Origin of the sequence: Bradyrhizobium sp. SEMIA (genome assembly GCF_014844175.1) — a bacterium.
Lineage (GTDB): Bacteria > Pseudomonadota > Alphaproteobacteria > Rhizobiales > Xanthobacteraceae > Bradyrhizobium > Bradyrhizobium arachidis.
In genome coordinates this window covers 738,473-794,583 of sequence record NZ_CP046601.1, presented here as the reverse complement: position 1 = coordinate 794,583, position 56,111 = coordinate 738,473, and the positions used below count along the sequence as shown (strand labels likewise).

Here is a 56,111-nt window from a genome sequence, read left to right as displayed (position 1 = left end):
ACTACGCGGCTTCCAAGAAGACCATCAACGAGCCTTCCAGGGTCAACCTGCTCGGCAACAGCATCGTGCTGATCGCGCCGAAGGATTCCAAGGTCGACAACGTCACCATCGCGCAAGGTTTTGATCTCGCCAAGCTCGCCGGCGACGGCAAGATCGCGACCGGCGACGTCAAGTCGGTGCCGGTCGGCAAATACGCCAAGGCCGCGCTGGAGAAGCTCGGCGCCTGGCAGGCCGCGGAGCCGAAATTCGCGATGGCCGAGAGCGTGCGCGCCGCACTGACGCTGGTCGCCCGTGGCGAGGCCGCGCTCGGCATCGTCTATTCCACCGACGCCAAGGTCGAGCCCGGCGTGAAGATCGTCGGCACCTTCCCGGCGGACTCGCACCCTGCGATCATCTACCCGGTCGCGGCGACCACGACCGCGAAGCCGGAGACGAATGATTATCTCGCCTTCCTCCGCTCGACCCCCGCCAAGACCATTCTGGAAAAATACGGCTTCAAGTTTCTGGTCAATCCGACAACCTGATTTTTGCGGCTTGATTTTGCCACCTGATATTACGACTTGATGCTCGACATCTCGCCCGCCGAATGGACGGCGATCCTGCTCTCGCTCAGGGTCGCCGTCATCGCCACGCTGGTCGCAACGCCGTTCGGCATTGCGCTGGCGTGGCTGCTCGCCCGCAAGGATTTCTGGGGCAAGTCGGTGCTGGATGCCGTCGTGCATCTGCCGCTGGTGCTGCCGCCTGTCGTCACCGGCTATCTGCTGCTGCTCACCTTCGGCCGCCGCGGCCTCGTCGGCGGCTTCCTCGCCGATCATCTCGGCATCGTGTTCGCGTTCCGTTGGACCGGCGCCGCGCTCGCCTGCGGCGTGATGTCGTTTCCGCTGCTGGTCCGGCCGATGCGGCTGTCGATCGAGGCGATCGACCGAAAGCTCGAGCAGGCCGCCGAGACGCTCGGCGCCGCGCCGTGGAAGGTGTTCTTCACGGTGACGCTGCCGCTGGCGCTGCCCGGGGTGCTCGCCGGCATGGTGCTGGGCTTTGCCAAGGCGATCGGCGAGTTCGGCGCGACCATCACCTTCGTTTCCAACATTCCCGGCGAGACCCAGACGATTTCCTCGGCGATCTATTCGCTGATCCAGACGCCCGACGGCGATGCCGCGGCGGCCCGGCTCGTGATCGTCTCGATCGTGCTGGCGATCGGCGCGCTGATCGCCGCCGAATGGTTCGCCCGCCGCGCGACGCAGCGCCTGCACGGGAATTGACCATGCTGCGCGTCGACATCGAAAAGAAGCTCGGCGAATTCTCGCTCTCGGCATCCTTCGCCGGCGAGGGCCGTGTCATCGGCCTGTTCGGCGCCTCCGGCGCCGGCAAGAGCTCGCTGGTCAACATGATCGCCGGGCTGTTGCGGCCCGATCGCGGCACCATCGTGATCGACGGCGACACCGTCGACGACACCGCTTCCGGCATCCATGTGCCGACCTATCGCCGCCGCATCGGCTATGTGTTCCAGGACGCGCGGCTGTTTCCGCATTTCAGCGTCGCGCAGAATCTCGACTACGGCCGTCGCATGAACGGGCTTGCGCCTGATCCCGGCCAGCACAAGCGCATCATCGACCTGCTCGACATCGGCGCGCTGCTCGACCGCCGCCCCGGAAAGCTCTCCGGCGGCGAGCGCCAGCGCGTCGCGCTCGGCCGCGCGCTGCTGTCGAAGCCGCGCCTCCTGCTGCTCGACGAACCGCTCGGTGCGCTCGACGAGGGCCGCAAGCTCGAGATCCTGCCCTATCTGGTGCGGCTGCGCGACGAGGCCAATGTCCCCATGGTCTATGTCAGCCACGACGTCGCCGAGCTGCGCCAGCTCGCCACGCAAATCGTGATGCTGAAGCAGGGCCGCGTGACGTCGTTCGGCGGGGTGAAGGTGCTGACGTGAGGCGACGTGCGTGTGCTGGTGAGCGTCGCCTCAACCACCGCAGTCATGCCCCGGCTTGACCGGGCATCCAGTACGCCGCGGCTTCTCCGTGTCCACGCACCGTCTCTGGAATACTGGATTGCCCGCTTTCGCGGGCAATGACAGCGGGGGTGTAGTGTGTCTACCAGCCGCGATCGACGTTGCGCACCTCGCCGGTCCGCGCATCGACATCGACCTCCATCCAGCGACCGGTGCGGTCGCGGCCTTCGATCTGCCATTCATCGCCGAGGAAGTTCGTGTGCGAGACCGTCGTGACGCCGATGTCCGTCGCGACATCGAGCGCGACTTGCATCGAGATCTGGTCGCCGGTGTCATAGGCCATCGCCGGCGCAGCCGATCCGAGACCGATCGCGACGATGGCAGGCAAGATGAAACTTCGCATGGAACTGCTCCTGTCAAAGACGTTGACCGTCACGCGAAGAACGGGCAACGCAGCGGAGCGTTCCGGAACCAGCGGTCACGAAGGCGCGCAAATCTTCGGCGGTTGCGGCGATCTGGTGGCGGTTTCTCGTCATTCCGGGGCGCCCGAAGGGCGAGCCCGGAATGACGGAGAGGTCAGACCCCCGCGACCGAGGTCCACACATCCCGCCAGCTTGCGGCGCAGCGCCTGCCCGGGCGCGTCAGCGGCGGCGGGCGGGCTGCCTCCGTCTTCGGGGCGTCGGGGACGACCTGGATAGCGACCTGCGTCGCCGCGATGTCCTGCTTCTGGAAGCGCGGAGAGCGTACCGGTGGACGTCCTCTGGCCGGCGTTCTTGTAGACGTAGTTCGGCGCATCGCCGAGGCTGATCGGGCAAGCGCAGGCCTACGACATTGACGCGGCCGCCGGAGATGCTGCGCGCGACCAGCACGATCGCGTCCAGCGGCAGCTCGGCGCCCTCCTTCGGCGCGCGGTCGAGATGGACGTCGAAAAAGTCGGCGAGCGTCAGCTTGCTCTCGTCATCGCTCACCTTCACGCCGTAGATCTCGGCGAGCTCGGCCAGCGTATGCTCGGCCGACACCATGAAGTCGCCGAGCAGATGCGGATCCGGCGCCGAGCTCGGCTGCATGTCGACGAAGAAGCGGTCGAGCGCTTCGGCCTTTTCCGGCGGCGCCAGCAGGTAGATGTAGTCGCCGGGCGCGATCGGATCGGCCTCCGTCGGCGTCAGGATGTTCTCGTTGCGGATCACCAGCGTCGGCTTGGACCAGGACGGGATCAGGCCACGGCGGAAATAGAGGCTCTTGGATCGCACCGGATAGCCGACGAGCTGCTGCTCGAGCTGGCCGGGCAGGTCGAGCTCGACACGGCGCGGGCCGCGCTCGGCGCGCGGCAGCGCAACGTGCAGCTTGCGCGCGGCCGGCGCAAGCGTCCAGCCCTGCAGCAGCAGCGAGATGATCACGACGACGAAGGCGACGTCGAAATAGAGATAGGCCTTCGACAGGCCGACCAGCATCGGGATCGAGGCCAGGAAGATCGCGACCGCGCCGCGCAGGCCGGTCCAGGCGATGAAGATCTTCTCGCGCCAGTTGAAGCGGAATGGCGCGAGGCACACGAACACCGCGAGCGCCGCGCCACCAGCATCAGCACCAGCGCGACGGCAACGGCCGGCAGCACGCTGGCGCCGAGCCGGATCGGCGAGACCAAAAGGCCAAGCAGCACGAACATCACGATCTGCGCCAGCCAGGTCGCGGCATCGAGGAAGGTCACCACCGAATTATGCGCGCGGGTCGGCCGGTTGCCGATGATGATGCCGGCGAGATAGACCGCGAGGAAGCCGGAGGCGTGCATGATCTGCGAGCCGCCGAAGATCACCAGCGCGCCGGTGGTGACGAACGGCGCATGCAGGCCCTGCGGCAGCGCCACCTGGTTCAGCGCGATGACGACGAGGCGCCCGCCGATGACGCCGACCACAGCGCCCAGCGCCGCCTCCTGCACGAACTCCATGAACACATGGCCGGGCGAGCTCGAGCCGAGCGAGATGTATTCGACCAGCATCAGGGTGAGGAAGATCGCGAAGGGATCGTTGGTGCCGGATTCCGCCTCCAGCGTCGCGCCGACGCGCGGGCGCAGGCGCAGGCCCTGGGTGTGCACCAGCAGGAACACCGCGGCGGCGTCGGTCGAGGCGACCACGGCGCCGACCAGCAGCGATTCCGCCCAGTTGAGATCGAGCGCGAATTTCGCGAACGGCGCCGTGACCAGCGCGGTCAGGAGCACGCCGACGGTGGCGAGCACAAGGGACGGGGCGAGCACGGTGCGGATGCTGGCAAAGCGCGTCTTCAGGCCGCCGTCGAACAGGATCAAAGCGAGGGCCACCGAGCCGACCAGATAGGTGGTGCCGACGTCGTTGAACTGGATCTGCCCGGGGCCGGAATCCCCGGCGAGCATGCCGATGGCAAGGAAGACGAGCAGCAGGGGCGCGCCGAAGCGCAGCGCGAGCAGGCTCGACAGGATACCGGCCATCACCAGGACGGCGCCGAGCAAAATGGCGAGGCTGAAGGAGTCGAGGGAGGCCATCCACCTTCCGGGTACAAATCGCTGGATTTGCATCCTTATCGTCGGCATTCCCCCACGCCAACCCATTTTCGCTACTCGCGGCAATGTGCCCGTATTTTGCTGCCTTAACGCGCTTCACTTCACGGTGTATCGATGGCCCGGCCGCACCCTTTGTGGGATTCTGCGGCACCCTCGAATCAATCCTCTCCCCGCCTTCCGACGAGACCTATGGACATGGACCTCAAAGACTTCATGGAGTTCGTGCAGACGACCGCGCGCAGCGTCGGGGCGGAGATTTCCTCACCCTGGTTCTACCTGCAATTTGGTCTCATTCTCGCGGCAGCCGGCCTCGCCTATGCCGCCGAAGCCGGCATTCGCAATCGCGTCGACATGACATCGCTGGCGATGGGCTGGCCGCTGCCGCTCCGGCACTTCTCGCGGGTGATGATGTCGAGCGCCTCGACGGCGGTGTTCACCCTGCTCGTGATCATTTCCCGCGTCGTGATGTACCATGCGACCTGGCCTAGCCGCAGCTATCTCCTGATGGTAGCCGCCAAGATGGGGCTGGCCTGGCTCGTGATCCGGCTGGTGACCTCGGTCCTGCGCAACGCCTTCATCGTCAAGCTGGTCTCGATCACCGCCTGGTTCGTCGCGGCGCTGTCCATCATCGGCCAGCTCGATTCGACGGTCGATCTGCTCGATTCCTTCGCCATCGTGCTCGGCGGCCTCAGGCTGACGCCGCTATTGGTGATCAAGGCCGGCGCGCTGCTGCTGATCGCGCTGTGGGCCACCAACATCGCGAGCAATTTCGCCGAGAGCCGGATCAACTCGACCACCGACCTGACGCCGTCGGTGCAGGTGCTGCTGGTCAAGATCATCCGCATCGGGCTTCTTGCCGTCGCCATCGTGATCGCGCTCGGCGCCGTCGGCATCGACCTCTCGGCGCTCGCGGTCTTCTCCGGCGCGGTCGGCGTCGGCATCGGTATCGGCCTGCAGAAGATCGTCGCCAATTTCATCTCGGGGATCATCCTGCTCGCCGACAAATCGGTGAAGCCGGGCGACCTCGTCACCATCGGCGACAACACCGGGCGCATCAGCGCGATGAAGACGCGCTATATTTCCGTCGCCGCCGGCGACGGCCGCGAATTCCTGGTGCCGAACGAGGACCTGGTGACGCAGAAGGTCGTCAACTGGACCTATACCGACAAGAACACGCTGGTGAAGATCGCCTTCGGCACCAATTACGATGCCGACCCGCGCTTGGTCACCAAGCTCGCCGCCGAGACCGCCGCCGCCCATCCGCGCGCGACGAAGGGCAAGCCGCCGAACAGCATCTTGACCGAATTCGCCGAGGCCGGGATGAAGTTCTCGCTGACCTTCTGGATCGCCGACCCCGACGGCATGGACAACGTCAAGAGCGACGTCATGCTCGCGCTGTGGGAGGCCTTCAAGCGCGAGGGCATCCGAGTTCCCTACCCTGTCCGCGAAATCCGCGTCCGCGGCGGCGCCCTGCCGGTCGAAACCACCGTAGAAGTCCCAAATTAGGCCCGCTTTCGGGCGCATGCTGCATGCTCGGCTTGCATGAACGCCGGCAATCATTAAATTAGGACATGAAATCAAGCCTTTCCGCCGACATCGAGATTCAGCCCAGAAGACCGCACAAGCATGAGCTACGTCGAAGCCACCGATACCTCCCTGCGTAAGACCGGACAGATCAAGCTGCATGGGCCTGCCGCCTTTGCCGGCATGCGCAAGGCGGGAGCGCTGGTGGCAAAGTGCCTCGACGAGCTCACCGACATCGTCGCCCCCGGCGTGCCGACCTCTGTCATCGACGAATTCGTCCGCGACTTCGCCTTCAGCCACGGCGCCTATCCGGCGACGCTGATGTATCGCGGCTATCGCTACTCGACCTGCACCTCGCTGAACCACGTGGTCTGCCACGGCATGCCCGGCGACCGTCCGCTGAAAGAGGGCGACATCGTCAACATCGACGTCACCTTCATCGTCGACGGCTGGTACGGCGATTCCAGCCGGATGTATGCGGTCGGCCCGATCGCGCGCAAGGCGGAGCGGCTGATCGAGGTGACGTATGAGGCGATGATGCGCGGCATCGCGGCGGTGAAACCCGGCGCCACCACCGGCGACATCGGCCACGCCATCCAGAGCTTTGTCGAGCCGCAGGGCATGAGCGTGGTGCGCGATTTCTGCGGCCACGGCCTCGGGCGCATGTTCCACGACGAGCCGAACATCATCCATATCGGCCGGCCCGGCGAAGGCGTGCAGCTCAAGCCCGGCATGTTCTTCACCATCGAGCCGATGATCAATCTCGGCAAGCCGCATGTGAAGATCCTGTCCGACGGCTGGACTGCCGTGACCCGCGACCGCTCGCTGTCGGCGCAGTTCGAGCATTCGGTCGGCGTCACCGCCACCGGCGTCGAGATCTTCACGCTGTCGGAGCGGCACGGCGAGAAGCAGATCGGGTGATGGCCGCCTAGCGGCGCCGGCGGAACGACGATGGCGCCCGCTTGTAGGTCGCGGCAAAGGCGTCGTTGAAGCGGCGAACGCTGCCGAAGCCCGCCGCAAAGGCAATCTCCGCCAACGTCATCTCGGTCTGATCGATCAGGCGCTTCGCCTCCTGCACGCGCCGCGTCGCCGCGATCTCGCTCGGGCTGGCGCCGGCATGGCGCAGGAACAGGCGCAGCAAATGGCGCGGCCCGACGCCAAGCGCTTCGGCCAGCTCCGCGGCAGTGGCGCGATCCAGAAAACCGTCATTGATCAGGCGCATGCCGCGCGCGACGGTGGTGGCCGTGCCCATCCAGGCGGGCGAGCCCGGTGCCGTTTCCGGCCGGCAGCGCAGGCACGGGCGGAAGCCGGCCCGCTCTGCGGCCGCCGCGGTCGCATAGAAGGTGACGTTCTTCGAGCGCGCCGGGCGAACCGGACAGACCGGGCGGCAGTAGATCTTCGTCGACCGAACGCCGGAAAAGAACAGGCCATCGAAGGCACGCGCCCGCGCGAGGCGCGCCCGGTCGCAGGTCGCCCAATCGAGATGCGGTGGTAGCGCCGGTGGCTGCGCGGAAACCTTCGCCATGATGAAATGATAATTCATCTGACTTCGCCGGGTAGCTGAAATCGGACTCGGTCGGGCGATGAGGTCCGAATTCAGCCAGCCTGCGCCGGCGCGCCGGATCATGGTCCCGGTCTATCCGGAGAAGATTCGCATGAGCACGCAGGCGCAACGAACGACGTCAGGACAAATCACTCTCGTAGTCGAGATCGGGCTTCTGCTGCTGCTCTCGCTGATCTGGGGTAGCTCCTTCACGCTGATCAAGGTCGCGGTGCCCACGATTCCGCCGTTCACGATGGTTGCCGTGCGCGTGACGATCGCGGCCATGCTTCTCCTGCTGCTCGCCATCGCACAGGGACACGCCCTTCCCCGCCAGAGGTCGGTCTGGGCGGCCTTCTTCGTGCAAGGGCTGCTGCAAAGCGCATTGCCTTTCACCCTGATCAGCTGGGGCGAGGTCTCCATTCCGAGCGGTCTTGCCGGGGTGCTCAATGCCACCCCGCCGATGTTCGTGCTTGCGATCGCGATCACCACCGGACGCGGGCGGCAGGCCGTCACCAGGCGGAAGATCATCGGCGTCGCGTTCGGCCTTGCGGGCGTCGCGCTTTCGATCGGCACCGATGCGCTTTCCGGGGTCAGCACGACGGCGCCGCTGGCGCAGGCAGCCGTGCTCGGCGCCAGCCTCTGCTACGCACTCGCACCGATGTGGGGCCAGCGGTTCTCGAAGCTTCCCGCCATCGTCACAGCCGCCGGCGCCATGAGCTGTGCCGCGATCCCGATGGTTCCCGCCGCACTCATCCTCGAGCGGCCCTGGACGCTCGCGCCGACGTCGCAGGCGGTCGCGGCCGTCATCGTCCTCGCCATTGTCTGCACCGCGCTCGCGATGGTGATCTATTTCCGCCTGATCCGCACGCTTGGCCCACTCGGCACCACCAGCGGCAGCTATCTGCGCGCGGGATTTGCGGTGGCGCTGGGCACGGCATGGCTCGGCGAGCGCTTCACCCTGTCGAGCATGGCCGGAATGGTATTGATCCTCGCCGGCGTCGTCGCCATCACGTTGCCGCCATCGGCACGGACCAGCCGGGGCAATTGAAGGTTGCAAAAACGGCGATCCGCGGCGATGCTCCGGGCCCGATGCCCGCCAAGCCAGACCACGACAAGAGCAAGCCGGAGGATGCGCCGCATTATCACGGCCATCGCGAGCGGCTGCGCGAGCGTTTCTATAGCGCCGGCGCGGACGCGCTCAGCGACTACGAGCTCCTGGAGATGGCGCTGTTTGCGGCGCTGCCGCGACGCGACACCAAGCCGCTTGCGAAGACGCTGATCAAGACGTTCGGCTCGTTCGCCGAGGTCGTGCACGCGCCGGTGGCGCGCCTGCGCGAGGTCGACGGCGTCGGCGAAGCTGCGATCAACCAGCTCAAGCTGATCGCCGCGGCGGCGCACCGCGTCGCCAAGGGCGAGGTCAACAGCCGCAACGCGCTGTCGTCCTGGAACGAGGTGATCGACTATTGCCGCACCAGCATGGCCTTTGCCGACAAGGAGCAATTCCGCCTGCTCTTCCTCGACAAGCGCAACCAGCTGATCGCCGACGAGGTGCAGCAGACCGGCACAGTCGATCACACCCCGGTCTATCCGCGCGAGGTGATCAAGCGCGCACTGGAATTGTCGGCAACCGCCTTGATCCTCGTGCACAATCATCCCAGCGGCGATCCCTCGCCCTCGCAGGCCGACATCCAGATGACCAAGGCGATCATCGAAATCGCCAAGCCGCTCGGGATTGCCGTGCACGATCACATCATCGTCGGCAGAAGCGGGCATGCGAGCCTGCGCGGGATGCGGCTGATTTGAATGCCGTCGACGCTTGGGGCTAATCTTGGGACTAACTTTGGGGCTAACTCAAGCGAACCTGACCGCGAACCTCGCAGAACGACGCGATTGGAGAGCGTCCCTCAACAACCGGGCGTTGGAGCGAGGACTGGCCTGCCTCGCAAGACATCAGAAGCCCTTTCCGCGATCATGATGACTGCTGCGTTGATGTTACCGCCAATCAAGTCCGGCATGACCGATGCGTCGACAACGCAGAGGTTCTCAACCCCATGAACGCGCAACTCGCTGTCAACAACGGCCATTCCATCGCTTTCCGGTCCCATGCGGCAGGTGCCGAGCGGGTGATGGACGGTGATCCCCGTGGCCGCGATATGGGCGTCGAGCCCGGAGTCCGACCAGCTGTCCGGGCCCGGCGCCAGTTCGGCGGCAATGAACGGTTTCATCGCAAGCTGATGCCCGACGTCGCGCGCCAGCCGCAGGCCCTGGCGCAGGACGATGCGGTCGTGATCAGTCGCAAGATAGTTGCCGACGATCCGTGGGGCGGCTGATGGATCGCGCGAAACGAGGTCCAGATGCCCCCGACTCTCCGGCCTGAGCAGGACGACCCGGCAGGAGAAGCCGTCGGCGTAGGGCTGCACGACCGGGCTGAAGTAGGGTCCGGCCGTCATGGGAAGCGCGACGAACAGGAACTGCACATCCGGCACGTCGCCGCCGACCCCGGTGTTCAGGAACGCCATGGCGGCCGCGGGCAGGTCGCTCGCGATGCCGGTGCCGAACAGCTGTTGCCGCACCAGATCGATCGCGATCCGGTCGGCGCGCATGCGTCTGTGCAACGGACCGGCGCCGCGTCGAGCATAGGCGACCGGCGCGGAGATGTGGTCCTGCAAGTTCTGTCCGACGCCGCGCAGCACCATGCGGACCGGAATGTCGTGGCGCCGAAGAACGTCGGGATCGCCAATGCCCGACAGCATCAACAGATGCGGCGAACCGATGACGCCGGCGGCAAGGATGATCTCGCGATCGGCATGAGCTGTCTGCGTCCTGCCGCCGTGCAGGTACTCGACGCCGACCGCGCGTCGGCCCTCGAAGATCATGGAGCTTGCCCGGGCACCCGTGACGATGTCGATCCGGCCGCGCCGCAGCGCCGGCCGCAGATAGGCAACGGCCGCGCTGCATCTCCGTCCACGGCGGATGGTCGATTGCCAGCGGCCGAAGCCTTCCTGTTGTGCGCCGTTGTAGTCCGGTGTGGCCGGATGGCCGGCTGCTTCTCCCGCCGCCATGAAGGCGTCCACGAGAGGATCCTGGTAGCGGCAGAAGCGCGTGGTGAGCGGGCCGTCGCCGCCGCGCCAGGCGTCGGCACCTCCTTCCCATGACTCCTGCCGCCGGAAATAGGGAAGGACGTGCGCATAGGACCAGTCGGGAAGCCCGGCCGACGCCCACCGGTCATAGTCGCTGCGATGGCCACGCACATAGGCCATGGCGTTGGTCGAAGATGAACCGCCGATGACCTTGCCGCGCGCGAACTCGATGTGCCGGCCGCCCATGCTCGCTTCGGGCTCGGTGAAGAAGCCCCAGTCGTTCCGCTGCTTGAGAAACATCCGCGGCCACAGCAGCGGGACGTGGATATGCAGATCACGATCCCAGCCACCGGCTTCCAGCAGAAGCACGCGCGTGTCGGGGTCCTCTGTCAGACGGCTGGCCAGCGTGCAGCCAGCGGACCCGGCCCCAACAATGACGTGGCTGTATGTAACCATCTCGTTCTCCCTCGATATGGTTTAGTCCTTTGAGGTGAGAGCTGAAGTCCGCTGATGATCACTCGTGAGTGAAATGGCTTATACAGGCGCCTTCATGTGCTAACGTGATCATCACAATCGATCACGTCTTACACTCCCCTGTCCACGTCCCCTGCTACGACCAGCACTTGAAAATCGATCGTGTGTTCAATGTGACGCACGAAGGCATAGTGTCATGCACAATCATCCCAGTGGCGATCCCTCGCCCTCGCAGGCCGACTTCGAGATGACCAAGGCGATCATCGACATCGCCAAGCCGCTCGGGATTGCCGTGTACGATCACATCATCGCCGGCGGAAGCGGCCACGCCAGTTTGCGCGTAATGCGGTTGATCTAGGGCCGCAAATCAGGCGACAAGAACGGCATGAGCGACTGGCTGCACAATCTGCCGGTGCCCGTGATGGCGCTGGTGATCTTTGGGTTCACCTTTTCTCTGGCCGCGGCGATCTTCGCAGGCATCGCGCTGGCTGCGACGGAGGAGCGCGCCAAATCGCTGAAGGCGATCTCGCCGGGGATGCTGCCGGTGCTCGGCATCATCTTCGGCCTGTTCGTTGCCTTTACCGCAGCGCAGGTCTGGGGCGACAGCGACCGCGCCAGCGCCGCGGTGAGCCGCGAGGCCAGCGCGCTGCGCAGCGTCGTGCTGCTGTCCGCCGGCCTGCCGGCGGAGCAGGAGACCAGGCTGCGCGGCCTCGTGCGCGACTATGTCGGGCAGGCGGTGACGGTGGAATGGCCGTTGATGGCGCATCAGCAGGCCTCGCTGAAGGTGACGCCGCCGGCGCTCGCGGAAGCCCTGCAGCTCGTCGTCGCCATGACGCCTCAGGGTACGGGGCAGGCGAACGTGCAGCGCGAGCTGATCGCCGCGCTGGAGCAGGCGCTGGATGCGCGGCGGCAGCGGATCATCGTCAGCCTCGCCGCGGTCAACCCGGTCAAATGGTGGTGCCTGTATCTCCAGGCGGCCTGCGCGCTGCTGGTGATCGGGCTCGTTCATTGCGACAATCGCCTGGGATCGGCGATCGCGATGGGCCTGTTCGCGACCGGCGTCGCCACCTCGGTGCTGCTGATCGCCGCCCACGACCGGCCGTTCGCCGGGCAAATCTCGATCCAGCCGGAGCCGCTGCTCCAGATCATGCCGGCGGACGCGAAGAGTTAAAGCGCGAGCGCTCGAGCCTTAATAGCAATAGCGGGCATCGACCCGGACGTAATAGCCGTCGGGGCGCTGCATGTAGCAGCCGCGCTGATAGGCGTAATAGCCGGAGCGGCGGCGCTCGCCCTCGGAGGCGATGGCGGCGCCCGTGCGCCAAGCGCGCCCCCGAGGATCGCCCCGCCGACACCGCCGATGATCGCGCCGCCGAGGGCATCCTGGGCCGCCGCTTCATGCACCGGCATCGCCGCCGCGACCGTCAGACATGCCGCGATTGCAAAACCTCCAATACGAAGACCTCGAAGCATGGTTCGCCCTCCCTGTGGTGAGGCAAGTCTTAACGCCCGCGATGGATTCAAGCCAGATCAAATCGCCTGCCTTGCGGCTCCGGGCACCGGCAGAGGTTGCCCTGGGACGTGGACTGATCAAGACGCAGCCTTAGCCTGATTGCCGCGAGCTGAACGAAGGCAAGATAGTTGGCGGCGAGCCTGTCATGGCGCATCGCAACCGGGCGACATTGTTTGATCCCGATGGCCAGCCACCGGTAACCTGGCCCCGAAGCTCGCTTTGGTTGTTTATTCGTGGTACGCGTTGACGACCGCGCGCGCCGATCTTCTGTTGCCAAAGCACGCTTCGTTTATGCGAGGATGGCGAGAATGACGAGTACGGGCAGGCACCGCTCTGGATACACGCTCTTCGCACGTCTCCTGCTTGCAGTGGGCATATTGCTCACTGGCGTGCTTCCGGATCATGCGGAGGAGGCCCCAAGCTCGCGTGGCGAGACGCTCTACCGCACGCGCTGCTCGTCGTGTCACGAGGGTGGCGTGGCACGCGCGCCTGACGCCAAAGCGCTGCGGCAATTCAGGCCCGAGCGGATGAGCTTTGCCTTGATGTTCGGCATGATGAGCCAGCAGGGGCGCGACCTGAGCCAACAGGAAATTCAGGACATCGTTCGCTATCTCGTCGGGACACCATCGGAGCAGCAGCAGCCACTACCGGATTCCACGTGCGGTGAGCGGGGCCCCGCGCTTGCGGACGCTTCGTTGCCGCGCTGGAACGGCTGGGGCGTCGACATCGCTCAACACCGGTTTCAACCCGCTGTCATGGCCCAGCTTTCGCCGGACGATGTTCCGCGCCTGAAGCTCAAATGGGCGTTCGGCTTTCCCGGCGATACCAGAGCCTACGCGCAGCCGACGGTTTGGGGCGGCCGGGTCTTCGTGGGCAGCGCGGGGGGCAAGGTCTATGCGCTGGATGCCAGACTCGGCTGCCAGCGCTGGGTGTTCGACGCCGGCTTCGGCGTACGCACCGCGATCACCATCGGTGAGGATGAGCGGGGCACGACCGCTTATTTCGGCGATCAACGCGGCGAAGCTTATGCGCTCGATGCCGAGAGCGGGAAGCTGCTGTGGAGGAGACGTGTCGATGCGCATGCGGGGGCCCTGATCACGGGCGCGCCGACATTGGCCAATAATGTGCTCTATGTGCCGGTCTCCTCCATCGAAGAAGTGTTGGCGATCGATCCACGCTATCCTTGCTGCACCTTCCGCGGTCTGATTGCCGCGCTCGACGCCAGGACCGGCGAGGTGCTGTGGCGCGGCTATGTCAGCCCGCCGGCCCAGCCAATCCGCCTCAACGAGATCGGTGTCCAGCTCTTCGGACCCTCTGGCGGTGCGATCTGGTCGTCGCCGACCATCGACCTCAAGACAAACCGGATCTATGCGACGACGGGCGACAGTTACCTGGACCCGGCGTCCACGACCTCCGACGCGTTTGTGGCCTTCGATCTGGGCACCGGACGGCTCGCCTGGTCGCGGCAGATGACCGAGGGTGATGCCTACAACGTCGCGTGCGGCAGCCAGTATCGCGCTAACTGCCCCGGCACCAAGGGTCCCGATTTCGATTTCGGCTCCTCTCCGATCCTGGTCGATCTACCTGACGGACGTCGTGCGCTCGTTGCCGGCCAGAAATCCGGCATGGTGTACGCGCTCGATCCGGACCGCGATGGTGCCGTCATCTGGCAGCGCCGGGTGGGACTCGGCAGCACGCTCGGCGGCGTGCAATGGGGCTCGGCTGCGGACGATGCGAACGTCTATGTCGCGGTGTCCGATGTCGGCCTGAAGGCCGTGCCGCCGGACACGGCCGGCGCGCAAAAATCGGTCTTTGGGACACCCATGAAGCTCGATCCAAGTCAGGGCGGCGGGCTGTACGCGATGAAGCAGGCGACGGGCGAGATCGTCTGGCACGCGGCACATCCGGGCTGCGGAGATCGGCCGGGATGCAGCCCTGCGCAGTCCGCTGCGGTCACCGCGATTCCTGGTGTGGTGTTCTCCGGCGGACTGGACGGCCACCTGCGGGCCTATGCCGCCAAGAACGGCGAGATCATCTGGGACGTCGACACCATGCGGGACTATGCGACCGTCAACGGCGTGTCGGCGCATGGCGGCTCGCTCGATGGACCGGGACCGGTGATCGCCGGGGGCATCCTCTACGTCAACTCGGGCTACACAAATTATGGTACCGCGCCCGGCAACATGCTGCTCGCCTTCTCCGTGGACGGACAATAGGCGGGAAGCGAAGCGGGCATGATTTATGAGTACGCACCCCGATCCCCGGCTTCGCGGGGCTTCGGTCGCGGCGGCCTCACTTGCCGAGCACGAAGGCGACGACGATGCGCTCCGGCGTCTGCTTGAATTCCGTGGTGACGGATTCGCGGACAAGTCCGGCGAGCTCGTTCAACGGCTTGTCTTCGTAGGGACGCGGGAATTGGACCGTCACCACCACCAGCCGCCCATTGTGCCAATTGAAGCCCACCGCCGGCTTGACGCCGGTCGATTGTTCGAGGTCGGTTTCCACCGCTTTCGATTGCTTGAGCCCCTCCGTCACCGTGCTGAAGGCATCGCAGCCCGCAAGTGTCGTTGCGCAAGCGAGCAGCAGCATAAATCTGGACATGAAGATTCCCACCGGTGACGATGGCGAACATGATTGGGCATAAAGCCTGCGTCGTCAACGGGCGGTTGCGCTACCGAATCGATACACGCCATCTTCGCGGCCGGCGCGAGCGGTCAGCCGGGCTCGATCCAGCGCTGTACGGCCTCCGCGGTGTCGGCGGGCGTGGTGTTGAAGCAGATCGCCGCGTCCGGCGCCAGGCGATGGACGAGGTTGAGCACCTTCTCGAACATCAGCAGCCGCTCCTTCGGCTCGCGCAGGCCCGCGCCGATCACGATGCAGTCGAAGCGCTCGTCGCGCAGCGCCGCGGTGACGGCGGCTTCCGCCGTCAGATCGAGGTCGATCAGGCAGCTCGTGACCTCGAAGCCGAGATCGCGCAGACGCAACAGCTGCGCCTCGATATAGTCGCGCACGAGCTCCGGTGTGAGCTGCGGGAACGCGCCGTAATCCGCATTGCCGGGTTCGATGCCGATCGCGAGGACGCGTTTGGCCATGCAGGGCTCCTTGCCGAACCTTCCGGCTCGTCAACCGACTGACGGCCCCGCCAGTTCCTTTGGGGCGGCCGCCCGGCCGGCGCCGATCCCCGCCCCATCCTGCCGCTCGTTTCCCGCCAAGGCTGTAAGCCAGTTCACATGCGCCGGGCGGACAAGGTGCCACATTCGAAGGGGATCACGCTGGAGTCACGCGCTGATCACGGCGCCTGATTCACTCTGATCTGCGCGACCCCCGGCCAATTTTCATCGATTTCGCAATTCATCGCTTTTCACGGGAGCAGGACATGAAGGTGTCATTCGAGGCCATCAAGGACGAATACGAACGAAACTGGTCCAACATGAGGATCCGGCCCGGGCGGGCCGACGCCGCCACCGAAGCGGCGCGCAAGGCCATCAGCCACAAGGACACGTACACCGAGATCCAGAACAAGACCGACGTGCCCTGGTGGTTCGTCGCGGTGCTGCACTCGCGTGAATCCAGCTTCAACTTCAACACCTATCTCGGCAACGGCCAGGCGCTCAATCGCGTCACGACCATCGTCCCCAAGGGGCGCGGCCCGTTCGCCTCGTTCGCCGAAGGCGCCGTCGACGCGCTCAGGCTGGAGGGATTCGTCGGCGCCCGCGACTGGGGCATCGCGAGGACGATGTTCCGCCTGGAGCAATACAACGGCTTCGGCTATCGCGGCCGCGGGGTCAACTCGCCCTATCTCTGGTCGGGCTCCAACGTCTACGGCCCGCCCGAGCAAAGGGGCGGCAAGTTCGTCGGCGACGGCTCGTTCGACCCGGGCACGGTCGATCCGCAGCTCGGCGCCGCGGTGATCCTCAAGGCGATGATGGAGCTGGATGCGTCGATTACCTTCGACGGCGGCCCGGCCATGCTGAGCCATCTCGAACCCGAGGAGCAGATGGCGTCGACGGCGCTGTTGATGCAGAAATGCCTCAACAACCTCGGCGCCAGTCCCATGCTGGATGAGGACGGCATCGTCGGACCGAAGACCAAGGCGGCGGTGGCGCAGTTTCAGCAAGAGCACGGCATCACCGAAACCGGCGTCCTCGACACGATGACGGTTGCCGCCATCACGCGCGCGGCGCAGCAGCCGGTCACCCCCGCGCCGACCGGCGACCTGTCGCAGATCCTGAAGCGGCTGGAGGATCTCGCCCAGATCATGCGGGGCGGCCCGCCGACGCCAAGCACGCCGCCCGTGACCACGCCGCCGGCTGCCAACGATCCGATCACGCTGTTCGAGCGGCTCTTCGCCCTCATCAACAACAAGACGGTGCCGGTGTCCGGAACGACCAATGCGGCCAACCCTGCTCCCGTCGACCAGTTGAAGCAGGTCGTCGATCTGCTCAGCACGTTGCTCAACAAGGACGGCAAGCCCGTCCTCGGCCAGGTCAACGGCGCGCTCGGCGAGACCATCGGCAAGCTCCTCAACGGCAAGAAGACCGCGCTCGGCCTCGGCGGCGCGGTGCTCACCGCGCTGCTCTCGGCGGTGACGGCGAGCCCCAATGCCGGAGGCATTGCCGGACTGCTCGGAACCATCGTGTCCGCGGTGCCGGGCCTCGGCCAGTTCGCGATGCCGATCTCGCTGGCGCTCACCGCCTGGGGCGTGCTCGGCAAGCTGGAGAAATGGGCGCAAGGCACCGCGCCGCCGCCGAAGCCGACGACCTGACCGCTTCCACGAAGCACTCCCAACCGCTCGGGTTCGACACCTTCTCGAGCGGTTGGAGCGCCGTCGATCGGGTGGCCGGAGACCCGGCCACCCGGAACGGCTGGACGGCCGAGCAAGTCATCGTGCCTGCGTCGTGTCGAACCAAGCAAAGCTAGGGGCTTCGAACGAAGATGGCCGCATCGCTAGAACCCGAAATCGGAGATGTCTTTGCACGATGTCAGTCCTATTACCTGGACAACGAAGGTTCATTGTCACGAACAGGCTCGGCGTACGAAGCCGTCCGTGAAGCGCTCACTGCGATGTTGGAAGTGATGGCCCTGCTTCACGCAGAGCTCTACAGAGATCAGGGCTACAAGGTCGACAAGCAACACCCCGGCTATCTCATCAAATCCTACAGGGGCCTGCTGTTTCGCATCCCCTATCACGTGCTGCCGACGTTCCCGTCCGACGAGTCTTTGCCCGCCATCTGGGATCTTTCTCGAAAAATTCGCAACAGCAGCAAGTCCACGATTTCAATCAGCGGAAGCAACGTGCTCAGGAAACTGTTCGAAATCGTCGGCGACATCGATTTTTGCGAGTACTTCCGGGTCGCCCATGGATTCGACCGCGTCGTCAGGAACCTGGACGGCGATGCCAACGTGATGTGCCTGAAGCTCACGGTCTCGAATCCGGATCCCGTCTGGAAGTGGGACGAGCAAAGACCTACGGCTGACGCCCTCGCCGAAGCGATCAAACCTGCTGTCCTTAAGCAATCCACGTTCAAGATGGATTATGTCGGCGACATCGCTCATTTCGGGATTACGGAGATTTCCAACATTGTCATCGCGCTCGACGGCGATGGAAAGTCGGCAGGTCTGGTGAAAACGCACGCCGGGCAGGAGGTGCCGCTGACTTCAGTCGATTGGCTGCCAAATCAGATGAACGATCCGATCGATATGGGCCGCTACATCGACTGGCTGGCGAGAGCGATCAAGTCGCTTCAGCGAGAGGGCGATATGCGGAAGTGTCTCAAACGATGCGCTTCACTCTCGCGCATTCTTTATCTGCCCAGAATAACCGACGACATCGCGGCACTGGTGGACGAGCACCGCCCGTTTCTTCTGAACTACCAACTCGGCCAACTTCAAAGGCTTTGCGCGATGTTGAATACCCTGGAGGGAAAGCGACAGACCAAACTCGCAGCCATTGCGGAGGCCCAGCAGACCAGGCTTTCCGCAGAATTGGAGACGCTGGGTCAGATCGAGCCCGAGGCCCCCCAGCGTTTCGCGAACGAAGCGCATTCGATTGCCAACAGGCTGCTGACATATGTTCAAACCGACGACTGAGAGCCACCCGGGGAGGGAGCCATCGGCACCGAGAACAGAAGATTGATGGACGCACTCGAAGCATGGCCGCTTGATCGTGAGCAGCGGAGCTTCATCGATGCGGCTGCGGGAAGCCTGGACAGCGGCAAATCCGACAAGCTTGCGGCTCTGCTGGAGCAGGCCGCCAACACCGTTATTCGTTGCATGGCTTCTGTGCGCGAAGCCGAAGAAAAGGAGATGCTCGAGCGGAAGCAAGCGGACAACCATCTTGCCGTGACCACTGGACTCGACGAAGTGAGGGAGCCCACCTTCGAAAGTTCGTCTCGTCCGACAGGCAACTATGCGATCTGGCCGAGCCCGCTTGCGCAGGCGGATGCACTGGCACACGCGGCGGCCTATCAGCAAATCGAACGGCGGCTCGACGAGGTCACACAATTGATGCTGCTGCGCGGCGGCGGGGCGCCAGCCGGCGCCTCGCCTGCTGTCAGCGATGTGTCCAACCTGGTCAGGCAGCTGGTCCCGTTCGGCGACAAGGCGGCGTCGTTACCTCAAGCAACGGCCTCGGCCAGCCCGGCCTCGCTCGATCAGCTGAAGCAGGTGGTCGATCTGCTCAGCGTCCTGCTCAACAAGGACGGCGCGCCCGTTCTCGGCCAGGTCAATGGCGCGCTGGGCCAGACGATCGGCAAACTGCTGGACGGCAAGAAGTCGGCGCTCGGCATCGGCGGCGCGCTCGTCACCGCGCTGCTGTCCGCCGTGACGGCGAGCCCCAATGCGGGAGGCCTAGCCGGACTGCTCGGCACCATCGCGACCTCGGTGCCGGGAATGAGCCAGGTGGCGATGCCGATCCTGCTGGGCCTCGCCGCCTGGGGCGTGCTCGGCAAGCTGGAGAAATGGGCGCAAGGCACCGCGCCGCCGCCTACTGGCGCAGCATGATCAAGGGATCGGCGGTATCGGGGACGCGCCGCCACTGCGCGTTGTCGTCGGCCTCGAACTGCCAGGTCTCGCCTGATTTCGACATCAGGATGATCTGGCCGCGCTCGAGCCGCCATTGCGTCGGGTTGAACTGCGCGATCGCCGCGTCGCATTTCGGCTTGAGGAAGACCTGGAAATTGTCCTGGCCGGCTTCCGTGTTGGTCAGCGTCAAACCGCAGATCGGCTGGCCGTTGCCGCGCACCATGGCCCAGTCGCCGATCATCTGGTCCATCGACTTGGCCATCGAGCGCGCGGCGGCGAGGTCCTGCAGGATGTAGACACCCTCGCCCTGGCGCAGGCCTTCGAAGATGCCGGCCTCGACCTCGGTGAAGTCGATCACGGCTTCGCCGGTCGCATCCTGCAAGCGGACGATGTCGAGGCCCTTCACGCTCCAGGCGACGATATCCTTGGTGAAAGGCAGCGCGGCCTTGCAGGCCGGCTCGAGCTCGAGCTTGTAACCCTGCCCCGCGGCGTCGGCCTTGAGCGTGACGACGCAAGTCTTGCTGCGCTCGGTGGTCGAGAGCTCCCACTGCCCGGGCATCGATTTCTTCAGGGTCGTCGCATCCTGCGCATGCACAGGGCCGATCGCGGCAATGCATGCCGCGATGGTGAATGCAACGACCCGAAGAGCTCTCATCAGCGCCCCTTGAACGGCGTTTCGGCAACCGGCGTCAGCGGCGGCTTGCCTGAGAACCATGACTTGAGATTGTCGACCACGAGCTGGTCCATCGCATTGCGCGTGACCACCGAGGCCGAACCGATATGCGGCAGCAGCACGACATTCTGCATGGTCTTGAGCTCATCAGGCACATTCGGCTCGGCCGCGAACACGTCGAGGCCGGCGGCGAGGATGGTGCCTGATTTCAGCGCCTGAACCAGCGCCGGCTCGTCGACCACCGAGCCGCGCGCCACGTTGATCAGCACGCCGCGCGGGCCGAGCGCCTTCAGCACCTCGGCATTGATCATCTTGTTGGTCGAGGCCCCGCCGGGCACGATCACCATCAGCGTGTCGACCGCCTTCGCCATCTCGATCAGATCAGGATAGTGCTTGTAGGTGACGTCCTTGGACGGATTGCGGGAGTGATAGACCACCGGCACCAACGAGGCATCGAGCCGGCGGGCGATGGCCTGGCCGATCCGACCCATGCCGACGATGCCGACCTTGCGGTCGCGCAGCGAGCCGACGCTGAGCGGATAGTTCTGGGTCTGCCAGAGCCCGGAGCGGACGTAACGGTCGGCCTTGATGAACTCGCGCAAGGTCGAGATCAGAAGACCCATCGCGACGTCGGCGACCTCCTCGGTCAGCACGTCGGGCGTGTTGGTGACGATGATGTTGTGCTCGGCGGCGTATTTGGCGTCGATATGGTCGTAGCCGACGCCGAAGCTCGCCACCATCTCGATCTTGGGCAGCTGCGACAGCGACTCCCTGTCGGCGCGCACCGTGTGATAGGTCACCGCCACGCCGCGGATCTTCTCCCGGACCGCCGGCGTCAGCCGCTCGAGGTCGCCGCGGGTCTCGGCCTTGTGCACGACGAAATGATCGGAAAAGCCATTCTCGAGGATCGGCCGGACCGGTCCATAAATCAGAAGATCGATCTTTTCGGACGAAATCGAACCGGTAGACATCAGCTTTCCTTTCCAAGCGCGCTTTCGTGCCAGCGCCGTAAAACGAGGTGGGAAACTAGCGCCAGCACCCCATAGATGACAATCCCGGCCAGCGACAACAAAAGCAGCGCCGCGAACATGCGGGGTATGTTCAACCGGTAACCCGACTCGGCGATCCTGTAGGCGAGGCCAGAGCCGGCCCCGGCCGTGCCCGCCGCGATCTCGGCCACAACCGCGCCGATCAGCGACAGGCCGCCGGCGATGCGCAACCCACCGAGGATATAGGGCAGCGCTCCCGGCAGCTTCAGGAAGCGCAGGGTTTGCGGCGCAGAGGCGCCATAAAGCTGGAACAGTCCGGCCAGATTGCGGTCGACCGAATTGAGCCCGAGCGTGGTGTTGGACAGGACCGGGAAAAACGCGACGATGAAGGCGCAGGCGACGACCGCGGTCTGCTGCTCCAGATAGATCAGGAGCAGTGGCGCAATCGCGATGACAGGCGTCACCTGGAGCACGACGGCATAGGGGAACAGCGAATATTCGACCCATTTCGACTGGTTGAACAGCAGCGCCAGCGCGATGCCGCCGATGCTGGCGGCCACAAATCCCTCGAGTGTCGTCAGGAGCGTGGTGGCGAGCGATTGTGACAGCACCGCCCAGTCCTTGATCAGCGTCAGGAATATGACGGAGGGCGCCGGCAGCACGTAAGGCGGGATCTCCTTGATGCGGACCACCAGCTCCCAGACCGCGAGGCCGGCGGCGAACACGATGACGGGGAGCACGAAACGCATCGCGCGCTGCGCGGCGGATGGTTTTGCGGTGATGGAGCTTTGCGCGTTCATAGCGTCGACTGCCCCGAATAGGACGGCGCCAGCGCGGCCGACACTTTCCGGCAATAATCGGAATAGGCGGCGGAGGTGCGGAACTCCTCGCCGCGCGGCTCGACCGTCTCGATGCGGATGTCGGCCTGGATGCGGCCGGGGCGCGCCGTCATCACCACGACGCGTTGCGACAGATAGACGGATTCGAACACCGAATGGGTGACGAAGATGACGGTCTTGCGGAGGCTGCGCCACAGCGCCAGCAGGTCGTTATTGAGGCGAAAGCGCGTGATCTCGTCGAGCGCGGCGAACGGCTCATCCATCAGGAGGATGTCGGGATCGGTGACGAGCGCGCGCGCCAGCGACACCCGCATCTTCATGCCGCCGGAGAGCTCGCGCGGATAGGCCTCGGCGAAATCGGCAAGACCCACGCTCGCCAGCGCCTCATCGGCACGCGCACGCGCTTCCGCCTTTGGCAGGCCTGCAAGCTTGAGCGGCAGCCGCACGTTCTCGCGCACGCTGGTCCAGGGCATCAGGGTCGGCTCCTGGAACACGAAGCCGATGCCATGGCCCGGCTGCGGCACGCCCTCGTGCCGTGCCACCCGCACCGTTCCTGACGAAGGTGCGCTGAGCTCTGCGATGATGCGCAGCGCGGTCGACTTGCCGCAGCCCGACGGGCCGAGCAGCGAGATGAATTCGCCCTTGCGCACGGCAAGGTCGAGCGGCCCGAGCGCGATGACGCCATTGTCATAGACCTTGGTCACGCCACGCAGGCTGACGGCGAGGTGCGTCAGGCCGGTCTCGACCACGGGCGAAGTTTTGGCTGACGACATCGCGCCTACGTTACGGCTTGCTCGGGCGCAGCTCGACGCCGACGCCCTTGTTGACGAAGCGCAGCGTGTAGGACTTGCGGAAGTCGAGATCGGCCTTCACCACGCCCGCCTTCACCATCTTGTTGAAGAAGGAGGTGTAGCGCTCGTCGCTCATCGCGCCGATGCCGTTCTTCAATGACTCGCCGGAATCGACGATGCCGTATTCCTTCATCTTGGCGACGGAGTATTTCAGCAACTCGTCGGTCATCTCCGGGTTGAGCTGCTTGATCATGGCATTGCCGGCGGAATTGTCGCCGTAGATGTAATTGTACCAGCCGATCATGGAGGCATCGACGAAGCGCTGCACCAGGTCCGGCTTCTTCTCGGCGATCTCGCGGCGGGTCTCGATCAGGGTCGAATAGGTGTTGAAGCCGTAATCGGCGAGCAGCAGCACGTTGGGCTTGAAGCCGGCGGCCTTCTCGACCGCGAACGGCTCGGAGGTGACGTAGCCCTGCATCGCGCTCTTGGGATTGGCGATGAAGGGCTGCGGGTTGAAATTGTAGGGACGCACATTCTTCTCGCTGAAACCGTATTCGGACTTCAGCCACTGGAAATAGCTGGTCATGCCCTCCTTGGAGACGAACAGCGTCAGCGGCTTGAGGTCCTCGATCTTGGCGACCTTGGCGTCGGGCTGCGTCAGCATCACCTGCGGGTCCTTCTGGAACACCGCGGCGATGGTGACGACGGGAACGTTGTTGGCGACCGCGTCGAACGACATCAGCGTGTTCGCGGCCATGAAGAAATCGATCTTGCCGGCGATCAGCAGCATCCGGTTGTTCTCGTTGGGCCCGCCGGGGACGATGGTGACGTCGAGGCCGTATTTCTTGTAGGTGCCGTCTGCGACCGCCTGGAAGAAGCCGCCATGCTCGGCCTCGGCGACCCAGTTGGTGCCGAAGGTGACCTTGTCGAGGGTTTCGGCGCGCGCCGGCGCAAGAGTGACGACAGCGGCCAACAAGCCCGCCGTTAACGCTCGCCGCAGATGAGAGGGGGTCATGATGGCACTCCGTCGATCGCTTCTAGCCGACACCAAACCAACGCGATAAAACCGCATGAAGTTCGGGGACGCGAGCCGGCCTGGCCCGCGTCCCCTCATAACCCCAAATTACGTGACAAATTCGGGCAAAGAAACCTTGATGACGCCGTCCCGCGACTGGACCGGGATCCGCTGGGCCGACGCTGCCCTCGCGGATGTAGCGCGCTGGATCGCGGTGATGCCGCTGGCCGCGACCGAGCAGCATGGCCCGCATTTGCCGCTCGAGACCGACGTGCTGATCGCCGACGCGTATCTCGCGCGCGTGCGCGAGCGTCTGCCCGCAAGCGTTCCGGCCAGCTTTCTTCCCGTTGAACCGGTCGGGATCTCCACCGAGCATATCGACTATCCGGGCACGCAGACCTTGCCGACCGAAACCGCTCTGAAGCGATGGACCGCGATCGGCGAGGACATCGCACGGCGCGGGGTGAAGAAGCTCGTCATCATCACCAGCCATGGCGGCAACAGCGCGGCCATGATGCTGGTGGCGCAGGATCTTCGCGCGCATCACAAGCTCTTCGTGGTGACGACGTCGTGGTCGCGGCTCTCAGGGGCGGACACATTGTTCCCGGCCGATGAGGTGCGCCACGGCATTCATGGCGGCGCGGTCGAGACCTCGATCATGCTGGCGCGCTATCCGGATCGGGTGCGCAAGGAAGCGATCGCGGATTTTCCCGCGAGCAGCATCGCGCTGGAGCAGCAATATCACTGGCTGTCGACGCAGCGGCCGGCGCCGTTCGCCTGGCAGGCGCAGGATCTCAACGCCAGCGGCGCCGTCGGCAATGCGACGCTGGCCGTCGCGGAGAAGGGCGAGCGGCTGCTCGACCAGGGCGCCACCGCCTTTTGCGAGCTGCTGAGCGAGGTCGATAACTTCGACGTGAACAGGCTCGCCAAGGGGCCCCTCGGCTAGCTCGCATCTTCCTGGAATCGCTCGGGAAAGAGCTTCGCGCCAGGCGCGCCTCTGGGGCGTTCGAACCGGACGCGACAAGCCTCCGTCCAATTGGGCACGCGGACCACAACGGACCGCCTCAACCCGGATGGAGTTTCACATGTCGATCAAGACCAAGATTGCCGCCGCAGCTCTCGCGGCCCTCGCCGTCACCGGCACCATGGTGTCCACCACCTCGCAGGCGCAAGCTAAGCCCCCCGGCTGGGTCTTCGGCGTCGGCGCCGGCATCGCCACCGCCGCCGTGGTCGGCTCCGCCATCGCCGCCAGCAACGACCCCTATTACTACGGCTATCACCGCTGCGGCTGGGTCGCCCAGTACAACGCCTTCGGCCAATACGTCGGCCGCGTTCGTACCTGCTACTGATCCAGGTACCTGAGGCCGATCTCACACGTGGATCCTGCGTCCGACACGGGCGCCTCATCCACCCCCGTGTCGTGCCCCCGACCCCGCCCGGCTGTCCCCCCGGGCGGGGTCATGCATTTGGGGAGCCCGGGAATTTGTTGCAGTGACGTCACACAGCGGTGCGAACCATCGTCTGCGGCAACGCGCGCCAGTTGCTATTGCGAATTAATCGCAATAAGGTTCCGAGCAGGCTCAGGGGCTTGGCGAAAAGCTCGGAAGAAATCGCGGCGAATCGCGATCATCTCCTCCGATCGCGTCAGCACCCGAGTCCTGATGACAGGGCCGCGGCGAATCGGCAGGGATAGTCCGGCGAGGCATATTCGCGTTTGGGGGCGTGCGCTTGACGTTGAGAGGTCACCGTTACAGGTACTTGCGGACGGCCGCGGCGATCGCTTCGGGCGTGCTGACTTTTCCCGCCGCGAGCTTTGCTGCCGATCTGCCGCTGAAGGCGCCGGCGCTGAGAGCGGTTTATGACTGGACCGGCTTCTATATCGGCGCGCATGCCGGCTACAGCCGCGGTTCGTCGCGCTTTGCCCTGAACGACGGCACCGCACTCAACGGCAGCGGCGACTTCAGCGGCATGATCGGCGGCGTGCAGGCCGGCTACAATTACCGGCTCAACTCCGGCTGGCTGGTCGGCGTCGAAGGCGATTTCTCGTTTCCCAACTACATCACCTCGAATTCGATCGTGTCGTTCCTGGCAACGCCGGCCAACACGGTCACGCAGCAATGGGACTACACCGCCAGCCTGCGCGGCCGCGTCGGCTACACCAGCGGTCCGTGGCTGTTCTATGCCACCGGCGGCTTTGCGTGGATGGGCGAACGCTATTTCGACGCGCCGGCCTCCGGCGAAGCGGTGCCGAAAATCCTGAACACGCGGCCCGGCTGGATCGCGGGCGCCGGCGTCGAGTACGGCTTCGCACCGCATTGGAGCGCGCGGCTCGAATATCTCTACAGCCGCTTCGACGGCGCCCACGTCGCCTTCTCCACGGGCGCCCAATACAGCTCGTCTTCGCTCGACGTCCAGTCGGTCAGGCTCGGCCTCAACCGCAAGGTCGATTGGCCGGGCATGCCGGGCTACAATCCGAACAGCTCGCTGATCGACACGGAATCGGATCGCTGGGAGATCCACGGGCAGAGCACGTATATCCCGCAGGGCTATCCGTCGTTCCCGGCCCTCTACAGTGGACCGAACTCGCTCTCGCCGTCGAGGCAGGCCAAGGCGACCTGGAGCAACAGCCTGTTCCTGAACGCGCGGCTGTGGGACGGCGGCGAGGTCTATTACAATCCCGAGCTGCTCCAGGGTTTTGGATTGAACGACACGGTCGGCGCCGCCGGCTTTCCCAACGGCGAGGCGCAGAAGTCGAACTTCCCCTACCCGCACTACAACACCTCGCGCCTCTTCGTGCGCCAGACCTTCGGCTTCGGCGGCGAGCAGGAAGAGCTTGCGAGCGGCCAGCTGCAGCTCGGCCAGAAGGTCGACGTGTCCCGCCTCACCGTGCAGGCCGGCAAGTTCGCGGTGGTCGACGTGTTCGATGGCAATGCCTATGCCAAGGACACCCGCAAGGACTTCATGAACTGGTCGATATGGGCGCCCGGTGCCTTCGACTATTCCGCCGACAAGGTCGGCCTCACCTATGGCGTCACCGCCGAGCTCAACCAGAAGCAATGGGCGCTGCGGGGCGGCTATTTCCTGATGGTCGCGGAGTCCAATTCAAATCATTTCGACACCAGGGTCGGCGAGCGCGGCCAGTACGTGCTCGAGCTCGAGACGCGCTATTCGCTGTTCGGCCAACCCGGCAAGCTCAGGACCATGGGCTGGGTCGACAGCGCCAACATGGGCAGCTTCCGCGAAACGCTCGACAATCCCGCGCTCAATCTCGACATCGCACAGACCCGGCGCGGCCGTCTCAAGGTCGGTTATGTCGTCAACCTCGAACAGGCAATCACCGAGGATCTCGGACTGTTCGGCCGCTGGAGCTGGAACGACGGCAAGACCGAAACGCTCGCGTTCACCGACATCAACCGCAGCCTGTCCGGCGGCTTGTCGATCAAGGGCACCAAATGGGGCCGGCCCGACGACGTGATCGGCATCGGCGGCGCCATCAACGGACTGTCGCAGGACTATCGCGACTTCCTCGCCGCCGGTGGCCTCGGCGTGCTGGTCGGCGACGGTGCGCTGAACTACCGCAACGAGCGCATCCTCGAAACCTATTACGCCTACGCCCTGAACAAGAACCTCACCCTCACCGCCGACTATCAGCTCATCGTCAATCCCGCCTACAACGCCGATCGCGGCCCGGTGTCGGTGTTTTCAGGACGGTTGCACGGCGAGTTCTGAGCGGGCTCAAAACAGCAGCGCAACGCCCGAGACGAACAGCAGCGCGAGCACGACCTTCCGGAACGTGGTCTCGTCGATGCGGCCGAAAAGTTTCAGGCCGAGCCAGGTGCCGGCGAACAGGAATGGCAGGCCGAGTGCAAACAGCTTCGCCGTGTCGAGCGTGAGCGATCCCTTGGCACCGAGCCAGAGCGCCGCCATGGCGAACACCACCACTGCGACGGGCTGGAACGTGGCGCGCTGGACGTCCTTGGGCAGACCGCGCAGATTGCACCAGATCGTAATGATGATGCCGGCAAGGCCGGTCAGCCCGCCGAGCAGGCCGCTGACGAAGCCGACCGTCATGTCGGCAGCCGGGGGTACGACGACGGCGAGCTTGAGCTGCGGGCGGAAGAATGCGTACAGAGTATAGGCGATCAGAATCGCCCCAACCGCGATACGGACACTCTTCGGATCAGCCCAGGTCAGAAGCGACACCCCGGCCGGCACACCGATGACCGCACCGACGATGAACGGCCACAACCGTCGCCAATCAAGCGCGCTGCGCAGCTTCCAGACCGAATAGCCTTGCACAAGAAGGCCAAAGCCGACGATCAGGCTGGCGCTCTGAAGCGGCGTCAGCACGTACAGCCACAGCGATGCCGCGACGAGACCGAAGGCGAAGCCGGAGAGGCCGGCAACGAACGCGCCGGCGAAGGTGGCCAACAGAAAAAGCGGAAGCTCGATTGCGATCCCATCCATTGCTCGCTCCATAAAACAGCGAGCAGCGCTTGCGTGGGATCACCACTTCACGGGGAGGCTGCGACATCCCCGGCGATGTCAGCCTAGGCGAAACCGCATCTTTCTACAACGGACCTCTAAAGCGCGATGAGATTTGGATGAATCATCGCGCTTTAGGTTGTTGTTTACGCATGATCTCCGGAAAACCGCTTCGCACTTTTCCGGATCATGCTTTAGGCGGCCCGGATCGCCTCCAAAAACTTTCCGACCTCAGCCTTGAGACGCGTGCTCTCGCCGGACAGCGATCTGGCCGCCGTGAGCACGTTGGAGGATGCCGATCCGGTCTGGCTCGCGCCGCGCTGAACGTCGACGATGCTGGCGGAGACCTGCTGGGTGCCGCGCGCCGCCTGCTGCACGTTGCGGGAAATCTCCCGCGTCGCCGCACCCTGCTCCTCGACTGCCGAGGCGATCGCGGAGGCGATCTCGGACATGCGGTTGATGGTGTCGCCGATCGCCTTGATGGCGCCGACTGAATCCTCCGTCGCCGTCTGGATTTCCGTGATCTGCTGGCTGATCTCGCCGGTGCCTTGGCGGTCTGCTCGGCCAGCGCCTTGACCTCGGAGGCGACGACGGCGAAGCCGCGCCCGGCTTCGCCCGCGCGCGCCGCCTCGATGGTGGCGTTCAGCGCCAGAAGATTGGTCTGGCCCGCGATCTGGCTGATGAGCTCGACGACGTCGCCGATCCGGCCCGCGGCCCTGGCGAGCTCGCCGACATGGCCGTTGGTGCGCTCCGCCTGCTGCACCGCCTCGCCGGCGATGCGTGCGGAGTCCTGGACCTGCCGGCTGATCTCATCCACCGACGAGGCCATTTCTTCGGCCGCCGCGGCCACCGTCTGAACGTTGGTGGAGGCCTGCTCGGAGGCGGCAGCAACGGTCGCCGTGACCTTTTCCGATTGATCGGCCGAGCTGGTCAGCGTTCCCGCCGAGACCTCCAGCTCGGACGATGCCGACGAAACGGTGTTGATGACGTCGCCGATCATCGCCTCGAACTCGCGCGCGACCTGGTCCATGCGCTGGCTGCGCTTGAGCTTGGCCTCGGCCTCGATCGCGGCAGCCTCGTCGGCGGCCTTCTTGGCGAGCAGCGAATCCTTGAAGTGCTGGAGCGAGCCGGCCACCTGGCCGATCTCGTCGTTGCGGCCGGTCGCGGGGATCTCGACTTCATGCCGTCCGGCCGCGAGCGCTCCGATCACGTCCGCGAGCCGGCCGAGCGGCGTCACCACGCGTCTGCGCAGCATCATGGTCACGCCGCCGAGCGTCCCGAGCAGCGCCAGCACCGCAACGCCAGCGAGCGCGAGCATCGCCAGCGCGCCGCCGCTTCCGCCAGCGCTGCATCACGCACGCCGTAGAACATCTGGATGGCCGGCACGATGACGCTGGCGAGCTCGTCGGCGTTGATCCCGTACTTGCCGTCGGCTCGCGCCGCAGGCATCTCCTTCTCGACCGCGAGCGCGGCCTTGCCGAAATAGGACTCCGTCGCCGCCTTCAATGCGGCGGCGATCCGGGGCGGATTTCCGAGCTGGTCGACACCGGCCTCGATGTGTTCGCGATCGGTCTCCACACGCCCCTGCATGCGGTCCATCAGCGAGAACTCGGCCGTCGTGAGCGGCCGTGCGCGCGCTCAGCGCCGGCGACAGGGTGGCGGCCCGGCTGCCGGCGGAAACGCGCAGGTCCTGCGCCGTTCGCGCCAGGCTCAAGAGCGCCGCCAGCGAGGAGTCGGCATTGACGACCTTCCCCTCAAGCCGGTTCATGATCGGTTCGATATTGGCGATGACCTCGGCGACGCCGGGCAGGAAGCCCTTGATCACGGCGCCGTCGCGCGAAGCCAGAGGAACGCTCATCGCGCGATCTGCGGACGCGGTGATCTCCTTCAGCCGGCGCAGGGTGCGGTCGAGACCATCGGCCATGGATGCACCGTCATCCAGCATCATGATGGCCCGCCTTGCGCCTTCGAACGAAGCCTCGGCGGCTTTGGCAGCCTTCGCGGCGGCGTCGACCTGGGCCTGCGTCGCGGTGCCTTCCTGGAAGATCGGAGAGATGTAGGGGGCGCGAAGCCCGGCGACCTGCTGGCTGACCATCAGGGTCGCACCAAAGGCCTCGACCGTCTTGATCGCATCGGAGCGGTTCGTGAAGATGCGGGTCTGGGGTACGAGCACCTCGGCGCCGAGAATGACTGCAAAAACCGTCACCGTCAGCATCGACAGTGCGAAAAGCTTCCCGATCCGCATCCTTGGGTCCCCGAATACATTGCTGCAAATGTCGAAAACCTAGCTGCCGGCGGCTAAGAGCCCGTTAAACAACGGCAGGCCCGTAATTCCGCGGATATCGCGGGCGCTGACCTCCCAAAGGTTCCCGCAGGATGGATGCGACAGAATTGCCGGCAATTCCTCGCGAAATACCTATATCAATGCTTGTGCCGCCGGCCGGCTACACTTGCTTACAACCGGAACGTCAATGCTCTCCGTCGAACTCGTCATCGTCGTCGTCCTGATCGTCATCAACGGCCTCTTGTCCATGTCAGAGCTGGCCGTGGTGTCGTCCCGCCCGGCCCGGCTGTCGCTGCTCGCGGCGAAGGGCGTGCGCGGCGCCGAGCGGGCGCTGACGCTGGCGGCCGATCCCGGCAAGTTCCTCTCGACGGTGCAGATCGGCATCACGCTGGTCGGCGTGCTCTCGGGAGCGTTCTCCGGCGCGACGCTCGGACAGCGGCTGACGCAATGGCTGGTCGAGCTTGGCATGTCCGCCGGGATCGCCGACATCGTCGGCGTCGGCATCGTCGTCACGCTGATCACCTACGCCACGCTGATCGTCGGCGAGCTGGTGCCGAAGCAGGTGGCGCTGCGCGACCCCGAGAGCATCGCGGTCAAGGTCGCGCCGGCGATGCACGTGCTGGCGAAGATATCGCTGCCGCTGGTGTTCCTGCTCGACCTCTCCGGCAAGCTGATCCTCACGCTGCTTGGCCGCGGCGGCAAGGCCGAGGAGAAGGTCTCGGAGGATGAGATCCACCACCTCGTCAGCGAGGCCGAGAGCGCCGGCGTGCTCGAGCCGGGCGAGAAGGAGATGATCGCCGGCGTGATGCGGCTCGGCGACCGCCCGGTCGGCGCCGTCATGACCCCGCGCACCGAGGTCGACGAGATCGACCTCAACGATCCGCCCGAAGCGATTCGCGAGATCATCGTGAAGAGCCCGCATTCGCGCTTTCCCGTCTCGGACGGCGACCGCGACAAGCCGATCGGCGTGCTCCAGGCCAAGGATCTGCTGATCGCCTATATGAACGAGCGCACGCCGGATTTGCGCGCGCTGGTGCGCGAGGCGCCCGGCATTCCGGCCTCGGCGGACGCGCGCGACGTGCTGGCCATCCTGAAAGCCGCGCCGGTTCACGTCGGCCTCGTCTACGACGAGTACGGCGCGTTCGAAGGCATAGTGACTGCCGCCGATATCCTGGAATCGATCGTCGGCGCCTTCCATTCGGAGGAGGGACCGCCGGAACCGGCCTATGTCAGGCGCGAGGACGACTCGCTCTTGATCTCCGGCTGGATGCCGGTCGACGAATTCGGCGAGCTGCTCGGCATCGAACTGCCGCCGCACCGCTACAACACCGTCGCGGGCCTCGTGCTGCAACAGTTCAGCGTGCTGCCCAATGTCGGTGACGCCTTCGACTTCGGCGGCTGGCACATCGAGGTGGTCGACCTCGACGGTCGGCGCATCGACAAGATATTGGCGAGCCGGTTGAGTGAGGTGGAGACGGGTTAGCGCCAATCTCAAGTGTCGTCCAGGACAAGCGTAGCGAAGCGAAGCGCGATCCGGGACCCATAACCCCAGGGAGGAGTTTGGCGAAGACTCGGAGTTACCAGCTTGCGCCGCGACGTCTCCCTGTGGTTATGGGTCCCCGCTTTCGCGGGGACGACAGCGGAGTTGATGGCGCTAACTCACGTTACACGCGCCGAGCCTCACCCGAACTTCACCCCGATCCGCTTTTCCTTGCGCCAAACCACGGTGCAGGAATGATGCGTTCCGTCGGCGGTGACGAACAGGGTGAAGTGTTCGGGGATGCCGACCGGGCTGGTGACGTCGAGCGCGGCGCCGGTGCCCGAGAAATTGCGAATGGTGCAGTCGATCCCGCCGCCGCCGAACTCGATCGTTCCGGCCTTCAGCACACGATGCCTGGCTTTGTCGCGCCGCTCATCCATGGGTCTAATTTACACCCAAAGCTGACACAGACGTTAAAGCTCGCCCCTTCTCACAGACGAATTCGCGCCGCCGCGACGCGCGGCGATATCAATCGGCGGACCTGACAGTCACAGCGCCGGCTGGAATGTCTCCGCCTGCGCCATCCGCCAGGCGTCACGGAAGCGCGGGTCTTGCGTGCCTTCGAGCAGCTCGCCCGGACGCAACGCCGGATAAAGCTGCGCGAAGGATCTCACGTCGGTCGTCGAGGTGCGCTGGGTGAAGTGGATCGGGCGCAGCTCCTGCGGATGGGTCAGGCCGGCGGCGGCAATCAGCTCGGTCAGCGAATGCAGCGTGGCGTGGTGATAATTGTGCACGCGGTCGATCTTGAGCGGCACGTAGAGCGCGCGCGCCCGGGTCGGGTCCTGCGTCGCGACGCCGGTCGGGCAGCGGTCGGTGTGGCAGCTCAGCGACTGGATGCAGCCGAGCGAGAACATGAAGCCGCGCGCCGAATTGCACCAGTCGGCGCCGATCGCCATCGCGCGGGCCATGTCGAAGGCGGTGGCGATCTTGCCGGAGGCACCGATCTTGATGCGGTCGCGCGCATTGATGCCGACCAGCGCGTTGTGGACGAAATTGACGCCTTCGCGCATCGGCATGCCCAGATGGTCCATGAACTCCAGCGGCGCGGCGCCGGTGCCGCCTTCATTGCCGTCGACGACGATGAAGTCAGGATAGATGCCGGTCTGAAGCATCGCCTTGCAGATCGCCAGGAATTCCCAGGAATGGCCGATGCACAGCTTGAAGCCGGCCGGCTTGCCGCCGGAGAGGCGGCGCATCTCAGCGATGAACTGCATCATGCCTGTTGGCGTCGAGAAGGCGCGGTGCGAGGCCGGCGAGATGCAGTCTTCGCCCATGGCGACGCCGCGGATCTTGGAAATCTCTTCCGACACCTTGGCCGCCGGCAGCACGCCGCCATGGCCGGGCTTGGCGCCCTGGCTGATCTTGAGCTCGACCATCTTGATCTGGTCCTGGCTCGCGACGCGGGTGAATGCCTCGGGATCGAACGTGCCGTCGAGATGACGGCAGCCGAAATAGCCCGAACCGATTTCCCAGATGATGTCGCCGCCCATCTCCTTGTGATAGGGGCTGAAGCCGCCCTCGCCGGTGTCATGCGCGAAGTTGCCCTTCCTGGCGCCGGCATTCAGCGCGCGCACGGCATTCGGGCTGAGTGCACCAAAGCTCATCGCGGAGATGTTGAACACCGAGGCCGAATAGGGCTTGGCGCAATCGGGACCGCCGATGGTGATGCGGAATTTCTCCTCGGCGTGCGTCTTCGGCGAGACCGAGTGATGCATCCACTCATAGCCCTCGCGATAGACGTCCTCCTGGGTGCCGAACGGCCGCTTGTCGAGCTGCATCTTGGCGCGCTGATAGACTAACGAACGGGTGTCGCGCGAGAACGGCATGCCGTCCTTCTCGCTCTCGAAGAAATACTGCCGCATCTCGGGGCGGATCTCTTCGAGCAGAAAGCGCATATGCGCCGAGATCGGGTAATTGCGCAGGACCGCATGGCCCTTCTGCATGAGATCGCGGACGCCGAGCAGCGTCAGGGCGCCGAAGATCGCGATCGGGATCAGCAGGATGTCGAAGATCTTGCGGTCCGCAATGCCGACGCCGATCAAGAGCGCAGTGACCACCGCGCAGATCGTCAGCACGATGAAGCGCGGCGAGAACGGCAGCAGCAGGGTTTCCAGTACCCCCTCTTCCGCCAGTGCCAGACGTTTGGGCGATTCTTGCTTGTTGTTGTCGTCGGCCACGGTCCCATCCTCTCGTCAGCATGAGGGCGGTACGATACGCCCGCGCCTGTCATACGGATATGACGCGGCCGTTGTTTCAGGCTAGCGAATTCGTCCGAGGAAAATCAATCAGCCCGGTGGGCGGGTTTTGCAGTGCAGCAGAGGGGGATGGGGTTTGGACGGCGAGACGGGAACAAGCGGCGTAATCGAAAGTGGAGTCCGCGGGAGTGTCCACAAACTCAGGTGTCGTCCCGGGCAAGCGTAAGCGCAGACCCGGGATCCATAACCACAGGATGTCGTGGCTGAGAGAAGGCCGTCCCTCCGAGTCCTCGCATAACCACTCCCTGTGGTCATGGGTCCCGGATCGGCGCTCAGCTTCGCTGCGCTTGTCGGGGACGACGGGGTGGTGTGACGCGAAACCGCGCCACCCATTCAACCGCGCTTAGCGCTCGACGAACGCCTTCTCGATCACGAAATGGCCGGGCTTGTTGCCCGAGCCCTCGATGAAGTCGCGGCCTTCGAACATGACCTTCAGCTCTTCCAGCATCGCCGGGCTGCCGCACATCATGATGCGGTCGGTCGCGATGTCGAGGGGACCTTGCCCGATGTCGTTGAAGATCTGCTCGGAGTTGATCAGGTCGGTGATGCGGCCGCGGTTGCGGAACGGCTCGCGGGTCACGGTTGGATAGTAGATCAGCTTGTCGGCGAGCAGCTCGCCGAACAGCTCGTCCTCGCGCAGGGAGGCGACGAGCTTCTCGCCATAGGCGAGCTCGGAGACCTGGCGGCAGCCATGCACCAGCACGATGCTCTCGTACTGGTCGTAGACCTCGGGGTCCTTGATCAGGCTGGCGAACGGCGCAAGGCCGGTGCCGGTCGAGAGCAGCAGCAGCCGCTTGCCGGGGATGAGGTTGTCGGTGATCAGCGTGCCGGTCGCCTTGCGGCCGACCAGGATGGTGTCGCCTTCCTTGATCTTCTGCAGGCGCGAGGTCAGCGGGCCGTCCTGCACCTTGATCGAGAAGAACTCGAGCTCTTCCTCGTGGTTGGCGCTCGCCATGCTGTAGGCGCGCAGCAGCGGCCGGCCGTCGACCTCGAGGCCGATCATGGCGAACTGGCCGTTCTGGAACCGGAAGCCGGTGTCGCGCGTGGCGCGGAAGCTGAACAGCGTGTCGGTCCAGTGCTGGACGGAAAGAACCTTCTCTCGGTAAAACGCGCTCATGATTTTCGATATTCCGAATAATTGCGGTTTTTAGGGCAAAAGCGTTGCCCGGCCCCTGAAAGCGGGGCGGACACCATTGCCATGGCGGAGGATTTCGCGTGTGTGATCTACGCCATTGAGGCCAATAATCAACCTCGTTCCGGATACAATTGATGCTGGGCTATCAGGCATTTGCCGCAGAACTGGTCGCATTATTAACGGTTTTGCTGCCGAGCCTCGTTTAAGGGCAATTTCTTTTCCCTCCGGCGCTCGATGGCAGCACTTAATTTCCATCGCGCTCGCGAGAATTTCATTAAGAATAGCTCTGATTTTCACCCCGGAATGGCGCCGATACCCGCATTTTTGCGGCTTTTGGCGACAGGAACGATCGAGACAGATGGCGAGTGGCGAGCGGATCTTCGTCCAGGCGATCAGGCGCTATTGCGCGGACCATGGCATTGCGGTCGATGTCCGCTCCGGCGGCTGGCTGATCGCGATGCGCCGGGGCGAGATGCGCCGCTTCGCGTTCGGCTACGATATCGGTCTCAACAGCGCCATCGCCCATCGTCTCGCCAACGACAAGTCCGCGACGGCCGAGGCGCTGACGCTTGCGGGCGTGCCCTCTATTCCGCATCACCTCTTCCTCAATCCGAAGCTGGGCAAGACGATCGTTGGCGCCACCTGGCGAGAGGAAATGCTTGGGCTGCTTCGCGACCATCAGCAAGGCGTGGTGGTCAAGCCGAACGAGGGGACGTCGGGGCGCTCGGTGTTCAAGGTGACGAGCGAGACGGAACTCGACCACGCGGCCGGCGAGGTCTTTTCGATGAGCACAGGGCTCGTGATCTCGCCCTATGTCGCGATCGAGGACGAGGTCCGTGTGATCCTGCTCGGCGATGTGCCCCGCATCGTCTACAGCAAGCAGCGCGGCGCGGATTGGCGGCACAATCTCGATGCCGGTGCAAAGCCGGTGCTGCTGGAGGACGGCGAGGTCCGCGCAGCTTGCGTGAAGCTCGCGATCGATGCCGCGAGCGCCATCGGCATCACCTTCGCGTCGATCGACGTGGTGCGCGACGACGGCGCGTGGCGGGTGCTGGAGATCAATTCCGGCGTGATGATGGAGGCGCTGGGCAAGCTCCATCCGGAGCTGGTGCAGGCGACGTATGACGCGGCGCTGGATCGGGTGTTTGGCGATGCTCCCGCGAGCAGCAATCTATCACCGTCACCCTGAGGTGCCGGAGCGAAGCGGATGCCTCGAAGGGCGACGGCCCTGCTGTAGCTGCATCCCGGCCGTTCATCCTTCGAGACTCGCCCAGCGGTGCTCTGCACCGCCGGGCTCGCACCTCAGGATGACGGATGCCCTCAATTATTCGCGCTGGCGGAATCGTCCATGGCCTTGAACGCTTCCTCCAGCTGCAGCGAGATCGGCACGTTCAGCCGTTCGCCTGTGGGCAGCCTCGCGATGAACCATTTGTTGTAGAGCGGGACGAGGTCGCGGTTGGAGCCGAGCTTGCGGAAGGCGCGCTCGACCACGGCGGAGAGCTGCGGCTCGCCTTTCTTGAACATGATGCCGTAGGGATCGTAGGACAGATAATCGCCGGTGACGCGGAACTTGTCCTGCGCCTTGTGGCGCGCGATCAGGCCGAACAGCAGGATGTCGTCGGTGGCGAACGCATCGGCCTTGCCGTCGACGAGCATCTGGTAAGACTGCTCGTGATCGGCGCCGGTGAGGATGTTCAGCCCCAGCGAGAACTTCTTGTCGGCCGCCTGGATCGCCTGCTCGTTGGTGGTGCCCTTGGTCACCACGATGGTCTTGCCCTTGAGGTCGGCCAGCTGCCGGACGCCGGACGCCTTCGGCACCATCAGCTTGGTGCCGGCGACGAACATCAGCGGCGAGAACGCGACGCGCTTGCCGCGCTCGGCGTTGGCCGTGGTCGAGCCGCATTCCAGATCGATCTTGTTCTGGAGCACCGCGTCGATGCGGTCGTCGGAGGTGACCTTGACGTAGTCGATCTTCAGATTGGGATCGTCGACCTCGATGCCGATCTCCTCGACGATGGCCTCGCACAATTCGAGACTGTAGCCGATCGGCCGGCCCGACTGGTCGAGGAAGGAGAACGGCGGCGAGCTCTCGCGATAGCCGAGGCGCACGGTGTGACTGTTCTTGATCGCCGACAGCGTCGGGCTAAGCCCTTCGTTGCCGCCGGTCTGCGCGGTGGCGCCGGTCGCCAGCAGGCATGCTGCCAGCAACAGGCCACCCGATATCGCCAATGAGCGGCGCATGATGCACCTCCGTCAATGGCCGGCCATCGCGGGCAATTCGCCGGCCACCATGTCGGGCGTCGACGCCTCGCCGGGTCCGAGCTCATGCTCGGGCCCGAGCTCGCCTTCCCACTTCGCGACAACGGCCGTCGCCAGCGAGTTGCCGATCACGTTGGTGGCGCTGCGGCCCATGTCGAGGAAGGTGTCGATGCCCATGATCATCAACAGGCCCGCCTCGGGGATGCCGAACTGCGACAGCGTCGAGGCGATCACCACGAGGGAGGCGCGCGGCACGCCGGCAACGCCCTTGGAGGTGATCATCAAGGTCGCGAGCATCGCGAGCTGCGTCGCGAGCGACATCTCGATGTGATAGGTCTGCGCGATGAAGATGCTGGCGAAGGTGCAGTACATCATCGTGCCGTCGAGATTGAAGGAATAACCGAGCGGCAGCACGAAGCTCGAGATCCGCGACGAGGCACCGAACTTGGTGAGGCCCTCCAGCGTCTTCGGATAAGCCGCTTCCGAGCTCGCAGTGGAGAACGCGATCATCAGCGGCTCGCGGATCAGCTTCAGGAGATGGCTGTAGCGCGGCCCGATCACGACGAAGCCAACAATCACCAGGATGGCCCACAGGATCGCAAGCGCGAGATAGAAACCGCCCATGAACACGACGAGCTTCCACAGCACGCCGAGACCGTTCTTGGCGACGGTGGCGGTGATGGCGGCCCACACGGCGAGCGGCGCGAACAGCATCACGTAGCTCGTCACCTTGAGCATGATGTGGGCGACGTCGTCGATCATCGCCAGGATCGGCTTGGAGCGCTCGGGCATCGAGCCCATCGCCACCGAGAAGAACACGGCGAAGATCACGATCTGGAGGATCTCGTTCTGCGCCATCGCGTCCGCGATCGAGGTCGGGATCAGATGGGTGAGGAATTTCTCGATCGAGAACGCCGAGACCGGCAGTCCGGTCGATTGCCCCGCCGCCGGCAGTGTGCCCGGGAAGTTCGCGCCGGGCTGAAGCAGATTGACCATGACGAGGCCGAGCAGCAGCGAGACGAAGGAGGCGCTGATGAACCAGCCCATGGTCTTGGCGAAGATGCGTCCGAGCCGCGAGCCGCTGCCCATATGCGCGATGCCGCCGACCAGGGTCGCGAACACCAGCGGCGCGATGATCATCTTGATCAGGCGCAGGAACATCATGGCGATCAGGTTGATGGAGGACGCCCAGTCGGCGCGCGTATCGGGCAGGAAGTTGAAGATCGCCGCCCCCATGACGATGCCCAGCACCATCGCGGCCAGGATGTATTGCGTAAACCTGTTCGACATTGAAAGACCCCCACTACATCGGCCGCTTCATGATGTCGCAGATATGACAGCGACGCAACACGCTTCGCGTGCATTCGTATTGCGGGATGTTCCCATTGCGAAACAGAGGCGCGCGATCTAGCTTTCATGCAGCGCACAACGAATGCAGCTTGCACGTTTCCTTTGCGGCGGCTGCATCAATAATCGTCAAGCCAACGGAGAGGGAAACGCCATGAGCGGCACCATCAATCGCCAGATCCTTCTGGTGGAAAAGCCCAGCGGCAAGCTCGGCCCCGAACATTTTGGCATGATCGATGGTGCGATGCCGGAGCCGACGGACGGCGAGGCTTTGCTGCGCGTGCGTTACATCTCGCTCGACGCCGCCAACCGCGCCTGGATGCACGGCGCCACCTATCGCTCCGCCGTGGAGGCCAACAGCGTGATGGCCGGAGGCGGCATCGCCGAGGTCGTCAGCTCCAAGGCGCCGGAGCTGGCTGCCGGCGACATCGTGTTCGGCGACACCGGCTGGCAGGAATATGCCGCGGTGCCGGCGAAGCATCTGACCAAGATGCCGAAGCTGGAACCTATGACGCATCTGCTCAGCGTGTTCGGCATCGCCGGGCTCACCGCCTATTTCGGCTTGCTGGAGGTCGGAAAGCCCAAGGAGGGTGAGACGGTCGTGGTCTCCGCGGCCGCGGGCTCGGTCGGCTCGATCGTCGGGCAGATCGCCAAGATCAAAGGGTGCCGCGTGGTCGGCATCGCCGGCGGTGCCGACAAGTGCAACTGGCTGACCTCCGAGCTCGGCTTCGATGCCGCCGTCGACTACAAGGACGGCGCGGTGTTCAAGACCTTGCGCGCGGCGGCGCCGAAGGGGGTCGACGTCTATTTCGACAATGTCGGCGGAGACATTCTGGAAGCATGCCTGCCGCAGATGAACAATTACGGCCGCATCGCCTGCTGCGGCGCGATCTCGCAATATGACGGCACACCGGCGGCGCACGGCCCGCGCGGCGTGCCCGGCCTGATCGTGGTGAAACGGCTCGTGATGCAGGGCTTCATCGTGATGGACTACATGAAGGACAGCCGGCGCGCGCTCGCCGATCTCCAGGGCTGGGTGAAATCCGGCAAGCTGAAGGTGCAGGAGGACATTATCGACGGCCTCGAGAACACGCCGAAGGCGCTGATCGGATTGCTCGCCGGCGAGAACCGCGGCAAGCGCATGGTGAAGCTCTGACGACGTATTGTTTGAGCATGCTCTTTTCGGAAAACCGCTGCACACTTTTCCGGATCATGCTCTAGTTACGTCGCAATTGCGACGCTAATATCTACTTGCGGTAGAGGTCGAAGCGGCCAATGATGCCGCTCGCGACGCATCATCCGCGAAGATTGTTTGCATCACTTTTAATAAAGCGTCGGCGTTACCGACAGGGCAGGAATTCACCCCAATGTTCAACACGTTGAAACATGCTTCAACGCGCACCGCGCTGTTCGCGGCGGCGCTGTTCGCAACTGCAACAGCCGCATTCGCGCAAGCCCCGACCGAGGCCCAGAAGAGCGCGATCCGCTCTGCATGCCGCTCGGATTTCATGGCGCACTGTGCGAGCGTGACGCCGGGCGGCGTGGAAGCCTATCAATGTCTGGCAAAGAACATGTCCAGCCTGTCGGCGGGTTGCCAAACGGCAGTCCGCGCGGTCGAGCCCGCTGCAGCTCCGAAGACGGAAGCCGCGCCCGCAAAGTCTGAACCGGCGAAGTCCGAGCCTGCAAAGACGGAAGCTGCGCCCGCCGCCGAGCCTGCGGCCAAGCCGGCAGCGGCAGCCGCCCCGAAAGCCGCCGCCGTAAAGCAACCGAGCAGCGCACAGGTCGCCGCGGTCAAGAGCGCGTGCCGGGCGGATTATCCCAAGGTGTGCGCCAGCGTGCCGCCCGGCGGCGCCCCCGCGCTCGAATGCCTGGAGAAGAACAAGGCGAAGGTTTCGCCCGGCCTGTGAGAAGGCCGTGACCCGCCGCGGTTGGTGGTGGCGGCCAGGTGCTGCGCCCGCTGCGGCCGCGCGAAGAGCTGTTCATCGTCCGCTCCGCCTGCGGCGCCGACATCCGCTCGCTCTGCGCCGGCGTCGCGCCCGGCGGCGGCCGCATCATCCAGTGCGTCTCTAACAATGCGGCGTCGCTGTCGCCGGCGTGCAAGGACGTGCTGGCACCGTTCGCGGCGCGATAAACAACGCACAGCTCACGCGCCATTGCGCGTGTCGAGATTTGGCAGCGCGCGAATGAATTTTCGCGCGCCTGCCGCGACAAATCTTTTGCCGACATCCGATTTCGGATCACGACAAGACCGGGAGAACACCATGCGTTCGTTGCTGCTCATGGCTTCCGCGCTCCTCGCTTTCGGGGCGACCATGACCTTCGAGGCCAAGGATGCCAACGCAGTGGTATGCGCCCGCGGCGTCTATCGCGCCGGCTGCGCCGGCCCCAACGCCGCCGTCGTGGTCCGCAAGCCGGTTCCGGTGGTTCGTTATACCCGGGTGCTGGTGGACGGGGTCTACGTGAAGCGCTGCGTCTGACCCCCGGGTGGTCAATCCGGCCCGGTTTGGCTATGATTCCTATCTAGCGGTTTCGGACAGGCGCAAACGCGTGTCCGGAAACGGGCTTCGGCGCGCCACGCCTTGCCGATAATTCCGCTGGCGTGGGAGGCCGGAGCACACTAGTCTACCCCCAAGATAGTAAGTATACTGTCAATTAGGGAGGAAGACGTTGCGGATCGCCGTGATTGGCGGGGGGCCCGGCGGGCTCTACTTCGCCTATCTCTGGAAGAAGCGTCACCCCGAGGATCAGGTCGACCTGTTCGAACAGAACCCGGCCGACGCGACCTGGGGCTTTGGCGTCGTGTTCTCCGACCAGGCCCTGGAGTTCCTGCGCGCCGACGACCCCGAGACGGTCGACGCGATCGCCCCGCATATGGAGAGCTGGGAGAACATCACGCTGAGCCTGCATGGCGACAGCGTCGCCATCGACGGCGTCGGCTTCTCCTCGATCGGGCGGCTCGAGCTGTTGAGGTTCCTGCAGCAGCGCGCGCTCGATGCCGGCGTTACGCCGCGGTTCGACACGCAAATCCATGCCATAGACCAGCTCAACGGCCACGATCTGATCGTCGCCGCCGATGGGCTGAACTCGCTGGTGCGCCGCGCCTATGAGGGCGATTTCGGCACCTCGCTGTCCTACTCCTCCAACAAGTTCGTCTGGTACGGCACCTCGAAGCGGTTCGACACGCTGTCGCAGACCTTCGTGAAGACCGACCGTGGCGCCTTCAACGCCCATCATTATCGCTACTCGCCAAGCATGAGCACCTTCCTGGTCGAGTGCGACCACGCGACCTGGCAGGCTTACGGCTTCGCCTACAAGGACGTCGAGCAGTCCAAGGGCGTCTGCGAGGAGGTGTTTGCCGACACGCTCGGCGGCCATTGTCTCGTCTCCAACAAATCGGTGTGGCGCAACTTCCCGTGGGTCTGGAACGAGCACTGGTCGTTCAAGAACATGGTGCTGATCGGCGACGCGCTGCATTCGGCGCATTTCTCGATCGGCTCGGGCACGCGGCTTGCCATCGAGGATGCCATCGCGCTCGTCAAGGCGCTGGAATCGGACGCGCATATGTCGACCGCGCTGCATCGCTACCAGGCCGCGCGCAAGCCGATCGTGCAGAAGCTCGTCAATGCCGCACGCACCTCGGCCTTCTGGTACGAGCACTTCGCCCAGCACATGCAGCTCGAGCTGATGGACTTCGCCTACAGCTACATCACCCGCTCCGGCCGCATCGACGATGCACGCCTGCGCCACATGTCGCCCGCCTTCATGGCGCGCTACGAGGCCACCAGGAACGGCGGAGACGCCAGCGGCGAGGCAACCGCATGAGCAATGAGATTCGTGACCAGGTGCCGACCGACAGCGTCGGGGCACGCGAGATCGGCTTTGCCGTTCCGGACATTTACAACGCCAGCCGCGTGCTGTTCGACAATCTCGGCAAAGGCCATGGCGACAAGGTCGCGCTGATCGGGCCGGCGGGCAAGCGGACCTATGCCGAGCTGTGCGCGGAAGCTTGCCGCTGGGGCAACGGCTTTGTCTCGCTTGGCTTGAAGCGCGGCGACCGCGTGCTGCTGTTCCTCGACGACACGCCGGCTTATCCTGCCGCCTTCTTCGGCGCGGTGCGGGCCGGCTTCGTGCCGCTCTTGATCAACACGCTGACGCCGCCGGATCTGCTGCAATTCTATCTCGCCGATTCCGGCGCGGCCGTTGCGGTGGCGGACGCCGAGTTCTGCGCGCGCTTCAATGTGGGGGCCTGCAAGGACACGAAGCTGCATACACTGATCGTCGTCAATGGCGAGGTCGGCGAGCATGCTGCGCCCGCGGCGCTCGCGGCGGCAAGCTGGCTCGCGCAATTCCCGACCGAGCTTGCCGAAGCCGACACCGATCGCAACGAGATGGCGTTCTGGATGTACTCGTCCGGCTCGACCGGCCGGCCCAAGGGCATCGTGCATCTCCAGCACGACATGGCCTATAGCGATGTCGCCTTTGCGCAGAACGTGTTGAAGCTGACGCCTGACGACATCTGCTTCTCGGTGCCAAAGATCTTCTTCGCCTATGGGTTCGGCAACTCCGTCACCTTCCCGTTCTCGGCCGGCGCCGCAACGCTGCTGCTGCCGGGCCAGCCGAAGCCGGCTGCGATCTTCGCGGCGATCGAGCAGTACAGGCCGACGGTCTTCTTCGGCCTGCCGACGCTGTACACGTCGCTGACCAAGGCCGCGGGCGCGGACAAAACGAATTTCTCGTCGCTGCGCATGTCGCTCTCGGCGGCCGAAGTGCTCTCGGCCGAGGTCTTCAACGGCTGGAAGACGCTCACGGGCCTCGAGATCGTCGAAGGCCTCGGCTCGACCGAGGTGCTTCACATCTATCTCTCCAACCGCCCCGAGCAGAAGAAGCTCGGCGCCGCGGGCCTGCGCGTACCCGGCTACGAGGTCGCGCTGCGCGACAAGGACGGGCGCGACGTCGGCGACGACGAGGAAGGGATTCTGTGGGTGCGCGGCGATTCCAACACGCCGCTGTACTGGAACCGGCCGGACAAATCCGCCGAGACCATCCGCGAGGGCGGCTGGATCTACACCGGCGACCGTTTCGTCCGCGATAGCGACGGCTTCCATTTCTTCCGCGGCCGCGCCGATGATCTGATCAAGATCTCCGGCCAGTGGGTCTATCCGCTCGAGGTCGAGCTCTGCCTCGCCGACCATCCTGATATCCGCGAATGCGCCGTTTTCGCCGCCGAGCTGCCGGACCGGCGCATGACGCTGAAGGCGGTGGTGGTGATGAACAATCGCGCGGTGGACCAGGGCGAGGCGACACGGAAGCTGCAGGACTATGTGAAGGGCAAGCTGCTGCCCTACAAATATCCGCGCGAGGTGATCTTCATCGACGAGCTGCCAAAGACGGGAACGGGGAAGATTGACCGGCAGGCATTGTTGCGGATGTGAGGCCAGGACGCAGATCCACGCACCGCAATCGTAGGGTGGGCAAAGCGAAGCGTGCCCACCGTTGCCCATTAAGAGAGAGATCGTGGGCACGGCGCAAGAGCGCCTTTGCCCACCCTACGAGATCTGAGTGTGCGGCGCGACCATCGCCTCATTCCCCTCACCCCGCCTTCCCCAGATGCTCCAGCGCATCCTCGGCCCGGAGCGGCACGCGCGAGGCCTCGTTGTTGAGATCGACGAGCTGCGTGAGCAGCGCCATCAGCGCCTTGCGGTCGGCTGGCTTGAGCGGCTCCAGCATGCGGGCCTGGGCGCGCTCGACGGCGGGGATGATCTCGCGCAGGATCGCAACGCCGGCCTTGGTCAGATAGAGCAGCTTGATCCGCTTGTCCTCCGGCGCCGGCTTGCGCTCGACAAACTCCTTGGCCTGCAGACGCTCGATCACGCTGCCGAGCGTGGAGCGGTCGAACGCGATCACCGCCGACAGCCGCGTCGCGTCGATGCCGGGATGGGTGTGGATCGCGATCAGCGCGGCATATTGCACCGGCGTGAGGTCGAACGCCCTACACTCTTCCATGAAGATCGAGACCGCGATCTGCTGCATGCGCCGGAACAGATAGCCCGGCGCGGCATAGACCGCGTCGATCGTGATCGGAGCGGCAGGCTTACTCGGCATCGGGCTGCTTCTCCGGTGCGGCATTGGCGAAAGCCCGCTGCGCCTTGGCGGCGGCTTCCGCCTTCAGCAGGCGCGGATAGGCCGAAACATCGACGCCGAAGCGGCGCGCATTGGCAAGCTGCGGCACCAGGCAGAGATCGGCGAGCGTCGGGGCATCGCCGAAGCAGAACGGCCCCTTCTCGTCCTTGATCAGCGTCTCGCAGGCCGACAGGCCCTCGCGGTTGACCCACGCGGCCCAGTCCTGGACCTTCTCTTCGGCAAGACCGAGCTCGCGCAGCCGTGCCAGCACCTTCAGATTCTGCACCGGATGGGTGTCGCAGGCGATCGCCAGCGCGAACGCCCGCACCTTGGCGCGGTGCAGCGGATCCTTCGGCAGCAGCGGTGGATTGGGATGGGTCTCGTCGAGCCATTCGATGATGGCGACCGATTGGGTCAGCACTGCGCCCGCATCGTTCTCCAGTGTCGGCACCAGGCCTTGCGGGTTGATGGCGAGATAGGCTGGCGCGCATTGCTCGCCCTTGCGCAAGTGATGCGGCAGGTGCTCGGCGCCGAGGCCTTTGAGGTTCAGCGCGATCCGCACGCGATAGGCGGCGCTGGAGCGGAAATAGCCGTGCAGCTTCATCGAGACCCTCCCTGTTATTTCTGTCATTCCGGGGCGATGCGTCAGCATCGAACCCGGAATCTCGAGATTCCGGGTTCGGCTCTTCGGGCCGCCCCGGAATGACGTTTCCCTGTGCGTTGACGCTACCTAGATCGTCAGTATACTGTCAATCAACAAAACAAACGGGAGCGCACCATGGAAGCCGTGACCAAGACGCCCGAACGCGAGGCGTTTTACAAGAAGATCGACGGCGAGAACCTCACCGCGCTGTGGACGGTGATGAGCGATTTGATCACGCCGGAGCCGAAGAGCGCGTGCCGGCCCCACCTCTGGAAGTTCGACGTCATCCGCGACTACATGACGGAAGCCGGCAAGCTGATCACCGCCAAGGAGGCCGAGCGGCGCGTGCTGGTGCTGGAGAACCCGGGCCTGCGCGGACAGTCGAAAATCACGACCTCGCTTTATGCCGGCGTGCAGATGGTGGTGCCAGGCGATGTCGCGCCCGCGCACCGCCACAGCCAGTCGGCGCTGCGCTTCGTGCTCGAGGGCAAGGGCGCCCACACCGCGGTTGACGGCGAGCGCACCGCGATGGAGGCCGGCGACTTCATCATCACGCCGTCGATGACGTGGCACGATCATTCCAATGAAACTGATGAGCCGATGTTCTGGCTCGACGGGCTCGACATTCCCCTCGTGCAGTTCTTCGACTGCTCGTTTGCGGAGGGGTCGAAAGAGGACCAGCAGAAGATCACAAAACCTGCCGGCGACAGTTTTGCGCGCTACGGCCACAACCTCTTGCCGGTCGATGTGAAGCTGAGCTCGAAGACGTCACCGATCTTCAGCTATCCCTATGCCTACACCCGCGAGGCGCTGGAAAAAGCTCGCGCGAGTCAGGAGTGGGACGCCTGCCACGGGCTTAAGCTGAAGTTCAGCAACCCCGAGACCGGCGATTTCGCGATGCCGACCATCGGCACCTTCATCCAGCTGCTGCCGAAGGGTTTTAAGACCGCGCGCTATCGGTCGACCGACGCAACGGTGTTCTGCCCGATCGAGGGACGCGGCCGCAGCCGGATCGGCGATGCCGTGTTCGAATGGGGCCCGCGCGATCTGCTCGTGGTGCCGAGCTGGCAGTGGGTGACGCACGAGGCAGATGACGATGCGGTGCTGTTCAGCTTCTCGGACCGGCCAGTGCAGCAGAAGCTGGATCTGTTCCGTGAGGACCGCGGGAACGCGTGAGGGTCTCGTAGGGTGGATTAGCCACAGGTCTCGTAGGGTGGGCAAAGGCGCGGAGCGCCGTGCCCACGTCTTCGCGACTCATGAAGGAATGGTGGGCACGCTTCGCTTTGCCCACCCTACGGCAGCTACGGGTTGCGGTGGATTTGGCTACCGCCAGTGCAGCAGCCGCGTTTCCAGCCAGCCGATCACCTTCCCCACGACAAGCCCAAACACCGACAGGATCACCACGCCCGCGAGCAGCTGATCGGTCTGCATCAGATTGCCGGCCTGCAGCACGAAGGCGCCGATGCCGTATTGCGCGCCGATCATCTCGGCGCTGACGACGAGCAATAGCGCTACGGACGCGGTGATGCGGAACCCGGCGAGGATCGCGGGCAGCGCGCCCGGCCAGATCACCTTGCGCACGATGGTGGCGAAGGGAACGTTGAAACTTTGCGCCATGCGGATGAGGTTGCGCGGCACCGCATCGACGCCGCTATAGACCGAGATCGCGGTCGAGAAGAAAACACCGAGCGCAATGGTCGCGATCTTCGGCTCTTCGCCGATGCCGAGCCAGAGGATCAAGAGCGGCAGCAGCGCGATCTTCGGGATCGGGAACAGCGCCGAGATGAAGGTGATGCCGACGCTGCGCGCGAGCCTGGACAGGCCGATGGCGAAGCCGACGGCGACACCGGCGGCCGTGCCCAGCAGCCAGCCGACGCCGATGCGGAGCAGCGAGGCCGAGAGATGCTGCCAGAGCGCACCCGACATCGCGAGCTCATAGATCGCGCGCGCGATCGCCGATGGCGCCGGCAGGAACAGCGGATTGACGAGGCCTGTGCTGCCGGCGACCTGCCAGATCGCGATGACGAGGGCGAGCGCGATCCAGCCGCCGAAGCGGCTCGAGGCGGGCACGAAGCCGGCGCCGCGGAAGCGGACGCGCCGGGTCGTCTCGTCTTTCGTTGATGTGTGCGCCGCGCGGTCAAGCATGCTGGACCTCGCGCTCGGCATCGATCGCCTCGTTGCGGATCAGCGACCAGATCTGGTTCTGGAGCGCGAGCAATTTCTCACGCGCCGCCGCCTCGCCGCGCGCGGCCCGCGTCATCGGCACGGTGACGACCTCGCGAATGCGGCCGGGCCGGCGCGACAGCACCACGATGCGGTCAGCGAGGCGCGCCGCTTCTTCGAGATTGTGCGTGACATAGACCGCGCCCATGCCACCGTCGGCGAGCAGGCGAACAAAGTCTTCCATCAGCAATTCGCGGGTCTGCGAATCCAGCGCCGAGAGCGGCTCGTCCATCAGCAGGATCGCGGGCTTCACCGCCAGCGCGCGCGAAATGCCGACGCGCTGGCGCATGCCGCCGGAAAGCTGTTTCGGATAGGTCGTGCGGAAATCGGTCAGGCCCGTGCGGCGCAAGGCGTCGTCAACCAAAGCGCGGCGCTGCGCGGCCGAGAGCTGGGTGTGCAGCAGCGGAAATTCGACGTTCTCCTCGACCGTCGCCCAAGGCAGCAGCGCGAAATCCTGAAACACGAAGGTGAGCGGATTGAGACTGTCCGCCGGCGGCGCGCCGCGCAGCTCGGGTGTGCCGGAGGTCGGCTGCAACAGGCCACCGAGGATTGACAGCAGTGTACTCTTGCCGCAGCCGGAAGGGCCGACGATCGCTACCACCTCGCCGGCACTGAGGGTGAACGAGATGTCGTCGAGCACGGCGAGATCGCCGAAGCGGTGGGAGATGTGGTTGGCGATCAGGTCCATTCTATCTCGTCGATCCCTTGCTCTGTCGTTCCGGGATGGTCCGAAGGACCAGACCCGGAACCTCGAGATTCCGGGTTCTCGCTTCGCGAGCCCCGGAATGACGGATACATCAATCCGCCTTCACATAATCCTTGGCGATGATCGCGTTCGCGTCAAAGCCCTTGTCAGCGAATCCCTGCTCCTGGAGCCATTTGATCTGGTTGTCGACGTTCTTCACGTCGAGCTTGCCGTCGGGATCGATATAGGCGCAGTTGCCGACCACCTGCTCGACCGGCAGGTTGGTGTATTTGGCGATGATCTCCAACAGCGGCTTGGTCTTGTCGTTGATCGGGGCGACACCGTCCTTCATGGAGGCGAGGATGACGTCGTGATATTCGCGATCGGCTTTCGCGAGCACGCCGAGGAATTTCGTCACCAGCGCCTTGTTGGTCAGCGTCTTCGGCGAAGCGAACACCGCGCCCAGCTGCCAGGGTGTCTCGTCGCCGACCCAGCCCAGGAATTTAGCGCCGCCCTCATCCATCAGTTTTCGCGCGGTGGAGATCGGCAGCAGCGCCGCGTCGACGGTCTCACCCTTGAGCGCGGCAGCGGCGTTCGACAGCGATTGCAGCGGCACGATCTTCACGTCGGCAAGCTTGAAGCCGTATTTGTCGGCGAGCAGGCCGAGCGAATAATGAAACGACGAGCCGACCTGCGTCACCGCGATGCGCTTGCCGGCGAGGTCCTTCGGCGTCTTCAGGCCGGCCGCATAGGCATTGTTGCTGGCGAAATAGCCGATCAGGGGATAGCCGGCCTTCTCGCGGCTCATGCCGCCGATCACCTTCAGCGTGCCCTTGCCGGCGAGATTGTAGAGCCCCGCGGTGAAGGCGGTGACGCCGAAATCGACGTCGCCCGAGGTGGTGGCGACCGCGATCGGCTGCGCTGCGTCGAAGAATTTCAGCTCGACGTCGAGGCCGGCCTCGCGGAAATAGCCCTTGTCCTGCGCGATGAAGACGGGCGCGGAGGACGACAGGCGGAGCACGCCGACCTTGGCCTTCAGCGCGTCCTCGGCCCGGGCCGTGCCCATCGCCATGATCGCCAACAGGCCAGCAGCTGCGAGCCTTGCAATTCCGATCATCCCGTTTCCTCTCGTGCTTGTCTTGCAGTCCGTTACAGGCCCTCGGGCACCGCCTGGTCCCGCCCGATGAAGGCGCCCTGTTGTTTCAACGTTTCCTGCAATTTTTCAATGGGGATTTCGCGGGGGATCCGGTTTCCGGAAAGCGCCAGCGCGGCGGCGGAACCGGCGGCCTCGCCCATCACGAAACAGGCACCGGAAACCCGCGCCGCCGATTGGCCCTCATGGGTCATCGAGGCACAGCGGCCGGCGACCAGGAGATTGTCGACGCCTTCGGGCACCAGCATGCGGTACGGCAGCTCATTGTAACCGCGCGATTCCGGGATGGGCGGGAAGGTGAAGACGACATCGCCGGGAACGTGGGCCTCGATCGGCCAGCCGTTGACGCCGATGGAATCCTCGAACGAGGCGCAGCTGAGCACGTCCTCGCCGCCGAGCTGGTAGCCGCCTTTGATGCGACGCGTCTCCCGGATGCCGAGCTGCGGCGGCAAATCGACGATGTAGGATTTTTCAAAGCCCGGCACGGCGCTACGCAGGAACTCGTACGCGGCGAGCGCCTGCTTGCGGCCTTCGATCTCGCCACGGGTGAGATCGTCGGGCTCGACGCCGTTGATGGCGTGGCCGTCCTCACGCGCGACTTGCGTAAAGTTGACCCGCCATTCGATGCCGGATTTTTGCGGCCGGACGATCGCGCTCTTGCGCGGGAATGTGTGGGTGCCAGCGGCGAGCGCTTTCTCCATCAATTGCGGGATGGTGCGCCAGGCTTCGCCCGCCTTGTCGGGATCGATGCCGTTGAGGCGGAGCATCATCGAGGGATAGAGCGGATGGCCGTGCTCGTCGCCGATCTCGAACGGCGCGCCGGCCCAGACCGCGAGATCGCCGTCACCGGAGCAGTCGATGAAGATCTCCGCGCGCACCGCCTGCCGGCCGGCCTTGGTCTCGACCATCAGCGCGTCGATGCGGCGATCGTCGCCCATCACCACGCCGGCGCCGAGCGCGTGGAAGAGGATGTTGACCTTGTGGCTGGCGAGCAGCTGATCGGCCGCGATCTTGTAGGCCGCGGTGTCGTAGGCCTGCGCAAACACCTTGCCGAGGATCAGGTGCGGGGTGTTGAGGCCGTTGAGCAGATCGATCCGCGCCAGGAGCTCGGACGCCATGCCCTGCACCAGCCGGTGGGCCTTGCCGTAGACATTGCCGTGCAGGCCGCAGAAATTGGTGACGCCGGCGGCGGTGCCCATGCCGCCGAGAAAACCGTAGCGCTCGATCAGCAGCGTCGTCCGGCCCGCGCGCGCCGCGGAGGCCGCAGCGACGATGCCGGCCGGGCCGCCGCCGAGGACAACGACTTCATATTCGCCATAGAGCGGCACTTTCCGTGCCGGTTCTTCGATCATGGCCCGCATGGCGCGTCCGCTCCCAAAATCCCTTGCTTGCAGACGACTATGAATTAACGCGCAGCAGGCTACAATCCACCAAAATACGCGATCAGCTTTCGCGAATCGAGAAAGGTCAAAATGGACATCCTGGTGAACCTTCAGGCCTTCCTCGCCACCGCCGATGCCGCCGGCTTCTCCGCTGCCGCGCGAAAACTCAATGTCTCGACCTCGGTCGTCGCAAAACGCGTCACGCAGCTGGAGGCGCGGATCGGCACGCCGCTGTTTCATCGCTCGACCCGGCAATTGCGGCTGACCGAAGCGGGCCAGCGCTACGTCCATCGCGCCCGCGGCGTCGTGACTGACGCCACTGACCTGCTCTCGCGCATGGGCGAAAAAGGCCACGATCTCGTGGATCACCTCCGCATCAAGGCGCCGACCTCGCTGACGGTGGCGCGGCTCGCGGATGCCTTCAGTGCATTCCAGACCCAGAACCCGCGGCTGAAGCTCGAGATCGTGCTGATCGATCGCCCGGTCGATCCCGTCACTGAAGGATTCGACATCGCCATCGGAGCTTTTCCGCATTCCTTCGGCGGCGTAGTCGACGAGCCCTTGTGCCCGCTGAAGCGACTACTCTGCGCTTCGCCTTCCTATTTGAAGAAGCACGGCACGCCAAAGCATCCGCGCGACCTCGTCGAGCATCGCTGCCTTAGCTTCATGCCGACGGGTCCTGAATGGATCTTCGACGGACCGCGAGGGCGCATCAGCATCCAGGTCAGCCCGCGGCTCTCCTCCAACGAGGGACATGTGCTGGCGCGCAGCGCCATCGCCGGCAACGGCATCGCGCTGATGTCGCATTATCTCGTCGCGGATGCCTTGCGCGACGGCACGCTCAAGCCGGTGTTGCGCGACTTTCCGATTCCGGAATTGTGGGTCAAGGCGGCGATTCCGGAGCGCCGACGCAACGCGGCCGCGGTGCAGGCGCTACTGACGCTGCTGAAAACGTCACTGGCGCCGTCGCTGTGAGCCGCATCGTGTTACCGGCACAAGATGGCGGTTGCTCTCGGACAATGAACCTGAGAGAAGAGCCGCGCCATGAGCGCCGCGGCGTACTGGGTGGCCCGGTCAAGCCGGACGACGAGAGCAACCTGGTTCAACGAATGGATTCGACGCTTTTGAAATTCGCTCTGCCCGCCCTCGTCGCTCTCGCGATCTCCGCCACGCCCGCCGCAGCGCTGGGGCAGAACTGCCGCTTCATCCAGGCCAAGCCCGATCGCGAGGCCTGCTACAAGCGCCAGGAGGAAGAGCTTGCGGCGAAGCGCAAGCCCGCCGCGCCGACTGACGAGAGCAAGACGTTCGAAACGCTGCGCCAGATGCGGCAGGACGACGATGCCGTCTATCGCAGCATCAACAACATCTGCCGCGGCTGCTGACGTTCAGCTTTTGCCGCCGCCCCAGTTCGCCGCCCGCTTCTCCGCAAACGAGGCCAGCCCTTCCGCCGCCTCCGGGCTCTGGCGCTTGACCGAATGCAGGTGCACGAGCCGCTTGTAGGCGGCATCGTCCACCGCCATGCCGCCGAACGAGCTTTCGAGTGCAAGGCGCTTGGTCTCGGCCATCGCCTCCGGTCCATTGGCGAGCAGCTGTTCGACCACCTTGCGACCTGCCGCTTCGAGCTCGGCGAGCGGCACCACCTCGTGAGCGAGGCCGATGCGGCGAGCGTCCTCGGCGCCGAAACGCTCGCCGGTCAGCGCGTAGCGGCGGACCTGCCGCACACCGATGGCATCGCAGAGCTGCGGGATGATGATCGCGGCGGTCAGGCCCCAGCGCACCTCCGTGATCGAGAACAGGGCGTTGTCCGCGGCAATCACGACGTCGCAAGCCGCGATCACGCCGGTACCGCCGCCAAAGCAGCCGCCCTGCACCAAGGCGATGGTCGGGATCGGCAACGTGTTGAGGCGCTGCACGGCCTCGAACGTCGCGCGTGAGGCCGCCTGGTTGGCCTCGGCCGACTGCGGCCGCACGCCGTTGATCCATTTGAGGTCGGCGCCGGCCTGGAAATGCTTGCCGTTGCCCTTGAGCACGACGACACGCAGGTTCGGCTTCTGACCGAGATCGTCCATGGCCGCAAGCACGCCTGCGATCAGCGCGCCGTCATAGGCGTTGTTGACCTCCGGCCGGTTCAACGTGACGGTCGCGACCCCACGCTCATCGAGGGTCCAAAGGACGGGGTTGGCAGTCATTGGCGATCCTCCGGTCGTTCGTTGGGCGCGCACTATGGCCGAGGCAACGCATCCCGATCCATATCTTTCCAGCGTGGGGCGGCCGCGCCCATCGCATGGCGGCTTGTGTCATGCTGCCGCCGGACGGCATCCAGGGACCAGGCAAAGCGATCAGGGACGGGACATTACATGCGCATCTGCATTTTCGGCGCGGGCGCCGTCGGCAGCCATATCGCGGTCAGGCTGGCGCGCGCCGGCCATGAGGTCAGTTGCGTGATGCGAGGGGCGCATCTGGAGGCGGTCCGCGCCAACGGCCTGAAGCTGCGCGTCGGCGATTCCGAGGTCAGTGCGAAGGTGAACGCCTCGGGCGATCCGGCCCAGCTCGGCCCACAGGACGTCGTGATCTCGACGCTGAAGGCCACCGCGCTGACGGGACTGGTGTCCAGCATCAAGCCGCTGCTCCAGGACGGTACCGCCATCGTGTTCGCGCAGAACGGCATTCCCTGGTGGTATGGCATCGGCCTGCCGCCGCGGCATCCGACCCCGCCGGACATTTCCTTTCTCGACCCCGGCGGACGTCTGCGCGCCTGCATCCCAAAGGAGCGGATTATCGGCGGGGTCATCTTCTCGTCCAACGAGGTAACCGCGCCCGGCGTCGTGCAGAACCTGACGCCGGACCGCAATCGCCTCCTGATCGGCGAATGCGACGACCGCAATTGCGAGCGCATCACGAAGCTGCGGAGCGTGTTCAACGATGCGCGGCTCGAATCGCCGCCGGTGGCCGAGATCCGCGAGGCGATCTGGTCAAAGCTGCTGACCAACATGTCGCTCTCGGTGCTGTGCCTGCTCACCGGCCAGACCGCGCGCGGCGTGCGCGACGACCCGGCCTTCGCCGACGTCATCCCGCGCATGCTGAACGAGGCCAACGACATCGCCCAGCACTTCATCCCCGAGGTCAAGCGCGTGACCCGCAGCGGCCCCGCCCCCAACCACAAGCCGTCGCTGCTGCAGGATTACGAGCTCGGCCGCGCCATGGAGATCGACGTGCTGGTGAAGGCCCCCGCCGCCTTCGCCCGTACCGCCGGCCTGTCGACGCCGACGCTAGACCTGGTCGCCGCGCTCGCGATCCAGAAGGCGCGCGACAAGGGGCTCTATTCCGCCTGAGCTTTAGCCGAGATCGCGATCCAAGCGGCGAGCGTGTCGAGCACTTCGGCAAGCGCTTCGTCGTTGGTGCGGCCGGACTTCTTCAGCACCGCGAAGGAGTGATCACCACCTTCGATCTCATGTAGCGTCGCCTTCGCCCCGAGCGCTGCGATGACCGGCTTGAGATGGCCGAGATCGGCCAGCCCATCGCGCGTGCCTTGCAGGAACAGCATGGGGATCGCGACCTGAGCAAGGTGGTCGGCGCGCTCGGATGACGGCTTCTTGTCGGCATGAAGGGGAATGCCGAGGAAGGCTAGCCCCTTTACGCCCGGCAGCGGAGCCTTGGATTGCGCCTGCGAGGTCATGCGCCCACCGAACGACTTTCCACCCGCGATGAGCTTCAATCCGGGACAGAGCCGCGCCGCTTCCGCGACCGCCGCGCGGATCGCGGCATGCGCGACCGCCGGCTGGTCGGGACGCCCGTGTTTCTTTTCCATGTAGAGAAAATTGAATCGGAACGTCGCGATGCCGCGATCCGCCAAGCCCGCTGCGGCCTTCTCCATGAAAGCGTGCCGCATGTCGGCGCCGGCGCCATGCCCCAGGACGTAGCAGGCGCGCGCGTTGTCCGGCTGCGTCAGGATCGCCGAGACCCTGCCGATGCGCTCGATGTCGAGCTTGAGCTCTTGCGTTTTGACAGCCACAATCAATCATCCCGACAGATGCTGTTACGGCCGCCTTGGTAGCGCCACCGGCGCAGCCTGAAAACACAATAATTGCCGCGGCCGACTAGCCTACCAAGCCGGAAAGCCGCATCAATCGAGGTAATCATGTCCTACCGCTCCTCCTGGATGACCGAAGAGCTCGACGTCTTCCGCGACCAGTTCCGGAAATATCTCGCCAAGGACCTGGCGCCGCACGCGGAAAAATGGCGCGAGCAGAAGATGGTCGATCGCTTCGCCTGGCGCGGTCTTGGCGAGATGGGCGCGCTGCTGGCGAGCGTGCCGGAGGCATATGGCGGGCTGGGCGCGACCTTCGCCTATGACGCCGCCGTGCTGGACGATCTCGAAAGCACGGTGCCGGAGCTGACCACCGGCGTCTCCGTGCACAGCGCCATCGTCGCGCACTACATCCTCAATTACGGCTCGGAGGAGCAGAAGAAGCGCTGGCTGCCGAAGATGGCCTCGGGCGAGATGGTCGGCGCCATCGCCATGACCGAGCCCGGCACCGGCTCGGACCTGCAAAGCGTCAAGACCACGGCGAAGAAGCAGGGCAATTCCTACGTCATCAACGGCCAGAAGACTTTCATCACCAACGGCCAGGCCGCCGATCTCGTCATTGTCGTCGCGCGAACCGGCG

Annotated in this window: 49 protein-coding genes and 6 pseudogenes (2 of these 55 running past the window's edge); 28 read left to right on the top strand and 27 right to left on the bottom strand. The window is 64.9% G+C overall.

Annotated features, from left to right (window positions below):
* The 3 genes in view from modA to modC are tightly spaced (at most 39 nt apart) and all read left to right on the top strand, a layout consistent with a single transcriptional unit that may run on beyond the window.
* Positions 1–524, top strand: the 3' portion of a protein-coding gene (gene modA, locus FOM02_RS03805) for a molybdate ABC transporter substrate-binding protein (protein WP_027564239.1). 262 nt of this gene lie to the left of the window's left edge; 524 of the gene's 786 nt are visible here — the last part of the coding sequence; the start codon falls outside the window, past its left edge; its stop codon occupies positions 522–524.
* Positions 525–563: 39 nt separating this feature from the next.
* Positions 564–1,259 (top strand): molybdate ABC transporter permease subunit, encoded by a 696-nt coding sequence (gene modB, locus FOM02_RS03800; protein WP_027564238.1) that lies wholly within the window; start codon positions 564–566, stop codon positions 1,257–1,259.
* Positions 1,260–1,261: 2 nt separating this feature from the next.
* A complete protein-coding gene (modC, locus tag FOM02_RS03795) occupies positions 1,262–1,924 on the top strand; it encodes a molybdenum ABC transporter ATP-binding protein (RefSeq protein WP_027564237.1) in 663 nt (220 codons plus the stop codon).
* Positions 1,925–2,084: 160 nt separating this feature from the next.
* On the opposite strand, the gene FOM02_RS03790 is transcribed toward modC, so the two are convergent.
* Together FOM02_RS03790 and FOM02_RS03785 are read right to left on the bottom strand one after the other, a co-directional pair.
* On the bottom strand, positions 2,085–2,345 hold the full coding sequence (locus FOM02_RS03790; RefSeq protein ID WP_027564236.1) for a PepSY domain-containing protein: 261 nt from the start codon (positions 2,343–2,345) through the stop codon (positions 2,085–2,087).
* A 379-nt stretch (positions 2,346–2,724) separates the two neighbouring features.
* Positions 2,725–4,454 (bottom strand): annotated as a pseudogene (locus FOM02_RS03785) (potassium/proton antiporter); the annotation flags it as partial.
* 207 nt (positions 4,455–4,661) lie between these two features.
* Here FOM02_RS03785 and FOM02_RS03780 point away from each other — a divergent pair.
* On the top strand, positions 4,662–5,978 hold the full coding sequence (locus FOM02_RS03780; RefSeq protein WP_028146497.1) for a mechanosensitive ion channel family protein: 1,317 nt from the start codon (positions 4,662–4,664) through the stop codon (positions 5,976–5,978).
* 120 nt (positions 5,979–6,098) lie between these two features.
* A complete protein-coding gene (map, locus tag FOM02_RS03775) occupies positions 6,099–6,917 on the top strand; it encodes a type I methionyl aminopeptidase (protein WP_027564233.1) in 819 nt (272 codons plus the stop codon).
* Positions 6,918–6,924: 7 nt separating this feature from the next.
* On the opposite strand, the gene FOM02_RS03770 is transcribed toward map, so the two are convergent.
* Complete coding sequence (locus FOM02_RS03770; protein WP_231164165.1) at positions 6,925–7,539, bottom strand: Ada metal-binding domain-containing protein; 615 nt, start codon at positions 7,537–7,539, stop codon at positions 6,925–6,927.
* 40 nt (positions 7,540–7,579) lie between these two features.
* Between FOM02_RS03770 and FOM02_RS03765 the strand changes: the two genes are divergently transcribed.
* Both FOM02_RS03765 and radC read left to right on the top strand, forming a co-directional pair.
* A complete protein-coding gene (locus FOM02_RS03765; protein ID WP_265441453.1) occupies positions 7,580–8,587 on the top strand; it encodes a DMT family transporter in 1,008 nt (335 codons plus the stop codon).
* 41 nt (positions 8,588–8,628) lie between these two features.
* Positions 8,629–9,342: a RadC family protein gene (gene radC / locus FOM02_RS03760; RefSeq protein WP_027564230.1), complete on the top strand. Its 714-nt coding sequence runs from the start codon at positions 8,629–8,631 to the stop codon at positions 9,340–9,342.
* A gap of 101 nt (positions 9,343–9,443) precedes the next feature.
* Here the strand turns inward: radC and FOM02_RS03755 are convergent, their stop codons facing one another.
* Positions 9,444–11,075, bottom strand: coding sequence for a GMC family oxidoreductase (locus FOM02_RS03755; protein ID WP_027564229.1), 1,632 nt, complete (start codon positions 11,073–11,075; stop codon positions 9,444–9,446).
* Positions 11,076–11,217: 142 nt separating this feature from the next.
* On the opposite strand from FOM02_RS03755, the pseudogene FOM02_RS03750 reads away from it, so the two are divergent.
* Both FOM02_RS03750 and FOM02_RS03745 read left to right on the top strand, forming a co-directional pair.
* Positions 11,218–11,451: pseudogene (locus FOM02_RS03750) on the top strand (JAB domain-containing protein); the annotation flags it as partial.
* A 27-nt stretch (positions 11,452–11,478) separates the two neighbouring features.
* Positions 11,479–12,264 carry a DUF4239 domain-containing protein gene (locus tag FOM02_RS03745; RefSeq protein WP_027564228.1) on the top strand — a complete coding sequence of 262 codons (786 nt, stop codon included), beginning with the start codon at positions 11,479–11,481 and terminating at the stop codon, positions 12,262–12,264.
* Between the two features lie 18 nt (positions 12,265–12,282).
* Here the strand turns inward: FOM02_RS03745 and FOM02_RS03740 are convergent.
* Positions 12,283–12,563 (bottom strand): annotated as a pseudogene (locus tag FOM02_RS03740) (hypothetical protein).
* Between the two features lie 339 nt (positions 12,564–12,902).
* Here FOM02_RS03740 and FOM02_RS03735 point away from each other — a divergent pair.
* Positions 12,903–14,819 (top strand): PQQ-binding-like beta-propeller repeat protein, encoded by a 1,917-nt coding sequence (locus FOM02_RS03735; RefSeq protein WP_322596950.1) that lies wholly within the window; start codon positions 12,903–12,905, stop codon positions 14,817–14,819.
* Positions 14,820–14,895: 76 nt separating this feature from the next.
* Here FOM02_RS03735 and FOM02_RS03730 read toward each other — a convergent pair whose 3' ends face one another.
* Together FOM02_RS03730 and FOM02_RS03725 are read right to left on the bottom strand one after the other, a co-directional pair.
* Positions 14,896–15,204 carry a hypothetical protein gene (locus FOM02_RS03730; RefSeq protein ID WP_027564226.1) on the bottom strand — a complete coding sequence of 103 codons (309 nt, stop codon included), beginning with the start codon at positions 15,202–15,204 and terminating at the stop codon, positions 14,896–14,898.
* Between the two features lie 113 nt (positions 15,205–15,317).
* Positions 15,318–15,695 (bottom strand): hypothetical protein, encoded by a 378-nt coding sequence (locus FOM02_RS03725; protein ID WP_027564225.1) that lies wholly within the window; start codon positions 15,693–15,695, stop codon positions 15,318–15,320.
* A 284-nt stretch (positions 15,696–15,979) separates the two neighbouring features.
* Here FOM02_RS03725 and FOM02_RS03720 point away from each other — a divergent pair, with 284 nt between their 5' ends.
* The 3 genes and pseudogenes from FOM02_RS03720 to FOM02_RS03710 form a co-directional block, all read left to right on the top strand.
* Positions 15,980–17,368: a peptidoglycan-binding protein gene (locus FOM02_RS03720; RefSeq protein WP_027564224.1), complete on the top strand. Its 1,389-nt coding sequence runs from the start codon at positions 15,980–15,982 to the stop codon at positions 17,366–17,368.
* Between the two features lie 170 nt (positions 17,369–17,538).
* On the top strand, positions 17,539–18,693 hold the full coding sequence (locus FOM02_RS03715; RefSeq protein ID WP_141263356.1) for a hypothetical protein: 1,155 nt from the start codon (positions 17,539–17,541) through the stop codon (positions 18,691–18,693).
* A 549-nt stretch (positions 18,694–19,242) separates the two neighbouring features.
* Positions 19,243–19,605 (top strand): annotated as a pseudogene (locus FOM02_RS03710) (hypothetical protein); the annotation flags it as partial.
* Here FOM02_RS03710 and FOM02_RS03705 read toward each other — a convergent pair.
* The 5 genes from FOM02_RS03705 to FOM02_RS03685 are packed head-to-tail and all read right to left on the bottom strand — an operon-like array spanning position 19,589 to position 23,933.
* Entirely contained in the window at positions 19,589–20,281 is a 693-nt protein-coding gene (locus tag FOM02_RS03705; protein WP_027564222.1) for an AprI/Inh family metalloprotease inhibitor, read from the bottom strand. The pseudogene FOM02_RS03710 and the gene FOM02_RS03705 sit on opposite strands and share 17 nt — an antisense overlap.
* Positions 20,281–21,270, bottom strand: coding sequence for a 2-hydroxyacid dehydrogenase (locus FOM02_RS03700; RefSeq protein ID WP_027564221.1), 990 nt, complete (start codon positions 21,268–21,270; stop codon positions 20,281–20,283). The genes FOM02_RS03705 and FOM02_RS03700 overlap by 1 nt, the downstream gene beginning before the upstream one ends.
* Positions 21,270–22,088, bottom strand: a complete 819-nt coding sequence (locus FOM02_RS03695; protein WP_027564220.1) for an ABC transporter permease — start codon at positions 22,086–22,088, stop codon at positions 21,270–21,272. Before FOM02_RS03695 ends, FOM02_RS03700 begins: the two co-directional genes overlap by 1 nt.
* Complete coding sequence (locus FOM02_RS03690; RefSeq protein ID WP_027564219.1) at positions 22,085–22,900, bottom strand: ABC transporter ATP-binding protein; 816 nt, start codon at positions 22,898–22,900, stop codon at positions 22,085–22,087. The genes FOM02_RS03695 and FOM02_RS03690 overlap by 4 nt, the downstream gene beginning before the upstream one ends.
* Before the next feature lie 10 nt (positions 22,901–22,910).
* The gene (locus FOM02_RS03685; RefSeq protein WP_027564218.1) at positions 22,911–23,933 is read right to left on the bottom strand and encodes an ABC transporter substrate-binding protein; all 1,023 of its coding nucleotides are present in this window, start codon (positions 23,931–23,933) and stop codon (positions 22,911–22,913) included.
* A 139-nt stretch (positions 23,934–24,072) separates the two neighbouring features.
* Between FOM02_RS03685 and FOM02_RS03680 the strand changes: the two genes are divergently transcribed.
* The 3 genes from FOM02_RS03680 (at position 24,073) to FOM02_RS03670 (ending at position 27,662) form a co-directional block, all read left to right on the top strand.
* A complete protein-coding gene (locus FOM02_RS03680; RefSeq protein WP_027564217.1) occupies positions 24,073–24,879 on the top strand; it encodes a creatininase family protein in 807 nt (268 codons plus the stop codon).
* A 139-nt stretch (positions 24,880–25,018) separates the two neighbouring features.
* The gene (locus FOM02_RS03675; protein ID WP_027564216.1) at positions 25,019–25,282 is read left to right on the top strand and encodes a hypothetical protein; all 264 of its coding nucleotides are present in this window, start codon (positions 25,019–25,021) and stop codon (positions 25,280–25,282) included.
* A gap of 409 nt (positions 25,283–25,691) precedes the next feature.
* Positions 25,692–27,662, top strand: a complete 1,971-nt coding sequence (locus FOM02_RS03670; protein ID WP_027564215.1) for a carbohydrate porin — start codon at positions 25,692–25,694, stop codon at positions 27,660–27,662.
* Positions 27,663–27,668: 6 nt separating this feature from the next.
* On the opposite strand, the gene FOM02_RS03665 is transcribed toward FOM02_RS03670, so the two are convergent.
* The gene (locus FOM02_RS03665; protein ID WP_027564214.1) at positions 27,669–28,400 is read right to left on the bottom strand and encodes a sulfite exporter TauE/SafE family protein; all 732 of its coding nucleotides are present in this window, start codon (positions 28,398–28,400) and stop codon (positions 27,669–27,671) included.
* Between the two features lie 212 nt (positions 28,401–28,612).
* Positions 28,613–30,663: pseudogene (locus tag FOM02_RS46745) on the bottom strand (methyl-accepting chemotaxis protein).
* 226 nt (positions 30,664–30,889) lie between these two features.
* Between FOM02_RS46745 and FOM02_RS03645 the strand changes: the two are divergent.
* Positions 30,890–32,185 carry a hemolysin family protein gene (locus tag FOM02_RS03645; RefSeq protein ID WP_027564212.1) on the top strand — a complete coding sequence of 432 codons (1,296 nt, stop codon included), beginning with the start codon at positions 30,890–30,892 and terminating at the stop codon, positions 32,183–32,185.
* A 197-nt stretch (positions 32,186–32,382) separates the two neighbouring features.
* Here FOM02_RS03645 and FOM02_RS03640 read toward each other — a convergent pair whose 3' ends face one another.
* The 3 genes from FOM02_RS03640 to FOM02_RS03630 all read right to left on the bottom strand — a co-directional run bounded on the left by FOM02_RS03640 (position 32,383) and on the right by FOM02_RS03630 (position 35,614).
* Positions 32,383–32,622 (bottom strand): PilZ domain-containing protein, encoded by a 240-nt coding sequence (locus tag FOM02_RS03640; protein ID WP_027564211.1) that lies wholly within the window; start codon positions 32,620–32,622, stop codon positions 32,383–32,385.
* 108 nt (positions 32,623–32,730) lie between these two features.
* Positions 32,731–34,419, bottom strand: coding sequence for an FMN-binding glutamate synthase family protein (locus tag FOM02_RS03635; RefSeq protein WP_027564210.1), 1,689 nt, complete (start codon positions 34,417–34,419; stop codon positions 32,731–32,733).
* A 421-nt stretch (positions 34,420–34,840) separates the two neighbouring features.
* Positions 34,841–35,614, bottom strand: a complete 774-nt coding sequence (locus FOM02_RS03630; protein WP_027564209.1) for a ferredoxin--NADP reductase — start codon at positions 35,612–35,614, stop codon at positions 34,841–34,843.
* Between the two features lie 376 nt (positions 35,615–35,990).
* Between FOM02_RS03630 and FOM02_RS03625 the strand changes: the two genes are divergently transcribed.
* Entirely contained in the window at positions 35,991–36,821 is an 831-nt protein-coding gene (locus FOM02_RS03625; protein ID WP_027564208.1) for an ATP-grasp domain-containing protein, read from the top strand.
* Between the two features lie 131 nt (positions 36,822–36,952).
* Here FOM02_RS03625 and FOM02_RS03620 read toward each other — a convergent pair whose 3' ends face one another.
* Both FOM02_RS03620 and FOM02_RS03615 read right to left on the bottom strand, forming a co-directional pair.
* Positions 36,953–37,873, bottom strand: coding sequence for an amino acid ABC transporter substrate-binding protein (locus tag FOM02_RS03620; RefSeq protein WP_027564207.1), 921 nt, complete (start codon positions 37,871–37,873; stop codon positions 36,953–36,955).
* Between the two features lie 12 nt (positions 37,874–37,885).
* The gene (locus tag FOM02_RS03615; RefSeq protein WP_027564206.1) at positions 37,886–39,181 is read right to left on the bottom strand and encodes a dicarboxylate/amino acid:cation symporter; all 1,296 of its coding nucleotides are present in this window, start codon (positions 39,179–39,181) and stop codon (positions 37,886–37,888) included.
* Between the two features lie 211 nt (positions 39,182–39,392).
* Between FOM02_RS03615 and FOM02_RS03610 the strand changes: the two genes are divergently transcribed.
* The 5 genes and pseudogenes from FOM02_RS03610 (at position 39,393) to FOM02_RS03590 (ending at position 44,670) form a co-directional block, all read left to right on the top strand.
* Positions 39,393–40,394 (top strand): NADP-dependent oxidoreductase, encoded by a 1,002-nt coding sequence (locus FOM02_RS03610; protein WP_027564205.1) that lies wholly within the window; start codon positions 39,393–39,395, stop codon positions 40,392–40,394.
* Between the two features lie 211 nt (positions 40,395–40,605).
* Positions 40,606–41,369: pseudogene (locus FOM02_RS03605) on the top strand (cysteine rich repeat-containing protein).
* Between the two features lie 130 nt (positions 41,370–41,499).
* The gene (locus FOM02_RS03600) at positions 41,500–41,715 is read left to right on the top strand and encodes a hypothetical protein (protein ID WP_027564203.1); all 216 of its coding nucleotides are present in this window, start codon (positions 41,500–41,502) and stop codon (positions 41,713–41,715) included.
* A 190-nt stretch (positions 41,716–41,905) separates the two neighbouring features.
* Positions 41,906–43,060: an FAD-dependent monooxygenase gene (locus FOM02_RS03595; RefSeq protein ID WP_027564202.1), complete on the top strand. Its 1,155-nt coding sequence runs from the start codon at positions 41,906–41,908 to the stop codon at positions 43,058–43,060.
* On the top strand, positions 43,057–44,670 hold the full coding sequence (locus tag FOM02_RS03590; protein ID WP_027564201.1) for a benzoate-CoA ligase family protein: 1,614 nt from the start codon (positions 43,057–43,059) through the stop codon (positions 44,668–44,670). The genes FOM02_RS03595 and FOM02_RS03590 overlap by 4 nt, the downstream gene beginning before the upstream one ends.
* A 157-nt stretch (positions 44,671–44,827) precedes the next feature.
* Here the strand turns inward: FOM02_RS03590 and FOM02_RS03585 are convergent, their stop codons facing one another.
* Together FOM02_RS03585 and maiA are read right to left on the bottom strand one after the other, a co-directional pair.
* Entirely contained in the window at positions 44,828–45,340 is a 513-nt protein-coding gene (locus tag FOM02_RS03585) for a MarR family winged helix-turn-helix transcriptional regulator (RefSeq protein WP_027564200.1), read from the bottom strand.
* Positions 45,330–45,962, bottom strand: a complete 633-nt coding sequence (gene maiA, locus FOM02_RS03580) for a maleylacetoacetate isomerase (protein ID WP_027564199.1) — start codon at positions 45,960–45,962, stop codon at positions 45,330–45,332. Before maiA ends, FOM02_RS03585 begins: the two co-directional genes overlap by 11 nt.
* Before the next feature lie 174 nt (positions 45,963–46,136).
* Between maiA and gtdA the strand changes: the two genes are divergently transcribed.
* Positions 46,137–47,177 carry a gentisate 1,2-dioxygenase gene (gtdA, locus tag FOM02_RS03575; protein WP_027564198.1) on the top strand — a complete coding sequence of 347 codons (1,041 nt, stop codon included), beginning with the start codon at positions 46,137–46,139 and terminating at the stop codon, positions 47,175–47,177.
* 147 nt (positions 47,178–47,324) lie between these two features.
* Here the strand turns inward: gtdA and FOM02_RS03570 are convergent, their stop codons facing one another.
* The 4 genes from FOM02_RS03570 to FOM02_RS03555 form a co-directional block, all read right to left on the bottom strand.
* A complete protein-coding gene (locus FOM02_RS03570; RefSeq protein ID WP_027564197.1) occupies positions 47,325–48,146 on the bottom strand; it encodes an ABC transporter permease in 822 nt (273 codons plus the stop codon).
* Positions 48,139–48,912: an ABC transporter ATP-binding protein gene (locus tag FOM02_RS03565; protein ID WP_027564196.1), complete on the bottom strand. Its 774-nt coding sequence runs from the start codon at positions 48,910–48,912 to the stop codon at positions 48,139–48,141. Before FOM02_RS03565 ends, FOM02_RS03570 begins: the two co-directional genes overlap by 8 nt.
* Positions 48,913–49,021: 109 nt before the next feature.
* Entirely contained in the window at positions 49,022–50,026 is a 1,005-nt protein-coding gene (locus tag FOM02_RS03560) for an ABC transporter substrate-binding protein (RefSeq protein WP_027564195.1), read from the bottom strand.
* A 32-nt stretch (positions 50,027–50,058) separates the two neighbouring features.
* Positions 50,059–51,423 (bottom strand): FAD-dependent oxidoreductase, encoded by a 1,365-nt coding sequence (locus FOM02_RS03555; RefSeq protein WP_027564194.1) that lies wholly within the window; start codon positions 51,421–51,423, stop codon positions 50,059–50,061.
* A 111-nt stretch (positions 51,424–51,534) separates the two neighbouring features.
* Between FOM02_RS03555 and FOM02_RS03550 the strand changes: the two genes are divergently transcribed.
* On the top strand, positions 51,535–52,419 hold the full coding sequence (locus FOM02_RS03550) for a LysR family transcriptional regulator (RefSeq protein WP_027564193.1): 885 nt from the start codon (positions 51,535–51,537) through the stop codon (positions 52,417–52,419).
* Positions 52,420–52,553: 134 nt separating this feature from the next.
* Positions 52,554–52,826, top strand: a complete 273-nt coding sequence (locus tag FOM02_RS03545; RefSeq protein ID WP_051378603.1) for a hypothetical protein — start codon at positions 52,554–52,556, stop codon at positions 52,824–52,826.
* Between the two features lie 3 nt (positions 52,827–52,829).
* Here FOM02_RS03545 and FOM02_RS03540 read toward each other — a convergent pair whose 3' ends face one another.
* Positions 52,830–53,633, bottom strand: coding sequence for an enoyl-CoA hydratase-related protein (locus FOM02_RS03540; RefSeq protein ID WP_027564191.1), 804 nt, complete (start codon positions 53,631–53,633; stop codon positions 52,830–52,832).
* A 168-nt stretch (positions 53,634–53,801) separates the two neighbouring features.
* On the opposite strand from FOM02_RS03540, the gene FOM02_RS03535 reads away from it, so the two are divergent.
* Positions 53,802–54,776 carry a ketopantoate reductase family protein gene (locus FOM02_RS03535; protein ID WP_027564190.1) on the top strand — a complete coding sequence of 325 codons (975 nt, stop codon included), beginning with the start codon at positions 53,802–53,804 and terminating at the stop codon, positions 54,774–54,776.
* On the opposite strand, the gene FOM02_RS03530 is transcribed toward FOM02_RS03535, so the two are convergent.
* Entirely contained in the window at positions 54,764–55,456 is a 693-nt protein-coding gene (locus FOM02_RS03530) for an alpha/beta family hydrolase (RefSeq protein WP_265441449.1), read from the bottom strand. The genes FOM02_RS03535 and FOM02_RS03530 overlap by 13 nt on opposite strands.
* A 126-nt stretch (positions 55,457–55,582) precedes the next feature.
* On the opposite strand from FOM02_RS03530, the gene FOM02_RS03525 reads away from it, so the two are divergent.
* A protein-coding gene (locus tag FOM02_RS03525) for an acyl-CoA dehydrogenase family protein (RefSeq protein WP_027564188.1) crosses the window boundary here: on the top strand, positions 55,583–56,111 show its start. Its footprint extends 617 nt past the window's final position; the window shows 529 of its 1,146 coding nt (coding positions 1–529); it begins with the start codon at positions 55,583–55,585; its stop codon lies off the right edge, out of view.

What these genes read in the sequence shown, in the direction of transcription:
- modB (WP_027564238.1), top strand. Translation starts at nt 564, where the DNA reads ATGCTCGACATCTCGCCCGCCGAATGGACGGCGATCCTGCTCTCGCTC.
- modC (WP_027564237.1), top strand. Translation starts at nt 1,262, where the DNA reads ATGCTGCGCGTCGACATCGAAAAGAAGCTCGGCGAATTCTCGCTCTCG.
- FOM02_RS03790 (WP_027564236.1), bottom strand. Translation starts at nt 2,345, where the DNA reads ATGCGAAGTTTCATCTTGCCTGCCATCGTCGCGATCGGTCTCGGATCG.
- FOM02_RS03780 (WP_028146497.1), top strand. Translation starts at nt 4,662, where the DNA reads ATGGACATGGACCTCAAAGACTTCATGGAGTTCGTGCAGACGACCGCG.
- map (WP_027564233.1), top strand. Translation starts at nt 6,099, where the DNA reads ATGAGCTACGTCGAAGCCACCGATACCTCCCTGCGTAAGACCGGACAG.
- FOM02_RS03770 (WP_231164165.1), bottom strand. Translation starts at nt 7,539, where the DNA reads ATGAATTATCATTTCATCATGGCGAAGGTTTCCGCGCAGCCACCGGCG.
- FOM02_RS03765 (WP_265441453.1), top strand. Translation starts at nt 7,580, where the DNA reads ATGAGGTCCGAATTCAGCCAGCCTGCGCCGGCGCGCCGGATCATGGTC.
- radC (WP_027564230.1), top strand. Translation starts at nt 8,629, where the DNA reads ATGCCCGCCAAGCCAGACCACGACAAGAGCAAGCCGGAGGATGCGCCG.
- FOM02_RS03755 (WP_027564229.1), bottom strand. Translation starts at nt 11,075, where the DNA reads ATGGTTACATACAGCCACGTCATTGTTGGGGCCGGGTCCGCTGGCTGC.
- FOM02_RS03745 (WP_027564228.1), top strand. Translation starts at nt 11,479, where the DNA reads ATGAGCGACTGGCTGCACAATCTGCCGGTGCCCGTGATGGCGCTGGTG.
- FOM02_RS03735 (WP_322596950.1), top strand. Translation starts at nt 12,903, where the DNA reads ATGGCGAGAATGACGAGTACGGGCAGGCACCGCTCTGGATACACGCTC.
- FOM02_RS03730 (WP_027564226.1), bottom strand. Translation starts at nt 15,204, where the DNA reads ATGTCCAGATTTATGCTGCTGCTCGCTTGCGCAACGACACTTGCGGGC.
- FOM02_RS03725 (WP_027564225.1), bottom strand. Translation starts at nt 15,695, where the DNA reads ATGGCCAAACGCGTCCTCGCGATCGGCATCGAACCCGGCAATGCGGAT.
- FOM02_RS03720 (WP_027564224.1), top strand. Translation starts at nt 15,980, where the DNA reads ATGAAGGTGTCATTCGAGGCCATCAAGGACGAATACGAACGAAACTGG.
- FOM02_RS03715 (WP_141263356.1), top strand. Translation starts at nt 17,539, where the DNA reads ATGGCCGCATCGCTAGAACCCGAAATCGGAGATGTCTTTGCACGATGT.
- FOM02_RS03705 (WP_027564222.1), bottom strand. Translation starts at nt 20,281, where the DNA reads ATGAGAGCTCTTCGGGTCGTTGCATTCACCATCGCGGCATGCATTGCC.
- FOM02_RS03700 (WP_027564221.1), bottom strand. Translation starts at nt 21,270, where the DNA reads ATGTCTACCGGTTCGATTTCGTCCGAAAAGATCGATCTTCTGATTTAT.
- FOM02_RS03695 (WP_027564220.1), bottom strand. Translation starts at nt 22,088, where the DNA reads ATGAACGCGCAAAGCTCCATCACCGCAAAACCATCCGCCGCGCAGCGC.
- FOM02_RS03690 (WP_027564219.1), bottom strand. Translation starts at nt 22,900, where the DNA reads ATGTCGTCAGCCAAAACTTCGCCCGTGGTCGAGACCGGCCTGACGCAC.
- FOM02_RS03685 (WP_027564218.1), bottom strand. Translation starts at nt 23,933, where the DNA reads ATGACCCCCTCTCATCTGCGGCGAGCGTTAACGGCGGGCTTGTTGGCC.
- FOM02_RS03680 (WP_027564217.1), top strand. Translation starts at nt 24,073, where the DNA reads ATGACGCCGTCCCGCGACTGGACCGGGATCCGCTGGGCCGACGCTGCC.
- FOM02_RS03675 (WP_027564216.1), top strand. Translation starts at nt 25,019, where the DNA reads ATGTCGATCAAGACCAAGATTGCCGCCGCAGCTCTCGCGGCCCTCGCC.
- FOM02_RS03665 (WP_027564214.1), bottom strand. Translation starts at nt 28,400, where the DNA reads ATGGATGGGATCGCAATCGAGCTTCCGCTTTTTCTGTTGGCCACCTTC.
- FOM02_RS03645 (WP_027564212.1), top strand. Translation starts at nt 30,890, where the DNA reads ATGCTCTCCGTCGAACTCGTCATCGTCGTCGTCCTGATCGTCATCAAC.
- FOM02_RS03640 (WP_027564211.1), bottom strand. Translation starts at nt 32,622, where the DNA reads ATGGATGAGCGGCGCGACAAAGCCAGGCATCGTGTGCTGAAGGCCGGA.
- FOM02_RS03630 (WP_027564209.1), bottom strand. Translation starts at nt 35,614, where the DNA reads ATGAGCGCGTTTTACCGAGAGAAGGTTCTTTCCGTCCAGCACTGGACC.
- FOM02_RS03625 (WP_027564208.1), top strand. Translation starts at nt 35,991, where the DNA reads ATGGCGAGTGGCGAGCGGATCTTCGTCCAGGCGATCAGGCGCTATTGC.
- FOM02_RS03620 (WP_027564207.1), bottom strand. Translation starts at nt 37,873, where the DNA reads ATGCGCCGCTCATTGGCGATATCGGGTGGCCTGTTGCTGGCAGCATGC.
- FOM02_RS03615 (WP_027564206.1), bottom strand. Translation starts at nt 39,181, where the DNA reads ATGTCGAACAGGTTTACGCAATACATCCTGGCCGCGATGGTGCTGGGC.
- FOM02_RS03610 (WP_027564205.1), top strand. Translation starts at nt 39,393, where the DNA reads ATGAGCGGCACCATCAATCGCCAGATCCTTCTGGTGGAAAAGCCCAGC.
- FOM02_RS03600 (WP_027564203.1), top strand. Translation starts at nt 41,500, where the DNA reads ATGCGTTCGTTGCTGCTCATGGCTTCCGCGCTCCTCGCTTTCGGGGCG.
- FOM02_RS03590 (WP_027564201.1), top strand. Translation starts at nt 43,057, where the DNA reads ATGAGCAATGAGATTCGTGACCAGGTGCCGACCGACAGCGTCGGGGCA.
- FOM02_RS03585 (WP_027564200.1), bottom strand. Translation starts at nt 45,340, where the DNA reads ATGCCGAGTAAGCCTGCCGCTCCGATCACGATCGACGCGGTCTATGCC.
- maiA (WP_027564199.1), bottom strand. Translation starts at nt 45,962, where the DNA reads ATGAAGCTGCACGGCTATTTCCGCTCCAGCGCCGCCTATCGCGTGCGG.
- gtdA (WP_027564198.1), top strand. Translation starts at nt 46,137, where the DNA reads ATGGAAGCCGTGACCAAGACGCCCGAACGCGAGGCGTTTTACAAGAAG.
- FOM02_RS03570 (WP_027564197.1), bottom strand. Translation starts at nt 48,146, where the DNA reads ATGCTTGACCGCGCGGCGCACACATCAACGAAAGACGAGACGACCCGG.
- FOM02_RS03565 (WP_027564196.1), bottom strand. Translation starts at nt 48,912, where the DNA reads ATGGACCTGATCGCCAACCACATCTCCCACCGCTTCGGCGATCTCGCC.
- FOM02_RS03560 (WP_027564195.1), bottom strand. Translation starts at nt 50,026, where the DNA reads ATGATCGGAATTGCAAGGCTCGCAGCTGCTGGCCTGTTGGCGATCATG.
- FOM02_RS03555 (WP_027564194.1), bottom strand. Translation starts at nt 51,423, where the DNA reads ATGCGGGCCATGATCGAAGAACCGGCACGGAAAGTGCCGCTCTATGGC.
- FOM02_RS03550 (WP_027564193.1), top strand. Translation starts at nt 51,535, where the DNA reads ATGGACATCCTGGTGAACCTTCAGGCCTTCCTCGCCACCGCCGATGCC.
- FOM02_RS03545 (WP_051378603.1), top strand. Translation starts at nt 52,554, where the DNA reads ATGGATTCGACGCTTTTGAAATTCGCTCTGCCCGCCCTCGTCGCTCTC.
- FOM02_RS03540 (WP_027564191.1), bottom strand. Translation starts at nt 53,633, where the DNA reads ATGACTGCCAACCCCGTCCTTTGGACCCTCGATGAGCGTGGGGTCGCG.
- FOM02_RS03535 (WP_027564190.1), top strand. Translation starts at nt 53,802, where the DNA reads ATGCGCATCTGCATTTTCGGCGCGGGCGCCGTCGGCAGCCATATCGCG.